Annotated in this window: 47 protein-coding genes (2 of these 47 running past the window's edge); 24 read left to right on the forward strand and 23 right to left on the reverse strand. The window is 66.5% G+C overall.

Annotated features, from left to right (window positions below; genetic code table 11):
- The 3 genes in view from G342_RS0104735 to G342_RS0104745 are tightly spaced (at most 60 nt apart) and all read right to left on the reverse strand, a layout consistent with a single transcriptional unit that may run on beyond the window.
- Positions 1-121: the 5' portion of a VOC family protein gene (locus tag G342_RS0104735; RefSeq protein ID WP_018181958.1), read on the reverse strand. It extends 251 nt beyond the left edge of the window; 121 of the gene's 372 nt are visible here — the first part of the coding sequence; the start codon lies at positions 119-121; its stop codon lies off the left edge, out of view.
- A gap of 51 nt (positions 122-172) precedes the next feature.
- Entirely contained in the window at positions 173-871 is a 699-nt protein-coding gene (locus G342_RS0104740; RefSeq protein ID WP_018181959.1) for a helix-turn-helix transcriptional regulator, read from the reverse strand.
- A 60-nt stretch (positions 872-931) separates the two neighbouring features.
- Positions 932-2,767 carry an ABC transporter ATP-binding protein gene (locus G342_RS0104745; RefSeq protein ID WP_018181960.1) on the reverse strand — a complete coding sequence of 612 codons (1,836 nt, stop codon included), beginning with the start codon at positions 2,765-2,767 and terminating at the stop codon, positions 932-934.
- 315 nt (positions 2,768-3,082) lie between these two features.
- On the opposite strand from G342_RS0104745, the gene G342_RS0104750 reads away from it, so the two are divergent.
- From G342_RS0104750 to G342_RS0104760, 3 genes are all read left to right on the forward strand, one after another.
- The gene (locus G342_RS0104750; protein WP_018181961.1) at positions 3,083-3,892 is read left to right on the forward strand and encodes an ImuA family protein; all 810 of its coding nucleotides are present in this window, start codon (positions 3,083-3,085) and stop codon (positions 3,890-3,892) included.
- Complete coding sequence (locus tag G342_RS0104755; protein WP_083931087.1) at positions 3,783-5,345, forward strand: Y-family DNA polymerase; 1,563 nt, start codon at positions 3,783-3,785, stop codon at positions 5,343-5,345. Before G342_RS0104750 ends, G342_RS0104755 begins: the two co-directional genes overlap by 110 nt.
- Before the next feature lie 412 nt (positions 5,346-5,757).
- Positions 5,758-9,024 carry an error-prone DNA polymerase gene (locus G342_RS0104760; RefSeq protein ID WP_018181963.1) on the forward strand — a complete coding sequence of 1,089 codons (3,267 nt, stop codon included), beginning with the start codon at positions 5,758-5,760 and terminating at the stop codon, positions 9,022-9,024.
- Positions 9,025-9,268: 244 nt separating this feature from the next.
- Here G342_RS0104760 and G342_RS0104765 read toward each other — a convergent pair whose 3' ends face one another.
- The 4 genes from G342_RS0104765 to G342_RS23265 all read right to left on the reverse strand — a co-directional run bounded on the left by G342_RS0104765 (position 9,269) and on the right by G342_RS23265 (position 15,274).
- On the reverse strand, positions 9,269-9,577 hold the full coding sequence (locus G342_RS0104765; protein ID WP_018181964.1) for a Dabb family protein: 309 nt from the start codon (positions 9,575-9,577) through the stop codon (positions 9,269-9,271).
- A gap of 379 nt (positions 9,578-9,956) precedes the next feature.
- Positions 9,957-13,364 carry an efflux RND transporter permease subunit gene (locus G342_RS0104770; RefSeq protein ID WP_018181965.1) on the reverse strand — a complete coding sequence of 1,136 codons (3,408 nt, stop codon included), beginning with the start codon at positions 13,362-13,364 and terminating at the stop codon, positions 9,957-9,959.
- Complete coding sequence (locus tag G342_RS0104775) at positions 13,361-14,566, reverse strand: efflux RND transporter periplasmic adaptor subunit (RefSeq protein WP_040878292.1); 1,206 nt, start codon at positions 14,564-14,566, stop codon at positions 13,361-13,363. Before G342_RS0104775 ends, G342_RS0104770 begins: the two co-directional genes overlap by 4 nt.
- Positions 14,567-14,644: 78 nt before the next feature.
- Positions 14,645-15,274: a TetR/AcrR family transcriptional regulator gene (locus tag G342_RS23265; RefSeq protein ID WP_018181967.1), complete on the reverse strand. Its 630-nt coding sequence runs from the start codon at positions 15,272-15,274 to the stop codon at positions 14,645-14,647.
- On the opposite strand from G342_RS23265, the gene G342_RS25930 reads away from it, so the two are divergent.
- The 3 genes from G342_RS25930 to eno all read left to right on the forward strand — a co-directional run bounded on the left by G342_RS25930 (position 15,273) and on the right by eno (position 17,923).
- Positions 15,273-15,506, forward strand: coding sequence for a hypothetical protein (locus G342_RS25930; RefSeq protein WP_156830806.1), 234 nt, complete (start codon positions 15,273-15,275; stop codon positions 15,504-15,506). The genes G342_RS23265 and G342_RS25930 overlap by 2 nt on opposite strands.
- A 123-nt stretch (positions 15,507-15,629) precedes the next feature.
- A complete protein-coding gene (locus G342_RS0104785; protein WP_018181968.1) occupies positions 15,630-16,634 on the forward strand; it encodes a phosphotransferase family protein in 1,005 nt (334 codons plus the stop codon).
- Positions 16,631-17,923 (forward strand): phosphopyruvate hydratase, encoded by a 1,293-nt coding sequence (eno, locus tag G342_RS0104790; protein WP_018181969.1) that lies wholly within the window; start codon positions 16,631-16,633, stop codon positions 17,921-17,923. Before G342_RS0104785 ends, eno begins: the two co-directional genes overlap by 4 nt.
- An 84-nt stretch (positions 17,924-18,007) precedes the next feature.
- Here the strand turns inward: eno and G342_RS0104795 are convergent, their stop codons facing one another.
- A complete protein-coding gene (locus tag G342_RS0104795; RefSeq protein ID WP_018181970.1) occupies positions 18,008-18,757 on the reverse strand; it encodes an SDR family NAD(P)-dependent oxidoreductase in 750 nt (249 codons plus the stop codon).
- A gap of 167 nt (positions 18,758-18,924) precedes the next feature.
- On the opposite strand from G342_RS0104795, the gene ribB reads away from it, so the two are divergent.
- Both ribB and G342_RS25595 read left to right on the forward strand, forming a co-directional pair.
- A complete protein-coding gene (ribB, locus tag G342_RS0104800) occupies positions 18,925-20,028 on the forward strand; it encodes a 3,4-dihydroxy-2-butanone-4-phosphate synthase (RefSeq protein ID WP_018181971.1) in 1,104 nt (367 codons plus the stop codon).
- A 76-nt stretch (positions 20,029-20,104) separates the two neighbouring features.
- Entirely contained in the window at positions 20,105-20,269 is a 165-nt protein-coding gene (locus tag G342_RS25595) for a DUF1328 domain-containing protein (protein WP_018181972.1), read from the forward strand.
- 63 nt (positions 20,270-20,332) lie between these two features.
- On the opposite strand, the gene G342_RS0104810 is transcribed toward G342_RS25595, so the two are convergent.
- Together G342_RS0104810 and G342_RS0104815 are read right to left on the reverse strand one after the other, a co-directional pair.
- Complete coding sequence (locus G342_RS0104810; protein WP_018181973.1) at positions 20,333-20,878, reverse strand: sigma-70 family RNA polymerase sigma factor; 546 nt, start codon at positions 20,876-20,878, stop codon at positions 20,333-20,335.
- A 69-nt stretch (positions 20,879-20,947) separates the two neighbouring features.
- Complete coding sequence (locus tag G342_RS0104815; RefSeq protein WP_018181974.1) at positions 20,948-21,169, reverse strand: NepR family anti-sigma factor; 222 nt, start codon at positions 21,167-21,169, stop codon at positions 20,948-20,950.
- Positions 21,170-21,328: 159 nt separating this feature from the next.
- Between G342_RS0104815 and G342_RS0104820 the strand changes: the two genes are divergently transcribed.
- Both G342_RS0104820 and G342_RS25140 read left to right on the forward strand, forming a co-directional pair.
- Positions 21,329-22,132: a response regulator gene (locus G342_RS0104820; protein ID WP_018181975.1), complete on the forward strand. Its 804-nt coding sequence runs from the start codon at positions 21,329-21,331 to the stop codon at positions 22,130-22,132.
- A 202-nt stretch (positions 22,133-22,334) separates the two neighbouring features.
- The gene (locus G342_RS25140; protein ID WP_018181976.1) at positions 22,335-24,152 is read left to right on the forward strand and encodes a sensor histidine kinase; all 1,818 of its coding nucleotides are present in this window, start codon (positions 22,335-22,337) and stop codon (positions 24,150-24,152) included.
- A 67-nt stretch (positions 24,153-24,219) separates the two neighbouring features.
- Here the strand turns inward: G342_RS25140 and G342_RS0104830 are convergent, their stop codons facing one another.
- From G342_RS0104830 to G342_RS0104860, 6 genes are all read right to left on the reverse strand, one after another.
- Positions 24,220-24,561, reverse strand: coding sequence for a hypothetical protein (locus G342_RS0104830; protein ID WP_210162354.1), 342 nt, complete (start codon positions 24,559-24,561; stop codon positions 24,220-24,222).
- Complete coding sequence (locus G342_RS23275; protein ID WP_018181978.1) at positions 24,558-24,863, reverse strand: ElaB/YgaM/YqjD family protein; 306 nt, start codon at positions 24,861-24,863, stop codon at positions 24,558-24,560. Before G342_RS23275 ends, G342_RS0104830 begins: the two co-directional genes overlap by 4 nt.
- Positions 24,864-25,276: 413 nt before the next feature.
- A complete protein-coding gene (locus G342_RS0104845) occupies positions 25,277-26,236 on the reverse strand; it encodes an ABC transporter permease (protein WP_018181980.1) in 960 nt (319 codons plus the stop codon).
- A gap of 2 nt (positions 26,237-26,238) precedes the next feature.
- Positions 26,239-27,120, reverse strand: coding sequence for an ABC transporter permease (locus G342_RS0104850; protein WP_018181981.1), 882 nt, complete (start codon positions 27,118-27,120; stop codon positions 26,239-26,241).
- A gap of 261 nt (positions 27,121-27,381) precedes the next feature.
- Positions 27,382-28,662 (reverse strand): ABC transporter substrate-binding protein, encoded by a 1,281-nt coding sequence (locus G342_RS0104855; protein ID WP_018181982.1) that lies wholly within the window; start codon positions 28,660-28,662, stop codon positions 27,382-27,384.
- 42 nt (positions 28,663-28,704) lie between these two features.
- Positions 28,705-29,694 (reverse strand): ABC transporter ATP-binding protein, encoded by a 990-nt coding sequence (locus G342_RS0104860; RefSeq protein ID WP_018181983.1) that lies wholly within the window; start codon positions 29,692-29,694, stop codon positions 28,705-28,707.
- 459 nt (positions 29,695-30,153) lie between these two features.
- Here G342_RS0104860 and G342_RS0104865 point away from each other — a divergent pair, with 459 nt between their 5' ends.
- Both G342_RS0104865 and preA read left to right on the forward strand, forming a co-directional pair.
- Complete coding sequence (locus G342_RS0104865; RefSeq protein WP_018181984.1) at positions 30,154-31,518, forward strand: NAD(P)-dependent oxidoreductase; 1,365 nt, start codon at positions 30,154-30,156, stop codon at positions 31,516-31,518.
- Positions 31,519-31,527: 9 nt separating this feature from the next.
- Positions 31,528-32,850, forward strand: coding sequence for an NAD-dependent dihydropyrimidine dehydrogenase subunit PreA (gene preA / locus G342_RS0104870; protein WP_018181985.1), 1,323 nt, complete (start codon positions 31,528-31,530; stop codon positions 32,848-32,850).
- Positions 32,851-32,915: 65 nt separating this feature from the next.
- Here preA and G342_RS0104875 read toward each other — a convergent pair whose 3' ends face one another.
- From G342_RS0104875 to G342_RS0104885, 3 genes are all read right to left on the reverse strand, one after another.
- Positions 32,916-34,580: an FAD-dependent oxidoreductase gene (locus G342_RS0104875; protein ID WP_018181986.1), complete on the reverse strand. Its 1,665-nt coding sequence runs from the start codon at positions 34,578-34,580 to the stop codon at positions 32,916-32,918.
- 145 nt (positions 34,581-34,725) lie between these two features.
- On the reverse strand, positions 34,726-35,394 hold the full coding sequence (rutR, locus tag G342_RS0104880; protein WP_018181987.1) for an HTH-type transcriptional regulator RutR: 669 nt from the start codon (positions 35,392-35,394) through the stop codon (positions 34,726-34,728).
- A 158-nt stretch (positions 35,395-35,552) separates the two neighbouring features.
- Entirely contained in the window at positions 35,553-36,116 is a 564-nt protein-coding gene (locus G342_RS0104885; protein WP_018181988.1) for a cupin domain-containing protein, read from the reverse strand.
- 121 nt (positions 36,117-36,237) lie between these two features.
- On the opposite strand from G342_RS0104885, the gene aptA reads away from it, so the two are divergent.
- From aptA to G342_RS0104910, 5 genes are all read left to right on the forward strand, one after another.
- On the forward strand, positions 36,238-37,560 hold the full coding sequence (gene aptA, locus G342_RS0104890; RefSeq protein ID WP_018181989.1) for an omega-aminotransferase AptA: 1,323 nt from the start codon (positions 36,238-36,240) through the stop codon (positions 37,558-37,560).
- A gap of 16 nt (positions 37,561-37,576) precedes the next feature.
- A complete protein-coding gene (locus G342_RS0104895) occupies positions 37,577-39,085 on the forward strand; it encodes a CoA-acylating methylmalonate-semialdehyde dehydrogenase (protein ID WP_018181990.1) in 1,509 nt (502 codons plus the stop codon).
- Positions 39,086-39,238: 153 nt separating this feature from the next.
- Positions 39,239-40,489 carry a Zn-dependent hydrolase gene (locus G342_RS0104900; RefSeq protein WP_018181991.1) on the forward strand — a complete coding sequence of 417 codons (1,251 nt, stop codon included), beginning with the start codon at positions 39,239-39,241 and terminating at the stop codon, positions 40,487-40,489.
- Between the two features lie 59 nt (positions 40,490-40,548).
- Positions 40,549-42,006 (forward strand): dihydropyrimidinase, encoded by a 1,458-nt coding sequence (gene hydA, locus G342_RS0104905; protein ID WP_018181992.1) that lies wholly within the window; start codon positions 40,549-40,551, stop codon positions 42,004-42,006.
- An 8-nt stretch (positions 42,007-42,014) separates the two neighbouring features.
- Positions 42,015-42,854, forward strand: a complete 840-nt coding sequence (locus G342_RS0104910) for an ABC transporter ATP-binding protein (RefSeq protein ID WP_018181993.1) — start codon at positions 42,015-42,017, stop codon at positions 42,852-42,854.
- A 70-nt stretch (positions 42,855-42,924) separates the two neighbouring features.
- Here G342_RS0104910 and G342_RS0104915 read toward each other — a convergent pair whose 3' ends face one another.
- Entirely contained in the window at positions 42,925-43,338 is a 414-nt protein-coding gene (locus tag G342_RS0104915; RefSeq protein WP_018181994.1) for a cupin domain-containing protein, read from the reverse strand.
- Between the two features lie 50 nt (positions 43,339-43,388).
- On the opposite strand from G342_RS0104915, the gene G342_RS0104920 reads away from it, so the two are divergent.
- From G342_RS0104920 to G342_RS0104930, 3 genes are all read left to right on the forward strand, one after another.
- Positions 43,389-44,336 (forward strand): ABC transporter permease, encoded by a 948-nt coding sequence (locus tag G342_RS0104920; RefSeq protein ID WP_018181995.1) that lies wholly within the window; start codon positions 43,389-43,391, stop codon positions 44,334-44,336.
- 190 nt (positions 44,337-44,526) lie between these two features.
- Positions 44,527-45,651: an ABC transporter permease gene (locus tag G342_RS0104925; protein ID WP_018181996.1), complete on the forward strand. Its 1,125-nt coding sequence runs from the start codon at positions 44,527-44,529 to the stop codon at positions 45,649-45,651.
- Positions 45,652-45,688: 37 nt separating this feature from the next.
- Positions 45,689-46,687: an ABC transporter substrate-binding protein gene (locus tag G342_RS0104930; protein ID WP_018181997.1), complete on the forward strand. Its 999-nt coding sequence runs from the start codon at positions 45,689-45,691 to the stop codon at positions 46,685-46,687.
- A 113-nt stretch (positions 46,688-46,800) separates the two neighbouring features.
- Here G342_RS0104930 and G342_RS0104935 read toward each other — a convergent pair whose 3' ends face one another.
- Entirely contained in the window at positions 46,801-48,336 is a 1,536-nt protein-coding gene (locus tag G342_RS0104935) for a glycosyltransferase family 39 protein (RefSeq protein ID WP_018181998.1), read from the reverse strand.
- A 212-nt stretch (positions 48,337-48,548) separates the two neighbouring features.
- On the opposite strand from G342_RS0104935, the gene cysQ reads away from it, so the two are divergent.
- The 3 genes from cysQ to cysN all read left to right on the forward strand — a co-directional run bounded on the left by cysQ (position 48,549) and on the right by cysN (position 52,350).
- Positions 48,549-49,373, forward strand: coding sequence for a 3'(2'),5'-bisphosphate nucleotidase CysQ (gene cysQ / locus G342_RS0104940; RefSeq protein ID WP_026304134.1), 825 nt, complete (start codon positions 48,549-48,551; stop codon positions 49,371-49,373).
- 155 nt (positions 49,374-49,528) lie between these two features.
- Positions 49,529-50,437: a sulfate adenylyltransferase subunit CysD gene (cysD, locus tag G342_RS0104945; RefSeq protein ID WP_018182000.1), complete on the forward strand. Its 909-nt coding sequence runs from the start codon at positions 49,529-49,531 to the stop codon at positions 50,435-50,437.
- Positions 50,437-52,350 (forward strand): sulfate adenylyltransferase subunit CysN, encoded by a 1,914-nt coding sequence (gene cysN, locus G342_RS0104950; protein WP_018182001.1) that lies wholly within the window; start codon positions 50,437-50,439, stop codon positions 52,348-52,350. The genes cysD and cysN overlap by 1 nt, the downstream gene beginning before the upstream one ends.
- An 80-nt stretch (positions 52,351-52,430) precedes the next feature.
- Here the strand turns inward: cysN and G342_RS0104955 are convergent, their stop codons facing one another.
- Complete coding sequence (locus tag G342_RS0104955; protein ID WP_018182002.1) at positions 52,431-54,206, reverse strand: hypothetical protein; 1,776 nt, start codon at positions 54,204-54,206, stop codon at positions 52,431-52,433.
- A 148-nt stretch (positions 54,207-54,354) separates the two neighbouring features.
- Positions 54,355-55,440 carry a polyphosphate kinase 2 gene (gene ppk2 / locus G342_RS23280; RefSeq protein ID WP_018182003.1) on the reverse strand — a complete coding sequence of 362 codons (1,086 nt, stop codon included), beginning with the start codon at positions 55,438-55,440 and terminating at the stop codon, positions 54,355-54,357.
- Between the two features lie 133 nt (positions 55,441-55,573).
- On the opposite strand from ppk2, the gene G342_RS0104965 reads away from it, so the two are divergent.
- Positions 55,574-56,656, forward strand: partial view of an ATP-binding protein gene (locus G342_RS0104965; RefSeq protein WP_018182004.1) — the 5' portion only. It continues 252 nt past the right edge of the window; only the first 1,083 of its 1,335 coding nucleotides appear in the window; it begins with the start codon at positions 55,574-55,576; its stop codon lies beyond the right edge, outside the window.

The raw sequence follows: 56,656 nt of genomic DNA on the forward strand, positions 1-56,656 counted from the left end.
GCGGCACGGTGGCGAAGTTCGCGGAATGGCCTGTGCCCTCGCGGCCGACCAGGTCGCCATAGAAGGCGGCGCTGGCGGCGGTGTCTTCGACATAGAGCAGGATCATGTTGGGGTTGGTCATGGTGTTGCCTCCGTTGTGGATGGAGGCAGGTTAGGCGCTCCTGCTGTCAGTTTATGGCAGCAGCGTCGGATGGCTGATGCCCTCGGCGATCTTCCAGTCCTTCAGAAGCGCCTGTCGCCGGCGTGGATAGCGCGTCTCCGTCACCACGAGGTCGGCGATCCGCTCGGTGCGGAAATGGCGAAAATCCTGCCGCGTCTCGCACCAGGCGACGAGCATGCGCACCTTTTCGAAGAAGCCGAGCGCGAACGGCCAGACCGTTCGCTCAGAGGCGGCGCCGGCCGCATCCGTATAGGCGAAGGAAAGCTTGCGCTCCCGGCGGATCGCGGCCCGGATAAGCGCGAGGTCGACGCCGGGCGTCTCGGTGGAACTGGTCCCGACCAGCAAGGTCGAACTGTCGAGATCCTCGCGCAGATCCGGAGGCAGCACGGCGGCGATCTTGGCGAGCGCGTTGCCGGCCGCCAGCGCCAGCCGGGGATCGGCGCGCTTGGAGACCCAGCGCGAGCCGAGCACCATCGCCTCGATCTCGTCCTCGGAGAACATCAGCGGCGGCAGCATGAAGCCCGGCTTCAGGACATAGCCGATGCCGGCTTCGCCCTCGATCGAGGCGCCCTGCGCCTGCAGCGTGGCGATGTCGCGATAGAGCGTGCGGATACTGACGCCGAGCTCGTCCGCCAGCACATGCCCGCTCACCGGCCGACGGTGGCGGCGCAGGATCTGGATCAGGTCGAGCAGGCGCTGCGAGCGTGACATGGGCGATCCCTTCTCGCGCCATGGTGCCACAAATTGGCAGCATCGGCGCGAGAGAAGATCCTACGCCGCCTCCTCGGCCAGGAAGCCGCCCGACTGACGTCGCCAGAGCGAGGCATAGTGGCCGTCGAGCGCCAGCAGTTCCTCATGCGTGCCGCTTTCGATGATGCGGCCCTTGTCGAGGATGATCAGCCGGTCCATGCGCGCGATGGTCGAGAGCCGGTGGGCGATCGCGATCACCGTCTTGTCGGCCATCAGGCTCTCGAACTGCTCCTGGATCGCCGCCTCGACCTCGGAATCGAGCGCCGAGGTCGCCTCGTCGAGGATCAGGATCGGCGCGTTCTTCAGGATCACGCGGGCGATCGCGATGCGTTGGCGCTGGCCGCCGGAGAGCTTGATGCCGCGCTCGCCGACATGCGCCTCGTAGCCGGTGCGGCCGCGCCAGTCTTCCAGATCGCCGATGAACTCGTGCGCATGCGCGCGCCGCGCCGCCTCCTCGACGCCGTTCAGCGTCACATGCGACTGACCATAGCGGATGTTGTCGAGGATCGAGCGGTGCAGGAGCGAGGTATCCTGGGTAACGACCGAGATCTGCTCGCGCAGGCTCTCCTGCGTCACGGTGGCGATGTCCTGGCCGTCGACCAGGATACGGCCGCCCTCGAGGTCGAAGAAGCGCAGCAGCAAATTGACCAGCGTCGACTTGCCGGCGCCGGAGCGGCCGACCAGGCCGATCTTCTCGCCGGGTTTGATGGTGAGCGACAGCTCGTCGATGATGCCGCCGGAGCGGCCATAATTGAAGTTGACGCGGTCGAAGACGATGCCGCCCTTGGCGACCTTCAGCTGCTCGGCGCCGGGCCGGTCGGTCAGCCGCAGCGGACTGGCGATCGACATCATGCCTTCCTGCACGGCGCCGATATTCTCGAAGATCGCGGTCACCTGCTGGGCGACGAAGCCGGCGATGTTGGCGATCTGCCAGGTCAAGGGCAGCACCATGGCGACGACGCCGACCTCGATCAGCCCGAACGACCAGAGGCGGACGGCGATGGCGCCGGTCGAGACGACCAGGATGGCGTTGTTGAGCGCCAGCGCCAGGCCGAACAGGGTGATCAGCCGCAGCTGGCCGCGAAAGACGCTGGTGTGATAGTCGACCGCCTCGCGGACGTAATCGTCCTCCTCGCGGGCGCGGCCGAACAGCTTGACCGTGATGATGTTGGTGTAGCTGTCGACGATGCGGCCGGTGATCAGCGAGCGCGCCTCCGACATCTCGACCGAGCGGCCCTTCAGCCGCGGCACGAAGATGCGGAGCAGCGTCGCGTAGCAGACGAACCAGACCAGCGTCGGCAGCATCAGCCAGAAATTGTTGTGGCCGAGCAGGACGAGCGCGCTGGTGCCGTAGACGGCGATGTACCAGACCGCGTTGATCGACGAGACGGCGCTGTCGCGCACCGAGACGCCGGTCTGCATGACGCGGGTGGCGATGCGGCCGGCGAAATCATGCTGGAAGAAAGACCAGCTCTGCCGCACGACGTGCCAGTGGCTCTGCCAGCGGATCAGGTTGGTGAAGCCCGACGCGATGATCTGGTTGGTGATCAGGTTCTGCACGAAGATCGCGGCCGGGCGCACCATCAGCATGAACAGCGCCATGCCGACGAGGATGTGCCAATGGTCTCGGAGGAGCGCTTGCGGCGAGGTCTGGCTGAGCAGCGTGACAAGGCGGCCGATGAAGAACGGAATGGCGGCGTCGAGCAGCGCCACCGTCAGCCCCGCCATCAGGAGGGCCGCGAAATACCAGCGCACCTGGCGGATGAAGAACCAGTAGAAGGCGGCGAGCGTGTCGGGCGGTTCGCCGGGCATGCCACGGGCGGTGGCCGGAATCCGTTCTTCGAAATAGCGGAACATGATTGTCTCGACGGCAGGCGGGGTGAGCGCGAAGGAAGCGAACGTCGCGGCGCGGGGAGCGGGGCGATGAACGCGTCCGGGCTTCGATGCGCCCGGGCGTCGTCGAGGAGGAAGGTTAGCCCGCTTCGTGGTGATTCTTAAGCGGCTTCACGGGCTTTTTTGGCGGGCGCGGCGAAAAGTTCCGCATCGGCAGGAACTGCCGGGGATTGTGGAGGGCGGAACGCTCGCTTCCTCCTCGATTGACTCTTGCCCGGTTTGGAGTCGTATTAGAACAAATAGAGAACATTGGCGTGGATCGGGCAAGAACGGACAACGATGAGCACCGCGAAGGCGACCCTTTCCGCATTGCGGCAGCGCATTGCGACGATCGAGGCGACGGCCGGAACGCCAGGCGTCGCCTCGTCGCGGTCGCGCATCGAAATCGATCGAGATTGCGTCGACGCGGCGCTGGGCGGCGGGCTGGCGCGCGGCGCGCTGCATGAGATCCACGCCGCCACCGGGGCCGACAACATCGCCGCGAGCGGTTTCTCGCTGGCGCTGGCCGTCGCCGCCGCGCCGGCCGGCAAGCCGGTCGTCTGGGTCCGGCAGGATTATGCCGCGCGGGAGGGCGGCGGCCTCGATGGCGACGGCCTCGCCGCGCTCGGGCTCGATCCGGCGGCGCTGATCCTGGTCCGCCTGCGCGATCCGCTTGCCGTGCTGCGCGCCGGCGGCGAGGCAGCCCGCTGTGCAGCCCTCGGCGCTGTCCTGGTCGAGCCCTGGGGCGAGCCGAAGGCGCTCGACCTGACGGTGCAGCGCCGCTTCCAGCTCGCCGCCGAGGCGTCGGGCGTGACGGTCCTGCTGCTCCGGCCGGGCGCGCGGCCGATGCCCGGCGGGGCGGAGACGCGCTGGCAGGTCGCCGCCGGCCCGGCCGCGCCGATGGCCATGAACGCGCCCGGCCATCCGACCTTCGACCTGACCCTGTTGCGCCATCGCCACGGCCCCCCCGGCGGTCCGTGGCGGCTGGAGTGGAACCGCGATGAAAAGCTCTTCAAACCCCCGGCGCTATTGCGCGATCCGGCTGCCGTTCCTCGCCTCGAACCGGCTGCGCCGCCGGCCGAACGCACCGCATTCCGGCTTGCCGGCTGAGGCGCCGCTCGTCATCGTCGAGAAGGCGAAGGGCGCGATTGCGATCGCCGCCCCCGACGCGGCGGCGATCGATCTCGGCCTCGCGCCGGGCCTGTCGCTCGCCGAGGCGCGGGCGCGGCTCTCCGATCTCGTCGTCGCCGAGCATGATCCCGCCGCCGACGACGCGCTGGTGGAGGCGATCGCCGACTGGTGCGATCGCTACACGCCGCTCGTCGCCCGCCATGGCGCGCGCGGCCTGATGCTCGACATCACCGGCGTCGCCCATCTCTTCAAGGGCGAGGCGGCGCTGCTCGACGATCTCCTGACCCGCCTGGACGGGCTCGGCCTCACCGCCTTCGGGGCGATCGCCGGCGCGCCGGCGACGGCGCGGGCGCTCGCCCGTTCGCCGCGCCGGATCGTGGTCGAGCCGGGCTGCGAGGCGTCGGCCGTGCGGCCGCTGCCGATATCAGCGCTCGGGCTTGACCCGGTCCGGCTGCAAGCGCTGGCCCGCGCCGGGCTGAAGACGGTCGGCGACCTGATCGATAGGCCGCGCAGCCCCCTTGCCGCCCGCTTCGGCGCCGATTGCGTCGAGCGGCTGGAGCGGCTTGCCGGAATCTTAGAGCATCCGATCTCGCCGCGCCGGCCGGTGCCGGCAGCACTCGCCGAGCGCATCTTCTTCCAGCCGATCGCGCATGAAGACGACATCGCGGCGACGCTCGCCCGCCTCGCCGCCGACGTCGCGTCGCTGCTCGAGACGCGCGGCGAGGGCGGGCGTTCCTTCGAGGCGAGCTTCTACCGCGTCGACGGCGACGTCCGCCGCATCACGGTCGCCACCGCCCGCCCGAACCGGGCGCCAAAGGCGATCGCCCGACTGTTTCACGAGAAACTGGATGCGCTTTCCGTTCCGCTCGATGCCGGCTTCGGCTTCGACCTGATCCGCCTCGGCGCCTTCCGCACCGAGCCCTTCGTCGCCGCGCAGGCGAGCCTCGACGGCCACGCGCTCGATGACGAGGCGGTCGCCGATCTGGTCGACCGGCTCGGCGCCCGCTTCGGGCCGGAGCGCGTGCTTGGCTTCGTGCCCGAGGACACGCACATCCCTGAGCGGCGGACGCGCATGGTCCCCGTCTTCACGCTCGGCGAGGAGGGCAAGGCGCAGTGGGGCGAGCTGCCGGCGACGGGCGAGCCGCCGCTCCGGCCCTTGAGCCTGTTCGACCCGCCCGAGCCGGTCGAGGCGCTGGGCGAGGTGCCGGACGGCCCGCCGCTCTCCTTCCGCTGGCGCCGCGTGCTGCACCAGGTGGCCCGCGCCGAGGGGCCGGAACGGATCGCGCCGGAATGGTGGCGCGACGGTGGCCCCGATCGCGATTATTTCCGCGTCGAGGACCGCAAGGGCGCTCGCTTCTGGCTCTATCGCGAGGGGGGTTACGCCGCCGACCGGCCGCAGCCGCGCTGGTTTTTGCATGGACTGTTCGCATGAGAACCCGAGCACCGCACGCACTGGCGTCATGCCGGCGAAGGCCGGGATCCATCGGCTGGCGATCATACGGTTGGGACGGTGTTCATGGGCCCCGGCCTTCGCCGGGGCGACGAGCCCGTGGGACAGGCGCGCTCCCTCTTCTGCTTGCGGGAGAGGGTTGGGGTGAGGGGCTATCAGCCTGCTCCATCATCCTGAGTGTCTGGCCCGTAATGCGGGGCGCGCGCTTCCTTCACCTCTCCCTGAGGGAGAGGTCGACGGCCGAAGGCCGGCGGGTGAGGGTTTACGGCCTCGCGGACAAGTTCCCTAACCCCTCACCCGGAGCTTTGCTCCGAGTTCTCCCTCAGGGAGAGGTGAGGGGAAAGCGCGGATCGAGCGAGGCTTCAGCCATTCCGCCATCGCTCCGTCGAAGCCCATGAGCGCCTATGCCGAACTCGCCGCGATGTCGAACTTCTCCTTCCTGGAGGGCGGCTCGCACGCGGCCGAGCTGATCATCCAGGCGCACGCGCTGGGGCTGAGGGGGATCGGCATCGCCGACCGCAACACCTTCGCCGGCATCGTCCGCGCCCACGATGCCTGGGGCAGCGAGGACTATGGCAATGCGCGCGCGGCCGGCTTCCGCCTCGTCGTCGGCGTCCGGCTTGTGTTTCGCGATGGCACGCCGGACATCCTCGCCTATCCGACGGATCTTTCCGACTATGGCCGGCTCTGCCAGCTCTTGAGCCTCGGCAAGCGCCGGGCGCCGAAGGGCGAGTGCCACATCGATTTCGACGACCTCGCGGCACATGCGGAAGGTTCGCTCTTCATCCTGATGCCGCCGGCGCGGCTTGAGAGGGATCTCGGTCCGGATCTCGGTGCCGCGCTTGGCCGGCTCGCCGCGCTGGCGCCGGGGCGGACCTGGCTCGCCGCCGTGCTCTATCGCAAGGGGGATGACCGCCGCCGGCTCGCCGCGCTCTCGGCGCTCGCCTGGGATCACCGCGTCCGGATGCTCGCCGTCAACGACGTGCTCTATCACGCACCGGAACGGCGGCCGCTGCAGGATGTTTTGACCTGCATCCGCACGAAGACGACGATCGAGACGGCGGGGCGGATTCTCGCGATGAATGCCGAGCGGCATCTGAAGCCGGGCGTCGAGATGGAGCGCCTGTTCCGCGATTTTCCCGGCGCCGTGGCGGAGACCGCGCGCTTCCTCGGCCAGATCCGCTTCACCCTCGACGAGATCCAGTATGAATATCCGCACGAGACCGTGCCGGACGGGATGACGCCGCAGGCGCATCTGGAGGCGCTGGCGCGGGCGGGCGCGGTGAAGCGCTATCCGGACGGCGTGCCGGCCTCTGTCACGGCGACGCTCGACAAGGAGCTCGCCATGATCGGGGCGCTCGGCTACGCGCCCTATTTCCTCACCGTGCACGACATCGTCGCGTTTGCGACCGGGCGCGGCATCCTCTGCCAGGGCCGTGGCTCCGCCGCCAATTCCGCCGTCTGCTATTGCCTCGGCGTCACCTCGGTCGACCCGAACGAGTATCAGCTGCTGTTCGAGCGCTTCCTCTCGCCGGAGCGGCGCGAGCCGCCGGATATCGACGTCGATTTCGAGCATGAGCGGCGCGAGGAGGTGATCCAGTACATCTATGAGCGCTATGGCCGCGACCGCGCCGCCATCTGCGGCACGGTGATCGCCTACCGGACGAAGAGCGCGATCCGCGAGGTCGGCAAGGCCATGGGCCTGTCGGAGGACGTCATCCTGGCGCTCGGCGGCACGGTCTGGGGTGGCGGCTGGGGCTCGTCCGTGCAGGACAAGCATATTCGCGACTCCGGCCTTGATCCGAGGAACCCGGTGATCGAGCGCGTGGTCAAGCTGGCGATGGAGCTGCGCGGCTTCCCGCGCCATCTCTCGCAGCATGTCGGCGGCTTCGTGCTGACCGAGAAGCTTTTGAACGATTTGGTGCCGAGCGGCCCGGCGGTGATGAAGGACCGGAGCTTCATCGAATGGGACAAGGACGATATCGACACGGTGAAGATGATGAAGGTCGATATCCTGGCGCTCGGCATGCTGACCTGCATCCGCAAGGCGTTCGATCTGATCGAGGAGGCGGGTGGCGAGCGCCACGCGCTGCACACCATCCCCTGGGAGGATCCGGCCGTCTACGACATGCTCTGCACGGGTGACTCGATCGGCGTGTTCCAGGTCGAGAGCCGGGCGCAGATGAACATGCTGCCGCGCCTGAAGCCGAAAGAGTTTTACGATCTCGTCATCCAGGTGGCGATCGTCCGGCCCGGGCCGATCCAGGGCGACATGGTGCATCCCTATCTGCGCCGCCGGCAGAAGCTGGAGCCGGTCACTTTCCCGTCGCCATCGCCGGAGCATGGCCCGGCCGACGAGCTCCGGCAGGTTTTGGGGCGGACGCTCGGCGTGCCGCTGTTCCAGGAGCAGGCGATGAGCCTCGCCATGGTGGCGGCGCGCTTCTCGCCCTCCGACGCCAACGGGCTGCGCCGCGCCATGGCGACGTTCCGCCATCTCGGCACCATGCACAAATATGAGAGCATGATGGTCGAGGGCATGGTGCGGCGCGGCTATGAGCGCGAATTCGCCGAGCGCTGCTTCAACCAGATCCGGGGCTTCGGCGAATACGGTTTTCCCGAGAGCCATGCCGCGAGCTTCGCCCGGCTCGTCTATGTCTCGGCCTGGATCAAGTGCCACCATCCGGCCGCCTTCGCCGCGGCGCTGCTGAACTCGCAGCCGATGGGCTTCTATGCGCCGGCGCAGATTGTTCGCGATGCCGCCGATCACGCCGTGCCGATCCGCCCTGTCGATATCAATGCGAGCGAATGGGACAACACGCTGGAGCCGACGGAAGAGGGGCTGGCGCTGCGGCTCGGCTTCCGCCAGATCGACGGCTTTCGCGAGGACTGGGCGGAGAGGATCGCGGCAAGGCGGGGCGCCGGCTTCGCGGCGATGGACGATCTCGTCCGCTATACCGGGCTCGAGCGGCGCGCCTATGAAAAACTCGCCGACGCCGATGCGCTGCGCTCGCTCGGCCTCGACCGGCGGCAGGGGCTCTGGGAGGTGCGCCGCCTGCCGAGCTCCGAGATCCTGCCGCTCTTCGCCGCCGCCGACGCGGCCGAGCTCGGCCGCGAGCAGGACGCGCCGCTGCCTTCCATGCCGCTTTCCGAGCATGTCGTCGCCGACTACCAGACGCTGCGGCTGTCCCTGAAAGCGCATCCGATGAGTTTTTTGCGCGAGCGCTACACCGGGGACCGCATCCTGTCGGCGGCGGCGATCTCCGCGCTCTCCGACGGCGCTTTTGCGAAAACGGCCGGCGTCGTGCTGGTGCGGCAGCGGCCGGGCAAGGGCAATGTCGTGTTCATGACGCTCGAGGACGAGACCGGCATCGTCAACGTCGTCGTCTGGACGCGGCTGTTCGACACCTTCCGCCGCACCATCATCGGCGCCAAGCTGGTGCTGGTCGAGGGCAATGTGCAGAAGAGCCCCGAGGGCATCGTGCATCTCGTGGCGAAGAAGCTCGTCGACCGGACGGCCGATCTCGACCATCTGGCCGAGGATCGCCGGCCGAGGCTCGATCCCGCCCGCGCCGACGAGTTCGCCCACCCGAGTCGCCCGAGCCACCCCGGCAGCCACCCGCGCAACGTCCGCATCATCCCGAAATCGCGGGATTTTCATTGAGGAGGCGAGGCTCCACTTCTACCTCCCCCTTGTGGGGAGGGCCGGGGTGGGGGTACCGGCTGGGCTGGAGCGCTTTGAGCGAAGCGGATACCGGCTCGCGTGCAGAACGCGATCCAACAAAGGTTTGTGAGCGGATCATCCTGAGGCCGGGAGGTGGTGCCCCTCCCTGACCCTCCCCGCATGGGGGAGGGAAGGCGCTTTGGCGGGCGAGGGCCGCGCAGCCTTCAGGGCGAGAGCAGTCCCCTCAGTGCTCGAGATCGTAGACCAGGATGCCGTCCGTGCCGCCTTCCGCCGCCGCGACGATGGCGGCGCCGACCTTCGCGTGCTCCTCGTCGGCCAGATACTGGTCGCGGGCTTGAGCGTCGCGGAAGGTCACGATGAAGCCCTCCGAAAAGCCCTTGTCGAGGCCTTCCGGGCTCATGTTGTTGCCGACGAAGATGTTGATCAATCCGTCGATCCGGGGCCTGAGCGCCAGCAGCGCGTCGAGGATCGCCACCTTGGTCGAGGCGGTGGTGTCGGCGCGGTAGTGGATGAAGACGCAGTGGGTGATCATGATTCTCGGGGTCCTCCGTTGCCGCAGGATAGGCGGCGCCGAGGCGGGACGTCACCTGTTTCGAACGCCGCATGGGGCTGGCTGACCAAAGCTCCGTGTCCGGCCAAGCATTGGGTTCGCCTCAAGCAAGACCCTCACCCAACCCTCTCCCGCAAGCGGGCGAGGGCTCTTTCGCTCGCGGGCGTCAGGGTGGGCGGAGCACTGACGTTGCTCGCGGCCGTCAGGGGGCGGCAATCGGGCCGCTGGGCCGGCAGGCTGATCTAGTCGAGGACTTTGCTCGATCCGTTTCGGCCTGAACCGGGCTCTCGACGTAGCGCGCAGAAAAAAGCCCTCTCCCGCGTGCGGGAGAGGGCTGGGGGGCTTCCGGGGCTCGAGACGCCTATTCGGCCGCGATCCGCATTTCCTTGGTGAGCGCGGGAAGCGGCGGCTGCTGCGCTGCGCCATCTTCGTCCTCGTCCGCCTTGTTCGGGGCGAAGGCGCGATGGAACAGGTGCGCCACGAGATGCGAGAGGTCGTCCATGATCGTGTAGACGGACGGAATGAAGACGAGCGACAGGATCGTCGACAGGAACAATCCGCCCATCACCGCGATCGCCATCGGCGCGCGGAACTCGCCGCCCTCGCCGAAGGCCAGCGCCGCCGGCAGCATGCCGGCGCCCATGGCAAGCGTCGTCATGACGATCGGCCGCGCCCGCTTGCGTCCGGCGTCGATGATCGCTTCCTTGCGGTCCATGCCGTGCTTGACCTGCTCGACGGCGAAGTCGACCAGCATGATCGCGTTCTTGGTCACGATGCCCATCAGCATCAGCATGCCGATGATGACCGGCATCGAGAACGCGTTGTTGGTCAGAAGCAGCGCCGCCACCACGCCGCCGATCGAAAGCGGCAGCGAGGCGAGGATGGTGAGGGGCTGGAACACGCTGTTGAACAGGATGATCAGCACGACGAAGACAAGCAGGATGCCGGAGCCCATGGCGACGCCGAAGGCGGAGAACACCTCGGCCTGGGCCTCGGAATCGCCGGTTTCCTGCAGGCGGACGCCGTCGGGGAAGTTCTTGACGACGTCCATCGTCTTGATCCGCTCGGTGCCCTGGCCGGAGGTGAAACCCTTGGCCATGTCGGTGCCGACCTTGACCAGGCGTTCGCGGTCGAAGCGTTCGATCGTCGCCGGCCCCTGGCCGAAGCCGACATCGGCGACGGTCGAGAGCGGCACCGAGCCACCCGCCGGCAGTGGCACGCGCAGCGCCGACAGGATCGCAAGATCGGAGCGGGCGATCCGGTCGAGTTCGACGCGGATCGGCACCTGGCGGCCGTCGACGGTGAACTTGGCGAGATTGGCGTCGGCGTCGCCGGTCGTCGCCACGCGGATCGTCTCCGAGATCCGGTCCGGCGCGATGCCGAGCGCCGACGCTTCGTCCAGCTTCGGCACGATGCGGATTTCCGGCCGCGCGAAGGAGGAAAGCGCGACCGGGTTCAGGAACATCGGGTCGGCCTTCATCGCCATTTCGAGATCGCCGGACGCCTTGGCGACGGCGTCGCCGTCCGGGCCGGTGACGGCGATCGTCGTTTCGCGGTCGCCGCGTTCGTTGACCACGTAGAAGCGGATGTCGGGAATATCGGCAAGCACAGCGGCGACGAGCGGCTTCATGTCCTTCTGGCTGACCGTGCGGTCGGCCTTCGGCACCAGCTCGAGGATGACGGCCGCGCGCCGCGTCTCCAGCGTGCCGGTCGGCGATGTCCCACCCATGACGAAGACGCTGCGGATCTCCGGCATGGTGCGGAGCGCCGCGGCGATCTTGTCTGTGGTGACAGTGGTTTCGGCGAGACCCGTTCCCGGTGGCAGTTCGACCGAGACGGCCAGCCGACCCTCGTCGCCCTCGGGGATGAATTCCGAGGGCAGCAGGCCGGTCGCCCAGATCGAGATGGCGAAGGTGGCGATGCCGATGGCGAGGGTCACCCAGCGCATGCCGCGGGCGAGCGTCGCCTTGAGCAGGCCGGTATAGAGCCGCATGATCAGGCCGTCATGCTCCTCGGCCGGATGCGGCTGGCCGAGCCAGGCGCGGACAAGCGCGAAGCCGGCGGCGATCGCCAGTGCGCCGAGCGCGATCTTGGTCCAGCCGATCGCCATGACGCGTTCGGCGAGCGTGCCGAGCAGGGGCACGCCAGTGAGCGCTTCGCCGGTGATCTGCAGGACGAGCGCGCCGAGGCCGATCACCACCGCGACCGGGATGAGAGCCCGGATGCGGCGGCCGAGATCGTTCAGGAAGCCGCCATAGACCGGCTGGCCGTCCGAGCCGTCGCCGACATAGGGCGCGCGCATGAAGTAGGCGGCCATCATCGGCGTGATCAGGCGCGCCACCAGCAGCGAGAAGAATACCGCGATGGCGACCGTCAGGCCGAACTGCTTGAAATACTGGCCGGCGATGCCGCCCATGAACGAGACCGGGGCGAAGATCGCCATGATCGTCGTCGAGATGGCGATGACGGCGAGGCCGATCTCGTCGGCGGCTTCGAGCGCCGCCCGGTAGGGCTTCTTGCCCATGCGGGTATGGCGAACGATGTTCTCGATCTCGACGATGGCGTCGTCGACGAGGATGCCGGTAACCAGCGTGATGCCGAGCAGGCTGACGAGGTTGAGCGAGAAGCCCAGCATCGACAGCGCCCAGAAGGTCGGGATCGCCGAAAGCGGCAGGGCGACCGCGGCGACCAGCGTCGCGCGCCAGTCGCGCAAAAACAGCAGCACGACGAGGATGGCGAGGATCGACCCTTCATACAGGGTGTCCATCGCGCTTTCGTAATTGCCGTAGGTGTAGTGGACGGTGTTGTCGATGATCGAGAACGAGACGTCCGGATTGGCGGCGTCGATCTCGGCGATCTTCGCGTTGACGACATCGGCGACCGAGGCGTCGCTGGCGCCCTTGGCGCGGTAGACGGCGAGCGCCACGACGGGCTTGCCGTCGAGGCGGGCGAAGGATTTCGGCTCCTCCCAATGGTCCTCGACCGTGCCGAGATTGCCGAGCCGAACCTCGCGGCCGCCGGAGATGACGATCCGCGCATTGGCGAGATCCTCGATCGTCTTGGCGCCGGCGAGCGTGCGGATGGTCTGTTCCTGGTTACCGACTTCGCTCTTGCCGCCGGCGAGATCGACATTGGTGATCTGGAGCTGGCGGTTGACGTCGGCGGCCGTGACGCCGAGCGCCATCAGCCGGTCCGGATCGAGGCGGATCTGGATCTCGCGGGTGACGCCGCCCATGCGCTCGACCCGGCCGACGCCCTTCAGCGCCTGCAGGTCGCGGATGACGCTATCGTCGATGAACCAGGAAAGCTGCTCCGGCGACAGGGTCGGCGCCAGCGCGCCATAGGTCATGATCGACTGCGCTTCGACGTCGATGCGCTGGATGATCGGCTCGTCGACGGTGCGGGGCAGGTCGCCGCGGATCTTGGCGATGGCGTCCTTGACGTCGTTGAGGGCGCGGTCGGTGTTGACCTCGAGCCGGAACTCGATGGCGGTCGACGACTGGCCGTCGGTGACGGTCGAGGAGACATGCTTGACGCCGGTGATCGCGGCAACCGCGTCCTCGACCTTCTTGGTGACCTGCGTTTCGAGCTCGGCCGGCGCCGTGCCGGCGTCGGTGACGTTGACCGAGATCAGCGGCACGTCGATGTTGGGGAAGCGCGTGATCGGCAGTCCCATGAACGAGACGATGCCGAAGGCGCAGAGCACGACGAACAGCAGGATGGGCGGAACCGGATTGCGGATCGCCCAGGCGGAGAAGTTCCAGCTCATCCCTTCGCTCCTTCGGCCGGAGCCTCGACGGCGGTGACGGCGTCGCCGTCGCGCACGAACGTCCCGGCGCGCAGCACGACGGCCTCACCGATCGCGACGCCTTCCAGAACCTCGACCATGCCGCGACCGGAAATGCCGGTCTTGATCGGGCGGGTCTGCACCTTGCCGTCGACGACGACCTGGATCGTCGCCTCGCCGGCCGTGGTGACGACGGCCGAGACCGGCACGCTCACGCTCTCCCGGCGGGCGAGCTCGACCGTGCCGCGCGCGAAGGCGCCGGCGCTGATCTTGGCGTCGGTGGGGAGTGCGACGCGGAGCCGGCCGAGACGGCTGCTGTCGTCGATCTTCGGCGAGACCAGCCGCACGGTTCCCTGGATGCCGTCCGGGATGCCCTGCACGGTGACCTTGACCGGCTGGCCGACGGCGATCTGGGCGAGTTCGGCTTCCGGCACCTGCGCCTCGAGCTCGATGGCGCCGTCCTCGGCCAGCCGGAACAGCGGTTCGCCGCCGCTCGACACGATGGCGCCGATGCGGGCCGAGCGCGACAGCACCAGGCCGTCGGTCGGCGCCTTGATCTCGGTCTTGGCGACGCGCAACTGCAATTCGCGGCGCTGCGCTTCGGTCAGGGCCTTGTCCGCCTCGGCGAGCGCCAGGCCCTGGGTCGCGGCGTCGCGACGGGCGGCGGCGGTCTTGGCGGCGGAACTGCGCAGATCGAGCGCGTCCTGGGCGACGATGCCCTTGTTCTTCAGTGATTCACCCCGGTCGAGCGAGGCATTGGCCTGCGCCTCGATGGCGGTCGCCTCGGCGATCTGGCTCTTCGCCTGCGCGATCGCCGCGTCGTTGCGGGCGAGCGACGAGGCATTCTGGGCGAGCTGGACCTCCAGCGTATCGGTCGAGAGCCGGGCGAGCACCTGGCCTGCCTTGACACGGTCGCCTTCCTCCGCCGCCAGATCGGTCAGCCGGATGCCGTCGAGATCAACGCCGACCAGGATTTCCTCGCGCGGCACCAGCGAGCCGACGACGATCGCGGTCTGGACGATCTCCTTGCGGGCGGCGGGAACCACGGTGATGGCGGGGGGCTTCGGCGCGGCGGCGGGGGCAGCAGGCTCCTCGGCCACGGCGGAGAACATCGATTCCGGCAGCGCCAGGGCTCCGGCGGCGACGGCGGCGACGAAGGCGGCCGAGGCCGCCAGACGGGTCATGCGCTTCATGTTCGTTCGACCGCCTCGGCGGTCCCTCTGGTATGCGGCAAGGGCGGTCTGACGCCGCCTTTGAGCCGCTCAGGCGTTCATTCCCAACATCCCGGCGAGGAGCCGCCGCAGCAGAGGCTCCGTCCGGGCTGGTGTAAGGTCCGGGTCGTTGATCTGGCGCAGGGCAATGCCGTCGACGGCGGCCTGCAGCATGCTGATCGTGGCATCCATGTCGGCGATCGGGGCCAGTTCGCCCTTGGCGATCGCCTCGTCGAAGATCTCGCGCATGGTGTCGCGCACGGTCTCGTCGATCTTGGCGAAGCGCTTGCCGATTTCGGTGTTGCGCAGGCTCTCGGCGCTGATCTCGGCCATCAGCTCGCAGGCGCCGGGATCGCGCATATAGGCGAAGAAGCCCATGGCGCAGCTCACCATCCGGTCGAGCAGCGGGCCAGAGCCGCGCATGGTCTCGACCAGCTCGGCCGCGCCGCAGCGCTCGTCCTGGGCGATCGCCTCGATGATCGCTTCCTTGGATGGGAAATAGCGGTACAGGCCGCCGGGGCTCATCCGGGCTTCGGCGCAGATTTCCTGCATCGAGGCGCCGCGGAAGCCGGACCGGGCGAAGCAGGTGCGGGCGGCGTCGAGGATCTGCATGCGTCGCGCGTCCTGCGTGCTTTCGCGGGTCGGGACTTCAGTCGGATCCGGAAGGACGAGCTCGGTCATGGTCACCCAAAAAAGTGCGAATGAATGTTCGCTCGCAGCAGATGCGGATGACCTGCCGTTAAGTCAAGACGAAGGCGGGGAGGTCTCGGGCGATTTTTTATCGATCGATGCCGATTTTGTTCGGAGCCGGGAATTTTGCGGCAAATCCGCAACAGGCCCGGATGACCCGACGTTCGCTATTTCCATTCCGGCTGCCGCAAGCGCCGGAAAGGCCTGCTCCGGACTTTCGTAGCCAGCAAGTCGTGTCTCCGCCGGTGTATTTCAATCGCAAATCGCCTAGACAGGACACCGTTTCCAAGCAGGCTGCGCAGCGGATCGGCTGGAAATGGTGGCGAGCATGCCTGGGGAGGCGAGGATGGAGACAATCGACCGCGAACTGGCGGCGTGGCTGGTGCGCGCCGGTCTTGTCGAGGATGGCGCGGCCATGGTGGCGGAACCGCTGACCGGCGGCGTCGCCTCCGATATCTGGCGGGTCGAGGCGGGCGGCCGCCGCTTCGCCGTGAAGCGGGCATTGGCGAAGCTGCGCGTGGCGCGCGACTGGCGGGCGCCGGTGTCGCGCAACGGCAACGAGGTGGAGTGGCTGCTGGAGGCGGGGCGTGTTGTGCCAGACGCCGTGCCGCGCATTCTGGCGCATGATGCTGCCGTCGGCGCGTTCGCCATGGATTATCTGCAGCCGGAGGACCATCCGGTCTGGAAGGCCGAACTTCGGGCGGGTCGCGCCGATCCGGCCTTCGCCGCCGCCGTCGGCCGCGCGATCGCCGCCATCCATAGCGCGACAGCGGGTTCTGACGCGATCCGGGCGCGCTTCGATACGGATGAGATCTTCCATTCGATCCGGCTCGAGCCCTATCTCGAGGCGACGGCCGAGGCGCATCCCGATCTCGCTCCGCAGCTGATGGCCATTTCGCGCGACACGCTGGCGCGGAAGATTGCGCTGGTGCATGGCGATGTCAGCCCGAAGAACATCCTGGTCGGACCGAAGGGGCCGGTCTTCCTCGACGCCGAATGCGCCTGGTACGGCGACCCGGCCTTCGATCTCGCCTTCTGCCTGAACCAGCTGCTTTTGAAATGCCTCTGGGTTCCGGCGAACCGCGCCGCCTATCTCGCCTCGTTCGACGCGCTGGCTTCGGCCTATCTTGACGCCGTCGACTGGGAGCCGCGCGCCGATGTCGAGGCGCGCGTCGCCCGCATCCTGCCCGGCCTGTTCCTGGGCCGGGTCGATGGCAAGTCGCCGGCGGAATACATCACCACCGACGAAGACCGGAACCGGGTGCGCCGGGTGGCACGCTCCCTGATCGCCACCCCGCCTGCCGCTCTCGCCACCATCCGCGACGCATGGGAAGAGGAACTCTCGAAGTGAACGACACGACTATCACCAAGGTCCTTGGCCGCCGCGTCTGGGATTCGCGCGGCCGGCCGACGGTCGAGACGGAAATCCATCTCGGCTCCGGCGCCATCGGTCGTGCCATCGCGCCGGCGGGAGCCTCGACCGGCACCGGCGAGGCGGTTGACCTGCGCGATGGCGGCGATCGCTTCGGCGGCCATGATGTCGTGCGGGCGGTGACGGCGGTGCAGGGCGAGATCGCCACGGCATTGAAGGGGATGGACGCTTCCGACCAGGCCGGCATCGATGCGGCGCTGATCGCGCTCGACGGCACGCCGAACAAGGGGCGTCTGGGCGGCAACGCGCTGATCGCTACCTCGATGGCGGTGCTGCATGCGGCGGCCGCCGGCGCCGGCGAGCCGCTCTGGCGCTATCTCGCCGGGGGCAGCAAGGTGCGCATCCCCGTGCCCGAGATCCAGATCTTCGGCGGTGGAGCGCACGCGGCGCGGCGGGTCGACGTGCAGGACTTCATGCTGATTTGTCCCGGCGCCGGCTCGTTCGCCGAGGCGCTCGACTGGACGGCCGAGGTCTATCGCGCCGCCGGCCTCCGGATGAAGAAGGCCGGCAAGCTGCAGGGCGTCGCCGATGAGGGCGGCTTCTGGCCGGCCTTCAACTCGAACGAGGAGGCGCTGGACGAGCTGGTCGGCGCGATTTCCGACGCCGGCTTCACGCCCGGGCCGGATGTCGGCATCTCGCTCGATATCGCGGCTTCCGAATTCGGCCGCAACGGCCGCTACAAGCTCGCGCTGGATGACAGCGAGATGGATACGTCCGGCATGATCGACCTGCTCGGTCGCTGGCTCGACACCTATCCGATCCTGTCGATCGAAGATCCGGTTGCCGAGGACGACGAGGCCGGCTTCATCGCCTTCACCGAGCGCTATGGCGATCGCTGCCAGGTGATCGGCGACGATTTCCTCGTCACCAACGCCGCGCGTGTGGAGGCGGCGGCCGCCAAGGGCTCGGCGACGGCCGTGCTGGTCAAGCCGAACCAGGCCGGTACAGTCACCGAGACCAAGGCCGCGCTCGACGCCGGTAAGAAGGCCGGCTTCGGCACCATCATCTCCGCCCGTTCCGGCGAGACGGAAGATGTCACCATCGTCCATCTCTCGGTCGGCTGGGACGCGGGCCAGTTCAAGGTCGGCTCCTTCTCGCGCTCCGAGCGGATGGCGAAGTGGAACGAGATGCTGCGGGTCGAGGAAGCGCTCGGCGCCGACGCGACCTATGCCGGCAAGGCGGCGCTCGGCCTGCGCAAGGCCGGCTGAGCCGCCGCGCGCAACAAAAAAAAGCCCTCCGGCCCGGTGCACAGCGCGCCGGGCCGGAGGGCTCGATCTTGAATGCGACGTCGATCAGTACGTCGCGCGGCCGCCCGACAGGTCGAACACGGCGCCGGTTGTGAACGAGCATTCCTCGCTGGCGAGCCAGGTCAGGATCGAGGCGGCTTCCTCGACGGTGCCGAAGCGGCCCATCGGGATCTTCGACAGCATGTAGTCGATATGGGCCTGGCTGACCTGCTTCAGGATCGGCGTGTCGATCGTCGCCGGCGTGATGGCGTTGACCGTGATGTTGTCCTTGGCCAGTTCCTTGCCGAGCGACTTGGTCAGGCCGATCACGGCCGCCTTGGCGGCGGAGTAGGCCGAGGCGGTCGGGTTGCCTTCCTTGCCGGCGATCGAGGCGACGTTGACGATGCGGCCATAGCCGTTCTTCTTCATCAGGGGCGCGACGAAACGGTTGCAGTAGAACAGGCCGTGCACGTTGATGTCGAAGACGCGCTGCCATTCGTCGATCGGATAGTCGACGACGAGCGCGTTCTTGCCGGCGATGCCTGCCGAGCAGATCAGGATGTCGATCTTGCCGAGATGGGCTTCGGCGGTCTTCGCCGCGGCCTCGACCTGATCGGGCTTGGAGATGTCGAGCTGCACGCCATGGGCGTTCGGGCCGAGCGCCGACTTGGCGGCTTCGATCCGCGCAGCGTCCACGTCCCAGAGACAAACCGTTCCGCCCTCGGAAACAATGCGTTCAGCCGTCTTGAAGCCGATTCCCGAGGCGCCACCCGTCACGATCGCGCCGCGACCGGAAAAACGCTGATTATCTGCCATTCGTCTTCTCTTCCTCTATGCGCGTCCGAACCGCGCAGCCTTTACGGTGGCGATACTGGTAAGGGGCAGCGGGTCATCAGACAACCCAGTTTTCACGCCGCCGGAGTGGCGATCCGGTCTTGATCGCTTATAAGGGCGTCATCTTCCCTGCTTTCAGGACGTGGTTCATGGCCCTCAACACGATTGAAGAAGCCGTCGCAGCGATCGCAGCCGGCGAACTGGTCGTCGTCGTCGACGATACGGATCGCGAAAACGAGGGCGATCTGATCATGGCGGCGTCGAAAGCGACGGCGGAGAAGGTGGCTTTCATGATCCGCCATACCAGCGGCATCATCTGCGTGCCGGTGAATGCGGATCGCGCCGAGGCCCTGCACCTGCCGCCGATGGTCGCCAACAACCGCGACCCGATGCGCACCGCCTTCACCGTCACCGTCGACTACAAGGTCGGGCTGACCACGGGCATCTCGGCCGAGGAACGGGCCAACACGATCCAGGCGCTCGCCAACGACAATTGCACCGCGACGGACTTCCTGCGGCCGGGCCATATCTTTCCGCTGATCTCCCGCGAGGGCGGCGTTCTCATCCGCTCCGGCCATACCGAGGCGGCGACGGATCTCGCCCGGCTCGCCGGCCTGGAGCCGGCCGGTGTCCTGGCCGAGGTCGTCAATGACGACGGCACGGTCAAGCGCTTGCCGGAACTGCTGGAATTCGCCAGGGAGCACGGCCTCAAGATCGTCTCGATCGAGGATCTGATTGCCTATCGCGCCCGGACGGAGAGCTTCGTCAAGGTCGTCGACAGCTTCCAGGTGCCGGTCGGCGGCCGCACCGCGACGGCCTTTGTCTACGAGACGCCGTTCGATCCGTTGCAGCATCTCGCCATCGTCTTCGGCGACGTGGCGGAGCAGGCGGACGTGCTGGTGCGCATCCATCGCGCCAATCCGATCTCAGACCTGATCTCGCGCGGGCCGGATTCGAAGAGTTGGCTGGAGACGACCTTGCGCAAGGTCGGCTCCGCCGATCGCGGCGTTTTCGTGCTGATCCGCGATCCGGCCGTCGTCCGGCCGGACGGTTCGGCCGCCGGCGACGGCGAAGAGCGGCACATGTCGGCGCGGCAGCGCAAGGAACGCTGGCGCGAGATCGGCGTCGGCGCCCAGATCCTGCGCGATCTGAAGGTTCGCTCGATCCGCCTGCTGTCGTCGCAGGAGCGCCAATATGTCGGCCTGCAGGGTTTCGGCATCGAGATCACCGGTCGCGAAAGCGCCGGCGAGTAAATCTGGAACTCCGTCAAGGCTCTCGCATTGAATAGGTGAGCGGCAAGTCTGCCGCAGGCACCCATGGAGGGCTTTGATGCTGAGTTGGGCGATTTTCTTTCTCGTCGTCGCGCTGGTCGCTGCAATTCTCGGCTTCGGAGGCATAGCAGGGACGGCGATCGGCATCGCGAAGATCATCTTCGTGGTTGCGATCATCCTGTTCCTGATTTCCGGCGTCATGCACATGATGCGGCGCACCTGAGTCGCAATCCAAAAAAGCCCCGCGTCGATCGCGGGGCTTTTTTTATGCCTGACCTGCGGCAGCTCAACCGGTGCGGGTTGCCATGGCCTTCTCGATCTCCTGGACCGAGCGCTGCGCCATCTCGACGGGCGGTAGCGCAACGCCGCCGCGCATCACCTCTTCCAGACGGGCGCGGGCGCGGGACACGCGGCTCTTCACCGTGCCGACGCGGACGCCGCAGATCTCGGCCGCTTCCTCGTAGGAAAAGCCGCTCGCGCCGATCAGGACCAAGGCCTCGCGCTGTTCATCCGGCAGGAGCTGCATGGCGCGCAGGAAGTCGTCCAGCTCGAGATGACCCTGCTGGGCGCCCAGATCGGCGAGGCGGGCGGCATGGGCGCCTTCGGCGTCTTCCACTTCGCGCCGGCGCTTGCGGCCCTCGGAATAGTACTGGTTGCGCAGGATCGTCACCAGCCAGGCATGGAGATTGGTTCCCACCTGGAACTTGTCGCGATTGGCGAGGGCGCGCATGACGGTCTCCTGCACCAGATCGTCGGCGCGATCGCGATTTCCGCTCAACGAGCGGGCGAAGGCGCGCAGCATCGGCAGGGCTTCGACCAGTTCATTCTTCATGACGCTCTCCTGGCAGTGCTTGTCTCGGGCCCGGTCTTCGGCCTGGTCTCGGGGCAAATGCGGCGGGGGTCATGCTGGCCCCTTGGAGCCCTCCGGCTTGTCCGCCGGCTGCGCGTCGTCGATCCGGTCGAGCAACGACATGATATCGTCCGGCAATGGCTCGCTCAGCGCACTGTCGAAGACACGGCGCAGCTGGCGGCCGATCCAATCTTCCTTTTCTCCTTGTGTGCTCGGTTCCGGCGCGAGCGCCGAGCGAAACTCGGCGTCCTTCACCATGCTCTCTTTATCCATTTTTTTTCCTTGAGTGCCCAAGGGCCCCGTCCTCTACAATTGCAACGGTGCGGCTGCTCGGATGGCAATGCGGCAGTCCAAAAATGGTTCCGGCAATTTTGGAACCGAATGGCATGTGCCACGTTCTGTTGCTGACTCGACCACAAACAGGGGGAATCTATGCCCGAAAGTCTGTCGCAGGCCCTTGCACCGCATCTGCCACTTCTGCGGCGTTATGCGCGGGCCCTGACCGGCGGTCAGAACAGCGGCGACGCCTATGTGCGCGCCTGCCTGCAGGCGATCGTCAACGAGCCGAGCGTGATCGACCGCGGCGTCCACCCCAAAGTTGCCCTGTATCGGCTGTTCCACGCCATCTGGTCCGGTACCCAGGTCGGCTCCGATGCCGCGATCGACGGCTTGAGCCGGCAGGAGACGACGGCCCAGCAACGCCTCGCGTCCATGACCCCGGAAAGCCGCCAGGCGCTGCTGCTGACGACGATGGAAGGCTTTTCCGATGACGACGCCGCCGCCGTCATGGGGATCGACGCCGAGCGCGTCCAGCCGCTGCTCGCGGACGCCCTGGCCGAGATCGATCGTCAGACCCGCACCCGCGTTCTCATCATCGAGGACGAGCCGCTGATCTCGATGGATCTTTCCGGCATTGTCCAGGAACTCGGACATGAAGTGGCGGCGGTCGCCCGCACGCGCGATGACGCGGTCGAGGCCGCGAAACGGGAAATGCCGGGTCTGGTGCTGGCAGACATCCAGCTGGCCGACGGATCGTCGGGCATTGACGCCGTGAAGGATATCCTGGCCGGCTTCAACGTCCCCGTGATCTTCATCACGGCGTTCCCGCAGCGCCTCCTGACCGGCGAACGTCCCGAGCCGACCTTCTTGCTGACCAAGCCTTTCGATCCCCGCACAGTCAAGGCGGCGATCAGCCAGGCGCTGTTCTTCAACTCGACGGCGTCGATGGCGGCCTGAATCGGACGCGGGTCCAGGGTTCGGCAGCCCGGTTTGGGGTATATCGCCGTGGGAGCCGTCGCAGCCGGATCAAGGCGGCGTCGGCTGCGCGTGGCTTCGTGGCGCGCAAATTCTTCCTGGATTCCGTTCGCCCCTCTCCGCAGCAAGCCGCCCCCTTGGGGCGGCATGTCGCGTCATATCTGATCCCCGAAGGACCCCGCTGATGGATTGGTTGCTCCAGTTTCTTCCGGAAGGGCTGGCCGGGCAGGAAGCGAACCTGGCGCGAGCGATCCCGCGGCTGGTGATCGCGGCCAGCACGCTCGGCATCGCGGTGGCGACGGTCGTCTTCCTGGTCAAACGGCGCGACCTTCCAGGCGTCTACCGCCGCGTTGCGCTGGCCTTCGCACTGATCTTGGTATGCATCACGGTCTCGCACAGCCTCTCCGCCTACTCACTGTGGTGGCCATCCACGCTCTATCCGCGCGTCTTCGAGAGCGTCGCAGCGATGATCGCCCTGATTGCTGTGTTTCTCATCCGCTTTGCCTTGCCGCAGCTGTTGGCGCTGCCGTCGCCGCGCCAGCTCGAACGCAACAACCAGCATCTGAAATCGGAGATCGACGCCCATATCGATACGATGCGGCAGCTGACGGACATCCGCAGCGACCTCGAGAACAAGGTCAAGGCCCGGACCGGCGAGCTGAAGGAAATCAATCAGCGTTTCGAGGCGGCGTTGTCCGGCTCCGACATCGCTGTGTTCAACCAGGACACCGGACTCATCTTCACCTGGGCCTACCATCCCCGATTTGGACTCGGTTCCGACGAGGTTGTCGGCAAGACGGACGCCGATCTGTTTCCCGGCGACGTCGCGGCACAGGTCGTCGACGCCAAGCGCGGCGTCATTTCGAGTGGCCAGGGCACGTCGCTCAACGTCGTCGTGGCGACCGCCGAAGGCGGTTCGCAGTATTTGAGGCTGTCGATCGAACCCCTGCGCGACAACGCCGGTGAGATCGTCGGTCTGACCTCGGCCGTGGTCGATTTGACAGAGCGGCATGACTACGAGACGCGCCTTTCGGCGCTGACTTCCAGCCTCGCCGAGGCCAATTCTCGCTTCGACCTTGCGCTGCGCGGCTCGTCGATCATGGTCTTCAGCCACGACAGGGACCTTCGCTACAATTGGGTCTACAATCCGGCGGCGGGCATTTCCTCCAAGGACCTGCTCGGTCGTACCGACGAGGACTACTGGCCGCGCGACATCGGCGAGCCGATCCTCGCGATGAAGCGCATGGCGATGGCAACCGGCGAGGCGCAGCACGGCGAAATTGTCATGCCGCTTGAAGGCCGGGATCGCCATTTTCAGCTTCGGGTCGAGCCCATCCTCGGCCTCGGCCACGAAATCGTTGGCCTGGCCGGCGTCGCCGTCGACGTGACCGAGACACATATGCAGGAGGTGCATCTGCGCCTGGTGATGCGCGAGCTCACCCATCGGTCGAAGAACCTGCTGGCGGTGATCCAGGCGATGGCGCGCCAGACCGCCGCGCGCTCCGACGATCCGCAGACCTTCGTCTCGCGCTTTTCGGCCCGCCTCCGGGCGATGGCGGCCTCGCACGACCTGCTTGTCGCGCAGGAATGGCATGGCGCGATCCTGCACGATCTCGTCAATGCTCAGCTCGCCCAGGCCGTCGAGCCGGGTTCGGATCAGTTGAAGATCGAGGGGCCCTTCATCAGCCTGCGTCCGGACGCGGTGCAGAATATCGGGCTCGCCCTGCATGAGCTGACCACCAACGCGTCGAAATACGGCGCCTTGTCCGTGCCCGGCGGACGGATTTCGTTGCGCTGGGCGGTGCAGAACGGCAACCGTTTCCACATGCGCTGGGAAGAGACGAACGGGCCGGAAGTGCAGCCGCCGCGAAAGACCGGGTTCGGCGTGACACTGCTGGAGCGGAGCGTCGGCCAGGCGCTTGACGGCGACGTCACGCTCGAATTCACGCCGCTCGGCGTGATCTGCGAGATCGATATTCCGGCCAGCCACGTTATCGCCTGAACCAGGCAGACATGGAAAAGGGAGCCGAGGCTCCCTTTTTCGTGCGGTAAGATCGGGGGCGTTCGGTCTAGCGCTTGCGCGACAGGCCGCCGAGCAATCCCATCGCGAAGGCGAGGGCGACGCTGGTGGTGCCGACCTCCTGCACCTGGCGGCGGTTGTTGCGCCAGTTGGCGATCAGCAGGACCACCAGCCCGACGACCAGGAACGCTCCGCCCACGACCAGTTTCGCCACCAGCGAGCCATAGGTCAGGGTGATCGCCTGATAGCCTGCGGCGACGCCGAAGCAGAACCCGACGATGATAAAGACGCCGGCCAACGCCAGGAGGCCGACGCGCTTCAATGTTCGGACCGTTGACTGCGTGGCAGCAGCTGCCGCCACGCTCGTCAGGGCCTGGAACAGACCGCTCATCGCCGGCCTATGAGAGCACCGATGAACAGGCCGATACCCGCCGCGATCAGCACGGCCGGCACCGGATTGCTGGTGATCTGGCCCTCGAGATCCTCCGCCACCTTGTGGCCGCGTCGGCGTGCTTCCTCCGCCGACGAGCGGAAGGCTTCACTCGCCCGGTCGGCAGCGCCATGCAGCGCCTCGGCACCGGCGCTCGCCTGCTCGGATCCGAACTTGCGGATCGTCTCGGTCAGGGACGCCAATTCGGCCTGGATGGCCTTGACCTGATCGGAGAGGTCGGAACCGTCTGTCTTGGTCACCATGTCGGCACTCCTGTTTGCTGCTCAAGACTTGCTAGACTTGAGGGACAACGTCTCGAATATATGCGGCTTGGCTGGCACTATGTCGATATGCCTCAGCGCGGTAGCCAGTTCTATGGTTAGGTTTCTATAAGCTTCCCGTTCGTCGGCCGATGCAAAGGGAGCCAGTCGCGACACGGCGCGCTTCCAGTGCAGCAACGTCTCCGTCTTCTGCGTGTCGGAGAGGACGTTATCGGAGACGATATCGGCGGGTCGACGGAAACCTGCATATCCTTGATACGCACTCATACGCTCAGTCCCTTGATGTTTTCCATGCGACCCGTGAGGGAAACGAGCGGAATTGCCAATGGTTCCAGAGGCATCGAGCCACTGTTCCCCGGCGTCGCGGACTGTTGCGGAAATGCGATCGCCCGCTGTCAGGCGATGCCGCTGCCGGCGTCGGAGCCGTGCCGGCGGCGGCGATGCTGGACGATCAGCAGGATGAGGACGGCGGTGCCGATCACCGCGAAGGAGACGGCGGTGGTGACGGTGCCGAGCGCGTAGATCACGGGCGTCGTCACGGTGGTGGTGAGGCCGCGCAGCGTCAGCGGCAGCGTGTTGGCCGAGCCGACCGTCTGGCTCGAACGGGCGATCTCGTCGAAGGACAGCGTGAAGCCGAACAGCGCCACGCCGATCAGCGAGGGCGCGATCATCGGCAGCACGACATAGCGGAAAGTCTGCCAGGACGAGGCGCCGAGGTCGCGCGCCGCTTCCTCGTAGGCCGGGTTGAAGCGGTTGAAGACGGCGAACATGATCAGCAGGCCGAAGGGCAGCGTCCAGGTCAGGTGCGCGCCGAAGCCGGAGGTGAACAGGCCCATCAGGGTCTGGAAGTTGTCCTGGATGGCGATGCCGATATTGCCAAGGAAGTTGGTCCAGGCGGTGGCGTTGTCGATATCGACATAGTTGTCGACGAGATGGTCGCCGACGCCGGCGATGGTCTGGTTGAACAGCTGGAACTCGAGCGCGATGCCGAGCGAGACGACGATCGACGGCAGGATGAGGCTGGCGATCGCCGTGAAGAACAGCAGGTTGGCGCCTTTGAACTTGTGGCGGAACGCGTAGCCCGCCATCACCGAGATCACCACCGTCGTCAGCGTGACGGCGAGGCCGAGCTTGAGCGAGTTCAGCAGCGCGTCGACGACGTTGGGCACGCCGATGCCAGCCCAGAGATTGTGGAACCAGTGCAGCGACACCCCGTTCATCGGGAACGTCATGCCGCCGTTCGGGCCCTGGAACGACAGCACCAGGATGGTGATCGTCGGGCCGTAGAGGAACAGCGTGTAGAGGGCGAAGACCGCCGACAGGACATAGAAAGCGCGCGAGCGTCCCTCGGTCATGCTCAGAGCTCCTTGCGGATGTCGACGAAGCGCAGCAGCGTCCAGATGATCATCAGCACGATGACGAGCAGGACGACGGCGTTGGCGGCGGCGATCGGGAATTGCAGCGCGTTGATCTGGGCTTCGATGACCTTGCCGGCAGAGGCGATCTGCTGGCCGCCCATCAGGCCGATCGAGATGAAGTCGCCCATTACCACGGTGATGACGAAGATCGAGCCGATGGCGATGCCGGTCTTCGACAGCGGGATGATGACGTTCCAGAGCGTCTGCCAGCCGGTGGCGCCGGTGTCGTAGGCGGCCTCGACCAGCGATTTGTCGATGCGCGACATCGAATTCAGGATCGGCACGATCATGAAGACCGTGTTGAGGTGCACGAGCGCCAGCACGACGGAGAAGTTCGAATAGAGCAGCCAGTCGAGCGGCTCGGAGATCAGGCCCACCGAGAGCAGCCATTGGTTGACGACGCCGTTGCGGCCGAGCAGCGGGATCCACGAGATCATGCGGATGACGTTCGAGGTCCAGAACGGGATCGTCGTGATCAGCGCCAGGATCAACCGGGCATTGTTGGACTTGACCTCGAAGACGAGGAAATAGGCGATGGTGAAGCCGAGCACCAGGGTGATCAGCCAGACCATCAGGCAGAATTTGAGCGTCGACAGATAGGTGCGGAAGGTCGTGCAGAGCTCCGGCAGCGAGGTGAGGCACTTGTCGAAGGCGGTGGCGTAATTGTCGCCGACGAAGGCCGGTTCGATCGAGTAGCCGGTATAGGTCCAGAAGCTGACGGCGAACGTCACCAGCAGTGGCAGCACGAAGAAGATCAGGAAGACGATCGCGAGTGGCGCGGCCTGCCAATAGGGTGCCCAGCGCGATTTCATTTCCAGCATGTCGGGCAGGCTCCGTTTGGTCCGCAGACGCTTGCAAGGATGGAATGGCCGCTTCCGCGCGGCGGGAGGCGTTTCTTGTCGGGGAGGGGAGCCGAAACCGTTCTCGTCATCCCCGCGAAGGCGGGGATCCATTCAGCCGAGGCGGATAATCATTGGGCGCTTCGGCTGAATGGATCCCGGGGCTCCGCCCGGGATGACGCAGAGCCGGCGGTCGAGGGGAAGCCACACCCTTGCCGGGTACGGCTTCCCGCCTCTTTCCGATCAGGCGGCGATGAACTCGTTCCACTTCTGGATCATGTAAGCGTTCTCATCCATGATCGAGTTCCAGCAGGCGACGGCGCCCATGCGGGTGTTGTAGGAGCCGCCGTCGCGGACCGTCCCGGCCTTCTCGAGCAGGCCGCCATCCGGGCCGTGAATGTCCTTCTCTGCCGGCTTGCCCTCCATCCAGAACGCCCATTCATAGGGCTCCATGTTCTGCTGCGCCGTATCGAGCACGGCGGCGTAATAGCCCTGGCGGTTCAGATGCGCGCCGGCCCAGCCGTCGAGGAACCAGTTGATGAACTCGTAGGCGGCGTCGAGCTTCTTGCCCTTCAGCGTCTTCGGCAGGCCGAAGCCCGAGGCCCAGGCGCGGTAGCCTTCCTTCAGCGGCTGGAAGGTGCAGGGGATGCCCTTGAGGCGGACGGCGGTGACCGCCGGCGACCACATCGACTGCACGACGGTCTCGCCCGAGGCCATCAGGTTGACGCTCTCGTTGAAGTCGGACCAGAAGGCGCGGAACTGGCCGGCCTTCTTGGCCTCGATCAGGGTGGCGATCGTCTTGTCGATCTCCTCCTTGGTCATGTTGCCCTTGTCGCCATATTTCACGACGCCCATCGCCTCGTTGACCATGGCGGCGTCCATGATGCCGATCGACGGGATGTTGAGGATCGAGGTCTTGCCCTTGAATTCGGGATTGAGCAGCTCGGCCCAGCTCTCGATCGGGCGCTTGATCAGGTCCGGCCGGATGCCGAGCGTATCGGCGTTGTAGGTGGTCGGGATCAGCGTGATCCACTCGGTCTGCTCGGTGGCGAACTCCTTGCCGCGCTGCTTCTCGAGATAGAGCACCTTGTGCGGCGCCGTGCCCTGGTTGCCGATCTTCTTGCCGTCGACCTCGCCCTTGGTGATGGCGGTCGCCAGCTTGTCGACCAGCTTCACCTTGTTGGCGTCGATCGCCTGGAAATTGCCGGACGGGATCAGGTTGCGAAGTGCGAAATACTCCGTGTCGACGAGATCGAAGGAATCGGGCTGGGTGATGATCCGCTTGGTGACGTCGTCCGTCGTGACGGTGACGTATTCGATGTTGATGCCGGTGATCTCCTTCGCCTTGGCGGCGATCGCCGGCGACTGGTTGGTCGCGGTCGAGAGATAGCGCAGCGTGATCGGCTCGTCGGCGTGCACGGCCGGGAAGCCGGTCACGGCGGTGGTGCCGAGGAAGCCGGCCGTGATGGCCGAGCCCTTGAGCAGCGTGCGGCGCGAAATGCCGGTCTTGTTCTTGTCGTCCATTCCCTTGGTCTCCTCTGGTTTTATAGGCAAGGATCCGCGCGCTCAGGCGGCGGCGGAAAGTTCGTGGATGTCGTTGGGGTCCCAGCGCACCGTCACGGTGTCGCCGGTCTCGAAGGGCTGCTGGTAGAAGGCGCGTTCCGGCACGATGGCCGTCAGTTCCAGGCCCTCGTCGGTGGCGAGGCTCAGATAGACGGCGGTGCCCTGGTATTCGACGTCGCGCACGGAGGCGGCGAGGCCGTCGCCGCCGCCGGCCGAGACGCTGAGACGGTCGGCGCGCACGCTCACCGTGCGTCCGTCGATCGGCAGGACGTTGTGGCCGCCGATGAAGCGGGCGACGAATTCCGTCGCCGGCGCGTTGAAGATTTCGCGCGGCGTTCCCGCCTGCTCGATCTTGCCGTTGTTCATGATGACGATCAGGTCGGCCAGCGCCATCGCCTCTTCCTGGCTGTGCGTCACATGGATGAAGGAGATGCCGAGCTCGCGCTGGAAGCGCTTGAGTTCGGCGCGGACCTTGATCTTCAGGAACGGGTCGAGGGCGGAGAGCGGCTCGTCGAGCAGCAGGATCTGCGGATCGGTGACGAGGGCGCGGGCGAGAGCCACGCGCTGCTGCTGGCCACCGGAAAGCTGGCTCGGCAGCCGCTCGGCATAGCGCTCCATGTCGACGAGTTTCAGCGCCTCGGTCGCCTGGATCGAGCGGTCGACTTTGCCGACGCCCTTCATCTTCAGCGAGAAGGCGACGTTGTCGCGGACCGAGAGATGCGGGAACAGCGCGTAGGACTGGAACATCATCGCCGTGCCGCGCCGCGCTGGCGGCAGCTTGTTCACGATCTCGTGGCCGAGCGCGATGTCGCCGTCGGAAACCGCCTCGTGGCCGGCGATCATCCGGAGCGTCGACGACTTGCCGCAGCCCGAGGGGCCGAGTAGGCAGCAATAGGTTCCGGCCTTGATCTTGAGGTTGATCGCATCGACGGCGATCGTGCCGCCGTAGCTTTTGGTGACCGAGGCCAGTTCAAGATCCGCAGGTCGTGCCATCTTCGTCTCCGATTGAACTCGGGAGACGAGTGGCAAATCGCGTGCCAGCGGCGGAATTCCGCCAATTCGGGGTGGTTTGGCCCGTCAAGCCGCCTTGTCGGGGTCGTCGAGCCTGATTAAAAAACAGACTTGCCTATCAATTGGGCCGAAGCCGCTGGGCGCGAATTGGGCAGCGGCATCGTGAGCGGCGACGGCAGCGCATCCGGAATCTCGACAATGTCGCGAAAAGGCAGGCCATTCCGGCCCGCCGACGCGACGTAATTTTGTGCATCGCACAGTTTGGAATGGCTCAAATCAAGCCTTGACGCTGTTCTTAAAATTTGTCCAGATGATCAAGACTTCGAACCGCGGTCCCATAAAAACAACGAGGGGCGGCCACGGCTCGATTGAGCACGGCCGGCAGATCGCCGGTCGGAACAGGAACCCAGGGCCGCGCGCGGCCGGTAGGGAGGGAAGCGTATGCCGACGCATGTGCCGGACATCGCAACGGGCCGTCTGTCGCCCGACGAATATGCCGTCAATTTTCTCGACATCCATCCTCCACTCGATCGCCACCAGGCGCTGGTCGAGTCCGATCGCTGCTATTTCTGCTATGACGCGCCCTGCGTGAAGGCGTGCCCGACCTCGATCGACATCCCGCTCTTCATCCGCCAGATCCTGACCGACAATCCGGAAGGCTCGGCCGAGACGATCCTGTCGCAGAACATCCTCGGCGGCATGTGCGCCCGCGTCTGCCCGACCGAAACGCTCTGCGAGGAGGCCTGCGTTCGCGAGGCGGCCGAGGGCAAGCCGGTCAAGATCGGCCTGCTGCAACGCTATGCCACCGACGTGCTGATGGAAGCGCGCGGCGAGCAGCCCTTCGAGCGCGCCGAGCCTACCGGCAAGCGGGTCGCCGTCGTCGGTGCCGGCCCCGCCGGTCTCGCTGCCGCGCATCGCCTCGCCATGCACGGCCATGACGTCGTCATCTACGACGCGCGGAGCAAGGCCGGCGGCCTCAACGAATACGGCATCGCCGCCTACAAGGCGCCCGACGATTTCGCCCAGAAGGAAGTCGATTTCATCCTGTCGATCGGTGGCATCACCATCGAGCACGGCAAGGCGATCGGCCGCGACATCAGCCTCGCGGAACTGCGGCAGTCCTATGACGCCGTCTTCCTCGGCATGGGGCTCGCCGGCGTCAATGCGCTCGGCCTCGAAGGCGAGGATCTCGACGGCGTCGCCGACGCGGTCGATTACATCGCCGATCTTCGCCAGGCCGCGGACCTGGCGACCTTGCCGGTCGGCGCCCGCATTGTCGTCGTCGGCGGCGGCATGACGGCGATCGACGTCGCCGTGCAGTCGAAGCGCCTCGGCGCCAAGGACGTGACGGTCGTCTATCGCCGTGGCCAGGAGAAGATGGGCGCGTCCGACTATGAGCAGGAACTCGCCCAGACCGACGGCGTCCTGATCCGCCACAATGCCAAGCCGAAGCGCCTCGTCACCGAGGGCGGTCGTGTGACCGGCATCGAGTTCGAGGAGACGCGCGACGAGGCGGGGCGGCTGGTCGGCACCGGCGTGACCTTCCAGCTTGCCGCCGACACTGTCTTCAAGGCGATCGGCCAGACCTTCATTCCCGCGGCTTTGAACGGCTCGGCCGAGACGATCGCGCTGGAAAATGGCAAAATCCGCGTCGACGACGAGCGGCGCACGACGCTTCCGGGCGTCTGGGCCGGCGGCGATTGTGCCGCAACCGGAGAGGATCTGACGGTGGCTGCCGTCGCCGACGGCCGTATCGCCGCCGAATCCATCCATCTCGCGCTTTCGACCCCGTTCGTCGCGGCCTAGGAGGAACCCATGGCCAATCTCGCTTCGACTTTCGCCGGCATCAAGTCGCCTAATCCGTTCTGGCTCGCCTCCGCGCCGCCGACCGACAAGGCCTACAACGTCGTTCGCGCCTTCAAGGATGGCTGGGGCGGCGTCGTCTGGAAGACGCTCGGTACCGATCCGCCCGTCGTCAACGTCTCCGGTCCGCGCTACGGCGCGATCCACTCGAATGATCGTCGCCTGATCGGCCTCAACAACATCGAGCTGATCACCGACCGGCCGCTCGAGGTCAATCTGCGCGAGATCAAGCAGGTCAAGCGCGACTGGCCGGACCGGGCCGTGGTCGTCTCGCTGATGGTCCCCTGCGAGGAGCATTACTGGAAGGATATCCTCGCCAAGGTCGAGGAGACCGAGGCGGACGGCGTCGAGCTCAATTTCGGCTGCCCGCACGGCATGAGCGAGCGCGGCATGGGCTCTTCGGTCGGCCAGGTGCCGGAATACATCGAGATGGTGGCGCGCTGGTGCAAGCAGCACAGCCGCATGCCCGTCATCGTCAAGCTGACGCCGAACATCACCGACATCCGTTATCCCGCCCGAGCCGCCCAGGCCGGCGGCGCCGATGCCGTGTCGCTGATCAACACCATTTCGTCGATCATCGGCGTCGACATCGACAGCTTCGCGCCGATCCCGACCATCGACGGCAAGGGCAGCCATGGCGGCTATTGCGGTCCGGCGGTGAAGCCGATCGCGCTCAACATGGTGGCCGAGATCGCCAGGGATCCGCAGACGCGCAACCTGCCGATCTCCGGCATTGGCGGCATCACCACCTGGCGCGACGCGGTCGAGTTCCTGGCGCTCGGCGCCGGCAACGTTCAGGTCTGCACCGCCGCCATGACCTATGGCTTCCGCATCGTCCAGGAGATGATCACCGGACTGTCCGACTATATGGACAAACACGGCTTCACCTCGGTCGACGAGATCGTCGGCCGCGCCGTCGGCAATGTCACGGACTGGCAGTATCTGAACCTGAACTATGTGGCGAAGGCGAAGATCGATCAGGACTCCTGCATCAAGTGCGGCCGCTGCCACATCGCCTGCGAGGACACGTCGCACCAGGCGATCACGTCGATGGTCGACGGCGTCCGGCATTTCGAGGTGATCGACGCCGAATGCGTCGGCTGCAATCTCTGCGTCAGCGTCTGTCCGGTCGAAAGCTGCATCACCATGGAGCAGATGATCGAGGGCGTCGATCCGCGCACCGGCTATGCGATCACCGACCAGTATGCCAACTGGACGACGCATCCCAACAACCCGATGTCGAAGGCCTTTGTTCCCGCCGAGCCGGCGGAATAGAACGCTGCCGGATTAGTCGAGTTCGGCCGCGTCTCAGGGCGCGGCCGATGTCTTGGCAGTCTTGATCAGGGCGCTGTCTTGCGACCTTCCCGCGCCAGATATTGGTGGACGAAGGCGATCGCCATGCTGCCTTCGCCGACCGCCGCCGCGACGCGCTTGACCGGGCTGAGGCGGACGTCGCCGCAGGCGAAGACGCCGGGGACGCTCGATTCCAGCAGGTAGGGGTCGCGGTCGGGCAAGCCGTGGCCGGCCTTCCGCACGTCGTCGCCGGTCAGCACATAGCCGCGTCCGTCACGCGCGATCTCCTTCGGCAGCCACTCGGTTTCCGCGTCGGCCCCGATGAAGCAGAACACGCCGCCGCAATCCTGCCGGTGCACCTCCTGGCTCCTGTTGTCGCGAATGTCGATCGCCGTCAGATTGGTTTCGCCGTGAACGGCGATGATCTCGGCGTTGAGAAGGGCGGTGATGTTCGATTTGGAACGCAGCTGGTCGATCAGGTATTGCGACATGCTCTTTTCGAGCGAGTCGCCCCGGACCACGAGCGTGACCGTGTTGGCGTGATTGGCGAAGTAGAGCGCCGCCTGGCCGGCGGAATTGCCGGCGCCGATCAGATGGACGTTCAAGCCATGCGTCACGCCGACCTCGCTGCGCGCCGCGCCATAATAGATGCCCTTGCCGATGAAGCGGTCGAAGCCGTCGATGGCGAGCCGCCGCCAGCTGACGCCGGTGGCGAGGATGAGGGTCCTTGCGTGAACGGTCTCGTCGCCGTCGAGGACGACCGTGCGCGTCGCCGGATCGATGCGGGTGACGGACCGGGTGACGAGGATCTCCGCCCCGAGCCGTCTTGCCTGCTGCAGCGCGCGGCTGGCCAGTTCGTCGCCCGAGACGCCGCTTGGAAAGCCCAGATAGTTCTCGATCCGCGACGAGGTGCCGGCCTGGCCGCCGGGAGCCTCGCGCTCGATGACGATGGTCCGGAGCCCCTCGGACGCGCCATAGACCGCCGCGGCCAGTCCGGCCGGGCCGGCGCCGATGATCGCGACGTCATATTCGCCGGAACGCGGCTTCGTCTGCAGCCCGAGCCGGTCCGCGAGCTCGCGGATGTTCGGATGGACCAGCGTCGTCCCGTCGGCCAGGCGCAGCGCCGGGCAGTCGTCATCGGGCGGGCAGGGGCCTGCCCAGAGCGAGGGCAATTCGGCCGCATCCGGCGTCACCCAGTTGAAGGAGATCTGGTTGCGCGACAGGAAGCGCCGGATCTCGCCGCCCTCGGTATTCCAGCGCTGGCAGACGATGGTCACGCGCGGCTTTTGCGGTTCGGCGGTCAGGCTCTGCAGTCCGCCAATGCGCTCGCGAGCCAGCGCACTTACCTTCTGCGAGACCTCCGGCGCGACGGCGGCGAGGGCATAGTATTGCTGCAGTTCGAGCCGCATCACCCGCGACGGCTCGGCGGCGCGATAGCCGCCCGGGAAGGGCGAGCCGAGGGCGATCGGAACCTCGCCGAAGATCTGCCCGGGATTGCGCCAGCCCAGTGTCCGCTCGACGCCGTCGAACGTCTTCACGACCTCGATCTTGCCGGAAAGCACAGCATAGAGCGCCGGTTCCTCTCCGGCATGGACCGCGAATTCGGCCGGAGACAGGCTGATGTTGGCGGCGTTCCGCGCCAGTCGCTCCAGCTGTTCTCGCGAGAGGGTTGAAAAGAGAGGAATTGCCGCAACGTCATCAATCGTCAGCATGCTGCATGTGTCCGATATCTGCGCCAAGTCTCCCTTTCTGATTAGCAGCGCGGAAGGGGGAATTCCAGTTTTCGGCCGATCGCGCCGGCGGGCTCCGGTCAAGCAGTTTCGGCCGTTCTAGCGCCCTTGCCGTGGACGGAGCCGCCTATTTGGGGCGGGACAGCAGTCCGTTCAGGAAGATCTCGTCCAGCGTGCGCGTCGCCGTCTCGAAATGGCGGTTGTCGTCGGCGGCCTCGCCGAGCGTCGCGCGGACCTGGACGTCGAAATCGGCATAGTGCTGCGTCGTCGCCCAGATCATGAAGATGAGGTGATGCGGATCGATCGGTGCCAGGCGACCCTCGGCGATCCAGCGCTGGATCACCTTGGCCTTGTCGTCGACCAGCGTCTTCAGCCGCGTGGCGAGCACGCCGCTTATGATCGGCGCGCCCTGCATGATCTCCATCGCATAGAGCCGCGACGCCTTTGGATTGTCGCGCGACATCTCCAGCTTGCGGTCGATATAGGCGCGGATCTCGGCGATCGGGTCGTCGCTCTCGCCGAGCGATTCCAGCGGCTGCAGCCAGAGCTCCAGCGTCCGCCGCAGGATGGCGAGGTAGATGTCATCCTTGCGGCGGAAGTAATAGAGCAGGTTAGGCTTGGTCATGCCGGCCAGCTCGGCGATCTGGTCGACAGTGGCCCCGCGAAAACCGTAGGTCGAGAAGATCTCCAGCGCGGCGTCGAGGATGCGTTCCTCGTTCTCTTCCTGGATGCGCGTCCGCTTCTTGGTCTGGCGCGCGCGGGCGGTATTGGCTGGCGTCAGTGCGGCCCGTGTCATGACGGTGGTCGACTTTCCCGTTCGATCTTCGTGGCGCGCCTGACCACCCGGCCAATTGGCTTCCCTTGTCGCGGTGCCTCGCGACACCGCTTGGCTTCCGTAACGGACTTTCGGTCGATTCTTGCCCGATTTCAATGGTTTCGCGCCGGGCCGCCGGCTCAGAAGCTCGGTGGCGTGCAGGCGGAGACCAGTTCCAGGTCCTCGTCGCCGACATTGCGGAAGGCGTGCGGCTTGCGGCTGTCGAAGAAATAGGCGTCGCCGGCGGCCAGTTCGTAGCGGGCGCCGTCGACTTCCAGCACCATGCGGCCGCGGATGATCAGGCCGGCCTCCTCGCCCTGATGCGACAGCATCGCCTTGCCGGAAACCGCGCCCGGCTTGTAGCGCTCATGCAGCATCTGCAGCGAGCGGCCCTCGAGATTGGAACCGACCTGGCGGTAGGAGATCTTGCCGCCGCCGATTTCCTTTAGCTCGGCCGCGCGAAACACGACCTGCTCGGCCGGCGGCCGCGCCTCGGCGAAGAACTCCGACAGGCTGAACGGGATGCCGGAGAGGATCTGGCGCAAGCCCGAGACCGAGGGGCTCATCCGGTTCGCCTCGACCATCGAGACGGTGGCGTTGGAGACGCCGGCGCGCTTCGCCAGCGCCCGCTGCGAAAGGCCATGCCGGATGCGCAGTTCGCGCAGTCTGGCGCCGACATCGATGTCGAAGTTCGAAGCGTTCATCTGTTCAATATAAAGAACGTTCTTAACGGCGGCAACAATTTGACCGGCATTGACCCTAAGGTTACGTTCGAGAAAGTGATCGGCCGTGCTGTGAAACTGGCCGCTAAGGGACACACGGAACATGACAAGCGCGCCTCTCCCGAACAATCTCGAAGCCTTCTGGATGCCGTTCACGGCAAACCGCCAGTTCAAGCAGAATCCGCGCATGCTCGTCAGCGCGAAGGACATGCACTACACCTCCGCCGACGGCCGCCAGATCCTCGACGGAACCGCGGGGCTCTGGTGCGTGAATGCCGGCCATGCCCGTCCGAAGATCGTCGAGGCCGTCTCGAAGCAGGTCGCCGAGCTCGACTACGCGCCCGCCTTCCAGATGGGCCATCCGAAGGCATTCGAGCTGGCCGCGCGCCTCTCCGCCATGATGCCCAAGCCGCTCGACCATGTCTTCTTCACCAATTCCGGCTCGGAATCGGTCGATACGGCGCTGAAGATCGCGCTCGCCTATCACCGCGCCAAGGGCAACGGCACCAAGTTCCGCCTGCTCGGCCGCGAGCGCGGCTATCACGGCGTCGGCTTCGGCGGCATCTCCGTCGGCGGTATCTCCGGCAACCGCAAGACCTTCGGCACCATGCTGACCGGCGTCGACCACATTCGCCACACGCATGACCTTTCCCGCAACGCCTTCACGCGCGGCGAGCCGGAATATGGCGTCGAGTTCGCGGATGATCTGGAGAAGGTCATCGCGCTGCATGACGCCTCCAACATCGCCGCCCTGATCGTCGAGCCGGTCGCCTGCTCGACCGGCGTGCTGATCCCGCCGAAGGGCTATCTGAAGCGCCTGCGCGAGATCTGCGACAAGCACGACATCCTCTTGATCTTCGACGAGGTCATCACCGGCTTCGGCCGCCTCGGCACGCCGTTCGCCGTCGATTATTTCGACGTCGTCCCGGACCTGGTGACGACCGCCAAGGGCCTGACCAGCGGCGTCGTGCCGATGGGCGCGGTGTTCGCCTCCAAGAAGATCTATGATGCGTTCATGAACGCGCCGGAAAACACCATCGAGCTGTTCCACGGCTACACCTATTCGGCTCATCCCGTAGCCTGCGCCGCAGCCCTCGCCACCCTCGACGTCTACGAGGAAGAGGGGCTGATGACCCGGGTCGCCGACATCAGCCAGTATTGGGAGGACGGGCTGCACAGCCTGAAGGGCCTGCCGAACGTCATCGACATCCGCAACATCGGCCTGATCGGCGCCATCGAGCTGGAGCCGATCGCCGGCAGCCCGACCAAGCGCGCCTTCCAGGCCTTCCTGAAGGCCTATGAAAGCAATCTGATGGTCCGCACGACCGGCGACATCATCGCGTTGTCGCCGCCGCTGATCATCGAGAAGAGCCACATCGACCAGATCTTCGACACGCTTGCGAACGTGCTGAAGCAGATCGACTGAGGTTCGGGAGGATAGAATGGATACGATCGCCTTGAACACGATTGCCAATCTCGTCGACGGCAAGCCGTCGCCCTCGACCTCGACGCGCAGCCAGCCCGTCTACAATCCGGCCACCGGCGAACGGTCGGCGACGCTGCCGCTTTCCACGGCGGCGGAGCTCGATGCCGCCGTCGCCTCGGCCAAGGCGGCGTTCCCGGCCTGGGCCGACACGCCGCCGATGAAGCGCGCCCGCGTCATGTACAAGTTCAAGGACCTGCTGGAGCAGAACGCCGACAGGATCGCCAGGGCGATCTCGGCCGAGCACGGCAAGACCCATGACGATGCGCTCGGCGAAGTGCAGCGCGGCCTCGAGGTCGTCGAGTTCGCCTGCGGCATCCCGCATCTGCTGAAGGGCGAGTATTCGAAGAATGTCGGCCCGGCGATCGACACCTATTCCGACCGCCAGGCGCTCGGCGTCGTCGCCGGCATCACGCCGTTCAACTTCCCCTGCATGGTGCCGCTCTGGATGTATCCAGTGGCGATCGCCTGCGGCAACACCTTCATCCTGAAGCCGTCGGAGCGCGACCCGGGTGCCGCCATGCTGGTGGCGGAGCTGCTGCACGAGGCAGGCCTGCCGGCTGGCGTTCTCAACGTCGTGCATGGCGACAAGGAAGTCGTCGACGCAATCCTGCATCATCCCGACATCAAGGCGGTTTCCTTCGTCGGCTCGACGCCGATCGCGCAATATGTCTATGCGACCGGGACGGCGGCCGGAAAGCGCGTCCAGGCGCTGGGCGGCGCCAAGAACCACATGGTCATCATGCCGGATGCCGACATGGACAAAGTCGCCGACGCGCTGATGGGCGCCGGCTACGGTTCGGCCGGCGAGCGCTGCATGGCGGTCTCTGTCGCGGTTCCGGTTGGCCAGAAGACGGCCGATGCCCTGGTCGAGACGCTGGCGCCGCGCGTGCGCGCGCTGAAGATCGGCCCGGCCACGGACCGTGACGCGGAGATGGGCCCGCTCGTCACCAAGCAGCACATGGAAAAGGTGCTCGGCTACATCGACAAGGGTGTCGCCGAGGGCGCGAAGCTGGTCGTCGACGGCCGTGGCTTCAAGCTGCAGGGCTACGAGGACGGCTACTTCGTCGGTGGCACGCTTTTTGATCATGTCAGCAAGGACATGACGATCTATCGCGAGGAGATCTTCGGTCCCGTGCTCGCCGTGTTGCGGGCGGGCACCTATTCCGAGGCACTCGAGCTGATCAATGCCCATGAATTCGGCAATGGCACCGCGATCTTCACCCGCGACGGCGACGCGGCGCGTTCGTTTGCCGACAAGGTCGAGGCCGGCATGGTCGGCATCAACGTGCCGATCCCGGTTCCCGTTGCCTATCATTCCTTCGGCGGCTGGAAGAAGTCGATCTTCGGCGATCACGCCATTTACGGGCCGGAGGGCGTGCATTTCTACACAAGGCTGAAGACGGTCACGACCCGCTGGCCGGACGGCATCAAGTCCGGTGCGGTCTTCAACTTCCCGACGATGTGACGCTAAGGTGTCGTCGGGACAATCCGCTGATTCCAGCATCTCCGCACCAGCGGAGATGTGCTCGGCCGCGACGCTGTGCGGCCGAGGGAAGCGCGGTCTTCTTCACTTGGGCCGGGATCGCGCCTGAGAGCCAAACCAACGAAAGATGAGCGCATGACGGCCCCGACCGACAATCTCCGCATCAATGGCGAACGCCTCTGGGACAGCTTGATGGAGATGGCGAAGATCGGGCCTGGCATCGCCGGTGGCAACAACCGCCAGACGCTGACCGATTCCGACGCCGAGGGTCGCAGCCTCTTCCAGACCTGGTGCGAAGCGGCCGGCATGACGCTCGGCGTCGACAAGATGGGCACGATGTTCGCGACCCGTCCCGGCACCGATCCCAATGCGCTGCCGGTCTATGTCGGCAGTCATCTCGATACCCAGCCGACCGGCGGCAAATATGACGGCGTGCTCGGCGTGCTGTCGGCGCTGGAGGTCGTGCGCTCGATGAACGATCTCGGCATCCGGACCAAGCACCCGATCGTCGTCACCAACTGGACCAATGAGGAAGGCGCGCGCTTCGCCCCGGCCATGCTGGCCTCGGGAGTGTTCGCCGGCGCGCTGACGCTCGACTACGCCTATGAGCGTCGGGATCCGGAGGGCAAGACCTTCGGCGACGAGTTGAAGCGGATCGGCTGGGTCGGCGACGAGGAAGTCGGCGCCCGCAAGATGCACGCCTATTTCGAATATCACATCGAGCAGGGGCCGATCCTCGAGGCTGAGGCGAAGCAGATCGGCGTCGTCACCCATTGCCAGGGCTTGTGGTGGCTGGAAGTGACGCTGACCGGTCGCGAGGCGCATACCGGCTCGACGCCGATGAACCTCCGCGTCAATGCCGGGCTTGCCATGGCGCGCATCCTCGAGATGGTGCAGACGGTGGCAATGGAGAGCCAGCCGGGCGCCGTCGGCGGCGTCGGCCAGATGTTCTTCACGCCCAATTCGCGCAATGTCCTGCCCGGCAAGGTCGTGTTCTCGATCGACATCCGCAGCCCCGACCAGGCCAAGCTCGACGGCATGCGCGCCCGCATCGAGACCGAGGCGGCCGAGATCGCCGCGACGCTCGGCGTCGGCTGCTCGATCGAGGCGGTCGGCCATTTCGATCCCGTCACCTTCGATCCCGTGCTGGTGTCACGCGTCCGCGACGCGGCCGAGCGGCTCGGCTACAGCCACATGAACATCATCTCCGGCGCCGGCCACGACGCCTGCTGGGCCGCCAAGGTGGCGCCGGCGACGATGATCATGTGCCCCTGCGTCGGCGGTTTGTCGCATAATGAAGCCGAGGAGATCAGCCCGGAATGGGCGGCGGCGGGCGCCGACGTCCTGTTCCACGCCGTGCTGGAGACCGCTGAAATCGCCGGCTGAAGCCGGAAAACCAAAAAAATGGCTGGCAAAGTCGGCCGAAAGACCAGAGGGAAGTCATCATGTCGACGGTAATCAAGGGCGGCACCATCGTCGCTGCCGACCGGAGCTACGAGGCGGATATCCGCATCGAGGGCGAGACCATCCAGGCGATCGGGCCGGATCTTTCCGGCGACACGGTCGTCGATGCGTCGGGCGCCTACATCATTCCCGGCGGCATCGATCCGCATACGCATCTCGAAATGCCCTTCATGGGCACGACGGCGGCCGAAACGTGGGAAAGCGGCACCTTCGCAGCGCTTTCCGGCGGCACGACGACCGTGGTCGACTTCGTCATCCCGGGCGAGGCCGGCATGCTGGCGGCGCTGGAGGAATGGGAAGGCCGCGCCACGCGCCAAGCCTCCTCCGACTATTCCTACCACATGTGCGTCACCGGCTGGTCGGAGAAGCACTTTGATGACATGGCCAAGGTGGTCGAGCGCGGCATCAACACCTTCAAGCACTTCATGGCCTACAAGGGCGCCCTGATGGTGAATGACGACGAGATGTTCGCTTCGTTCCAGCGTTGCGCGGCGCTCGGCGCGCTGCCGCTGGTGCATGCCGAGAACGGCGACATCGTTGCCGCCCTGCAGCAGAAATATCTGGCCGAAGGCACGACGGGACCGGAGGGCCATGCCTTCTCGCGGCCGCCGGAAGTCGAGGGCGAGGCGACGAACCGCGCCATCATGATCGCCGACGCCGCCGGCGTGCCGGTCTATATCGTGCACGTCTCCTGCGAACAGAGCCACGAGGCGATCCGCCGGGCCCGCCAGAAGGGCATGCGCGTCTTTGGCGAACCCTTGATCCAGCACCTGACGCTGGACGAGAGCGAATATTTCAACCGCGACTGGGACTATGCGGCGCGGCGCGTGATGTCGCCGCCCTTCCGCAACAAGATCCACCAGGACAGCCTCTGGGCGGGCCTCGCCGCCGGCTCGCTGCAGGTGGTCGCCACAGACCATTGCGCCTTCACCACCGAGCAGAAGCGCGTCGGCCTCGGCAATTTCGCCAGGATCCCGAATGGCACCGGCGGCGTCGAGGACCGGCTCTCCGTGCTCTGGACCAAGGGCGTCGAGACGGGCCGGCTGACCCCGAACGAGTTCGTCGCCGCGACCTCGACTAACATCGCCCAGATCCTCAACATCTACCCGCGGAAGGGCGCGATCCTGCCGGGTTCCGACGCCGATCTGGTCGTCTGGGATCCGAAGCTCAGCAAGACGATCTCGGCGGCGAACCAGAAATCCATCATCGATTACAACGTCTTCGAGGGTGTCGAGGTCCGCGGCCTGCCGCGCTACACGATCTCGCGCGGCGAGGTCGTCTGGGCCGACGGCCAGAACTCGCAGCCGCAGCCCGGCCGTGGCAAGTTCATCCGGCGCCGGCCGTTCCCGGCCGTCAACGCCGCCCTTTCGAGGTGGAAGGAAGTGACGGCGCCGCGCGCGGTGAACCGCTCGCCCGAGCATATGCCGATCGGCGTTTGAGGTAGGGCATGAGCGCCGTGTTCCAGCCTTTCGAGGATAGAGCCGACGGTCAGTCTTCCACCGGGCACGCCGCATCCGTCATCGATATAAGTGGGCTTTCGCTCACCTTCGAGACGAATGACGGCCCGGTGCAGGCGCTGTCCAACATCGATCTCGACGTCCAGCGGGGCGAGTTCGTCTCCTTCATCGGGCCGTCCGGTTGTGGCAAGACCACGCTGCTGCGGGTGATCGCCGATCTCGAGCAGCCGACCGGCGGCTCGATCACCGTCAATGGCGTGTCGCCGGAAGAGGCGCGGCTGGCCCGCGCCTATGGCTATGTGTTTCAGGCGGCAGCGCTTTATCCCTGGCGCACCATCGCCAACAACGTCGCCCTGCCGCTCGAGATCATGGGATTGCCCAAGGCCGAGCGCGAGCGGCGGATCGCCGACAATCTGGCGCTGGTCAACCTTTCGGGCTTCGAGAAGAAATACCCCTGGCAGCTTTCCGGCGGCATGCAGCAACGCGCCTCGATCGCCCGCGCTCTCGCGGTCGAGCCGGAGCTTCTGCTGATGGATGAACCCTTTGGCGCGCTTGACGAAATCGTCCGGGACCACCTCAACGAACAGCTGCTGAAGCTGTGGGCGAAGACGCAGAAAACCGTCGTCTTCGTCACCCATTCGATCCCCGAGGCCGTCTTCCTCTCGACCAAGATCGTCGTGATGTCGCCGCGGCCCGGCCGGGTCACCGACATCATCGATTGCGGTTTCCCACGCGATCGCAACCTCGACATCCGCGAGACGCCGGAGTTCCTGGAGGTCGCGGCCCGTGTCCGCAACGGCCTGAGGGCAGGGCATTCCTATGAGGACTGACCGGCGATACGGCGCACCCCTGGGTGGGGTTGATACGCACCCGCGGCGTTACCCCCTCGTTAGCCCTGCGTCAGCGCGGCACCAGGCCTTCCAGTTCCGGCAGCAGGACGACGCTTTCCTGCTCGTTCGGATCGGTGCGGGCGATGACGGCGACCAGGGGCTCGGAGCCCCGGTTGACGGCAAGATGCGGGAGGTCGGCGGGGATGTAGAACAGCTCGCCCGCCCTGACGACGACGTGTTGCTCCAGCCGCTCGCCGAACCAGGTCTCGGCCTCGCCGGCGAGGATGTAGATCGCCGTCTCGTGGTGCTCGTGCTTGTGGGCGCTGGCCCGACCGCCCGGCGGGACGGTCAGAAGGACCATGCAGAGCCCGGTCGCGCCGACCGACTCGGCCGAGATGCCCTCGACATAGGTGAAGCCCTGCTTGCCCAGGTAGCTGCCGCCGGGACGGATCACCCGGCAGGTCCGTTCGATGGTCGCGCTCATGTCGCCTCCAAATGGCTCACTACCGGAAGATATGGGACGGGGATGGCCGCATGACCACGCTCGCCGCCTCGGGCGCCGTTGCCGCCCGCCCGCGCTCGCTGAAGAAGCCCGGCCATGTCTTTCCGGTCACCGTCGTCGTGCTGGCGATCCTCGTCATCTGGTATGTCGGCGCCTTCTTCCTGAACGCCCAGCTGGCACGGGACCAGTTCGCCCGCCAGAAGGTGGAACCGACGACGCGGGAACTTGTCGCGGCTACCTATGCGATGGAGCGGCCGCTGCTGCCGGCGCCGCACCAGGTTGCCGCCGAGCTCTGGAAGAGCACGACCGGCTACCCGATCAATTCCAAGCGCAGCCTCGTCTATCACGGCTGGGTGACGCTCTCGGCGACGCTCGCCGGCTTCGTCATCGGCACGGCGCTCGGCCTGCTGCTCGCCATCGGCATCGTCCATGTCGCGAGCCTCGACAAGAGCCTGATGCCCTGGGTGGTAGCCTCGCAGACCATCCCCATCGTCGCCATCGCGCCGATGATTGTCGTGGTCGGCTATAACCTGATGAACGGCCAGCTCGGGCTTTCGACCGACACCTCGCGCTTCCTCGCCAAGGCGATGATCTCGACCTATCTCTCCTTCTTTCCCGTCGCCGTCGGCATGGTGAAGGGGCTGCGTTCGCCCGATCCGATGCATCTCGATCTGATGCGCACCTATTCGGCGACCGGCTGGCAGGCGTTCTGGAAGCTGCGCTTCCCGACCTCGCTGCCCTATCTGTTCACCTCGATGCAGATCGCCATCGCCATCAGCCTGGTCGGCGCCATCGTCGGCGAATTGCCGACCGGCGCCTCGGCCGGCCTCGGCGCACGACTGCTCGCCGGTTCCTACTACGGCCAGACGGTGCAGATCTGGGCGGCGCTGCTGGCCGCGTCGATCCTCGCTGCCGTGCTGGTGGCGATCGTCGGCCTCGCCAACCGCATCGTCCTGAAGCGCATGGGGATGGCGAGATGAGTATCGTCGTGAACTTCGCCTCCCTTCTCCCTCCCCCCTGTGGGGAGGGTCGGGGTGGGGGTGCCACCTGGATGGTGGGGGCTGGCCTCCATTCGCGCCGATATCATTCCATGCGGAGGGGCCGAGCCGGTACCCCCTCCCTAACCCTCCCCACAAGGGGGAGGGAATTGGCGGCGGAGGGGATGGCCCGATGAGTTCGCGCGGACATCTCCAACCCTGGCTTGCCTTCCTCGGCCTGTTCGCCGCCGTAGCCCTGCCGCTCGACGCCGCCGATCCCGCCCGTCTGCTGCCGCGCGAAGGTCTCGCCGGCTGGAGCGTCATCCTGCTTCTGGCGCTGGCGACCTACGCGGCCGTCAAGGCCGAGCGCAGCACCGTCACGGCGATCCTGCTGGCGCTGGCAGCCCATGCCGGTGCCTGGTACGCGCTCGCCATCCTGCCTGGCCTCGCCGGCCATGCCGGTCCCGGTTTCTGGGCGCTGCTCCTCACCGCCTGGCTGCTGGCCTGGCGGCTGGTGTCGCAGCTTTCCGCCATCAAGCCGCGCGGCGGGCTCGGCGGCTTCCTCTTGAAACTCGTCGTGCCGCTGATCTTCGGCGCCTGGCTGTTGATCTTCTGGGAGGTGATCGTCGTCGCCTTCCAGGTGCCGAGCGTCCTGATCCCGCCGCCCTCGGCGATCTGGGCCAAGCTCGCCTCGTCGATCCCGATTCTCGCCGCCGATTTCCGCCAGACCTTCCTGAAGGCGGTGATCGCCGGCTATGTGATCGGCTGCGGCTCCGGCTTCCTGGTCGCCATCCTGGTCGACCGCATCCCGTTCCTGCAGCGGGGCCTGCTGCCGGTCGGCAACCTGGTCTCGGCGCTGCCGATCATCGGTATCGCGCCGATCATGGTGATGTGGTTCGGCTTCGACTGGCCGTCCAAGGCGGCGGTGGTGGTCGTCGCCACCTTCTTCCCGATGCTGGTCAATACCGTCACCGGCCTCGCCGCCTCGCAGCCGATGCAGCGCGACCTGATGCGCACCTATGCCGCGAATTATTGGCAGTCGCTATTCAAGCTGCGGCTTCCCGAGGCGCTGCCGTTCATATTCAATGCACTCAAGATCAATTCTACACTGGCCCTGATCGCTGCCATCGTTGCCGAATTCTTCGGCACGCCGATCGTGGGCATGGGATTCCGTATCTCCACCGAAGTCGGGCGCATGAACATCGACATGGTGTGGGCGGAAATCGCGGTGGCGGCCTTGGCCGGCTCCGCGTTCTACGGGGTGATCGCGCTCATCGAGCGCGCCTCGACCTTCTGGCATCCGTCCTTCCGCACCTGAGGGCGGGGCCAGCCATGAACAGAACCTGGAGGGGTCTATGAAGAAGCTTATGATTGGGGCGCTCGCGGTCGCCGCGGGGCTCATGACCAGCGTCTCGGCCCATGCGGCCGATGCGTTGACGCTGCAGCTGAAATGGGTCCCGCAGGCCCAGTTCGCCGGCTACTACGTCGCCAAGGAGAAGGGCTTCTACGACGAGGAAGGCCTCGACGTCACCATCAAGCCGGGTGGCCCGGACATCGCCCCCGAGCAGGTGATCGCCGGCGGCGGCGCCGATGTCATCACCACCTGGATGCCGGCAGCGCTGGCTTCGCGCGAGAAGGGCGTACCGCTCGTCAACATCGCCCAGCCCTTCAAGAAGTCGGGCATGATGCTGACCTGCCGCAAGGATACCGGCATCAAGTCGCCGGATGATTTCAAGGGCAAGACGCTCGGCGTCTGGTTCTTCGGCAATGAATATCCGTTCCTCGCCTGGATGGCCAAGCTCGGCCTTTCGACCGAGGGTGGCCCGAACGGCGTCACCGTGCTGAAGCAGGGCTTCAACGTCGACCCGCTGATCCAGAAGCAGGCCGACTGCATCTCGACCATGACCTATAACGAGTTCGGCCAGGTGCTGGACGCCGGCATTCCGGAGAGCGACCTGATCGTCTTCAAATACGAGGACCAGGGCGTCGCGACGCTGGAAGACGGTCTCTATGTCATGGAAGACAAGCTGAAGGACCCGGCCTTCGTCGACAAGATGGCGAAGTTCGTCCGCGCCTCGATGAAGGGCTGGGCCTACGCCCGTGACAACACCGACGAAGCCGCCAAGATCGTGCTCGAGAACGACGACACCGGGGCGCAGACCGAAGCGCATCAGAAGTTCATGATGGGCGAGGTCAACAAGCTGACCGAGGGCACCACCGGCGCGCTCGACGAGGCCGATTACAAGCGCACCGTCGCCACGCTGCTGGCAGCCGGCGGCGAAGCGCCCGTCATCACCAAGGAGCCGACCGGCGCCTGGACGCATGCCGTCACCGACGCGGCCGGCCTGAAGTAAGCCGCGCCATTGATACGAAGTTGAAACGGGCGCCTTCGGGCGCCCGTTTTTCATTGGGGCGGAGACGTGGGGCGGAAGGGGGCGGGCCACCTCACCTCAGGATCAATCGTCCCTCAGCTCTCCGCTTCGCATCGCTTCAGCGCCGCCGGCGCGAGGCCGGCATCGCGCGCGATCATCGTCAGCTTCTGGTCGCCGAACCGCCACGAGCACACGATAGCGCCCTCGGCCAGCGCAGACGGCACGGTCCGGTAGGCCGCCGTCAGCAGGAAGGCGAGCGGCCGCCCGGCCGCCTCATCCCAGAGGATCGCCATCGGCTCGCGCACCGGATCGATCGCCGCATAGGTCATGCGGTCGGCATCCGGCAGATAGTAGCGCAGCGCCTTTTCCGCATGCGGCGCGTCGGTCAGGATCTCGGCATCGCGCACGCCGCTCTCGCGCAGGAAGGCGGCGACGGGACGCCAGTCATATTTTCGCGCTGAAACCAGCATGTCGAGCGCCTGGAGCGCGATGCCGGCCAGCAGGGCGACGAGAACGGCGAGAGCGGGCAGCCGCGCCACACCCGGCCGGGCGACGAGGGCGGCGATACCGGCCGAGGCAAGCAACACCGCCGCCGGCAGCATGCCGATCAGATAGCGGCCGGCGCTGGCCGAGAAGATGCCGAGGACAAGGAACACCAGTGGCGTGCCGAAGGCGGTGACAGCGAGCATCCGATGGGCGGGCTTCGCCCGATTGGCGAGGAAGCCGGCGAGCATCAGGGCGAGAAAGCCGGTCGCGAGCCAGCCGTTCCAGCCGGCGTCGAGAAAGCGGTCGAGATCGCGCGGCACGACGAAACCATAGGTCTCACCAAACGCCTCGATCGCCCGCTGGCCATAGCCGTAGCGGGACTGCCACTTCATCAGCCCGACCGGCTTCTCGGCCTGCGCCTGCACGGCGGGGAGCAGGAAGGCGGCGGCGACGACAATGCCGGTCCAGGTGATGAGGATGTGGCGCCACCAGAGCCGCTTCAGCGCCGGGGCGAAGTTCCGGAATCCGCAGGCGGGGAGCGCGAGGTGCTGCAGGGCGACCGGGACGATGCCTGCCGGGATCGAAAGCGCCGCGCCGAGCGTGCCGATGGTGGCCAGGATCGCCTGCCGCCCGGGCTTCGGCCGGCCGGTCAGGAGCCCGATCTGGCCGGTGATGGCGAGCGCCACGAAGGCGAGCATCAGCGCATAGGGCCGCGCTTCCTGGCCATACTGGATCAGCGCCGGATAGAAGGCGTAGAGCAGGGCGGCCGCGATGGCGCCGACCCGGCCGGAGAGCCGCAGTGCCAGCAGCGCGACGAGGGCGCCGGCGAGGCTGTCGAGCAGTGCAGACGGCAGGCGCAGCGCGAATTCCGAGCCGCCAGCGAGGCCCAGCCCCTTCAACAGCGCGAAATAGGTCGGGAAATGGCCGTTGGCGAGCCGGTCGGCGACGAGGCCGGACCAGGACGCCCTGGCGACATCGGCGGTGATCACCTCGTCGAACCAGAGCGCCAGCTCGCCGAGCGTCGACAGGCGGATGACGAGGCAGAGCGAGAAGGTCAGGACGAAGACGATCGCCGGCGCCGCGGCGGCCGCCTTCGACCGCCATGCAGCACTTCCCGCCCGCAGGATGATCTCGGCCTCAGCCATGTCTGCTTCCCGCATTCAGCTCACCGCCTGCCCATGGCGGATAAGCCCGCCATCGCGATCCCGTGACAAGCTGTTGCGCTTCTTGTCAGGCAAATCCGTGGCCGGGCCTCCTTGCCGCTTGTGCGAGGCGCCGGGGAGCGCTACGAGCGCAGAAGGTATTCTCGTTTCCGTAACGACAACCCATCTTGGCCATCCCTCTGGAGCATTCGACCGTGTCCCGCCAGAAGACCCCAGACGACGCCGTGTTCGAGGCCCTGATCGCAACGGCGATCGCCGCCGGCGTCGTCGTCATGCGCGTCTATGATGGCGGCTTCGCGGTCGAGCACAAGGGCGATGCGTCGCCGGTGACGGAAGCCGACCGGCTGGCGGAACAGGTGATCCTCGCCGATCTCGCCCGACTGGTGCCCGGCATTCCCGTCGTCGCCGAGGAGGCCTGCGCCGACGGGCTCATTCCCGCCGTCGGGGCCACGTTCTTCCTGGTCGACCCGGTCGACGGCACGCGTGAATTCATCAGCCGCAATGGCGATTTCACCGTCAATATCGGCCTGGTCGAGAATGGCGAGCCGACACTCGGCATCGTCTACGCGCCGGCGCGCGGCGATCTCTATGCCGGCCGCCTCGGCAAGGGCGCCGAGCATCTGACCATCGTCGACGGCGCCATCGCCCATCGCCGCGCCATCCATGTCGCCGATCCGGCCGCGTCGCCGCCGCGCATCCTTGCCAGCCGCTCGCATCGCACGCCCGAGACGGACGAATTCATCGCCCGCTTTCCCGGCGCCTCGCTGGTGGTGGCCGGCTCGTCGTTGAAATTCTGCCTGATGGCGGCCGGCGAGGCGGATCTCTATCCGCGCATGGGGCCGACCATGCAATGGGACACGGCGGCGGGCGACGCGGTGCTGCGCGCGGCCGGCGGCATGGTCGAGACGATCGACGGGGAAACGTTTGTCTACGGCCCTGGCGCGGGCGACGGCGTGCGCGCCTTCGCCAATCCCTGGTTCGTGGCAAGGGGAGCGGAACGGGTCGCGGCGATCGCGTAAATCACGATCATTTCTATAGAGATTGTTGAAATCACTTTTCTGATATCGGCGTCATCGCGCCAATCTTCAGGCTATAGATGGAAATATACGGCACGGCTGTGCTTGAGAACAGGGGCTGACGAAGACTAGGTTTCCGCTCCATTCCGGAGTTTTTCATGGCACCACCCGTCCAGTCGCATCTTCGCCGCCTCGAAGCCGAGGCGATCTTCATCATGCGGGAAGTCGTCGCCAACTTCGATAATCCGGTGATGCTCTATTCGATCGGCAAGGATTCGTCGGTCATGCTTCACCTGGCGATGAAGGCCTTTTATCCGGCCAAGCCGCCCTTTTCCCTGCTGCATGTCGACACGACGTGGAAGTTCCGCGAGATGATCGCCTTCCGGGACGAGACGGTGCGCCGGCTCGGGCTCGATCTGCGCGTCCACACCAACCTCGAAGGCAAGGCGGCAGGCGTCAATCCGTTCGACCACGGCTCGTCCAACTACACCCAGATCATGAAGACCGAGGCGCTCAAGCAGGCGCTCGACACCGGCGGCTATGACGCGGCCTTCGGCGGCGCCCGCCGTGACGAGGAGAAAAGCCGCGCCAAGGAGCGCATCTTCTCGTTCCGTTCCGCCAATCACGGCTGGGACCCGAAGAACCAGCGGCCGGAGCTCTGGTCGCTCTACAACACCCGCATCAGGCCCGGTGAGACGATCCGCGTCTTCCCGCTGTCGAACTGGACCGAGCTCGACATCTGGCAATACATCCTCGCCGAGCAGATCCCGATCGTGCCGCTCTATTTCTCGGCCGAACGCCCGGTGGTCGAGCGCAATGGGCAGTGGATCATGGCCGACGACGCCCGCATGCGCTTCCTGCCCGGCGAGGTGCCGCAGATGCGGCGCGTCCGCTTCCGTACGCTCGGCTGCTATCCGCTGACGGCGGCGGTCGAATCCGACGCCGAAACGCTCGACGACATCGTCCGCGAGATGTTCCTCGCCACCACCTCCGAGCGGCAGGGCCGCCTCATCGACCATGACGAATCCGGCTCGATGGAGAAGAAGAAGCGCGAGGGCTATTTCTGATGACCGAGATCGTTTCCCCCCGGCCGGTCGTCGACGGACACCCCGCCTCCGAGCTCTTTGCCCGCAAGGACGACAAGGGCATCCTGCGCTTCCTGACCTGCGGCAGCGTCGATGACGGCAAGTCGACCCTGATCGGCCGCCTGCTCTACGACACCAAGCGCCTGTTCGACGACCAGATCGCCACGCTGGAGAAGGATTCGCGAAAATTCGGCACGGTCGGCGATGACATCGACCTCGCCCTCCTCGTCGACGGCCTCGAGGCCGAGCGGGAGCAGGGCATCACCATCGACGTCGCCTATCGCTTCTTCGCCACCGAAAAGCGCAAGTTCATCGTCGCCGACACGCCCGGTCACGAGCAGTACACCCGCAACATGGCGACCGGCGCCTCGACGGCGGATCTCGCCGTGCTCCTCATCGATGCGCGAAAAGGCATCCTGACGCAGACGCGGCGCCACGCCACGATCGCCTCGCTGCTCGGCATCCGCCATGTCGTGCTCGCCGTCAACAAGATCGACCTGATGGGCTACGATCGCGACGTGTTCGAGCGCATTGTCGGCGAGTTCGACGCCGAGGCCGAGCATTACGGCTTCGCCACGCGGGTGGCGATCCCGCTGTCGGCCCGGTTCGGCGACAATGTCATCGGCCAGAGCCCGAACATGACCTGGTATCAGGGCCCGACGCTGATCGAGCATCTCGAGGGCCTGGAACTCGAGCCCGGCGTCGACCGGCCGCTCCGCTTTCCCGTGCAATGGGTCAACCGCCCCGATCTCACCTTCCGCGGCTATGCCGGAACGGTGGCGAGCGGCGCGGTCCACCCCGGCGACACGGTGGTGGTGGCGCGCTCCGGCCAGCCGGCCAGGGTCGAGCGCATCGTCACCTATGACGGTGACCTGTCGGCCGCCGAGACGGACGACGCCGTGACGCTGACGCTCGACCGCGAGATCGACATTTCGCGCGGCGACGTGCTGGTGCCGGCCGACGCGCGACCGGAGGTCTCGGACCAGGTCGCCGCCCATCTGATCTGGATGGCCGAAGAGCCGATGCTGCCCGGGCGCCCCTATCTCCTCAAGCTCGGCACGCGCACGATCGGCGCGGCGGTGACCGAGCTGAAGCATCTCGTCGAGGCCGACACGCTGAAGCCGCTCGCCGCCAAGACGCTCGGCCTCAACGATATCGGCTTCGCCAACCTGTCGCTGGCCGAGCCCGTCGCCTTCGACCCCTATGACGACAACCACGCCACCGGCGCCTTCATCCTGATCGACCGATTCACCAACCAGACGGTGGCGGCCGGCATGGTCCGCTTCGGGCTGCGCCGCGCCACCAACATCCACCGCCAGGTGCTCGACATCGACAAGGCGTCGCGCGCCGGCGCCAAGGGACAGCGGCCGAGCATCCTGTGGTTCACCGGCCTGTCGGGCGCCGGCAAGTCGACCATTGCCAACATGGTCGAGAAGAAGCTGCACCTGATGGGGCGGCACACCTATCTGCTCGACGGCGACAATGTCCGCCACGGCCTCAACCGCGACCTCGGCTTCACCGACGCCGACCGCGTGGAAAACATCCGGCGCGTCGCCGAGACGGCCAAGCTGTTCGTCGATGCCGGGCTGATCGTGCTGGTGTCGTTCATCTCGCCCTTCCGCTCCGAACGGCAGATGGCGCGCGACCTGGTCGAAGATGGCGAGTTCATCGAGATCTTCGTCGACACGCCGCTTGCCGTCGCCGAGGAGCGCGACGTGAAGGGGCTCTACAAGAAGGCGCGCGAAGGCCAGATCAAGAACTTCACCGGCATCGACAGTCCCTATGAGCCGCCGATGGCGGCCGACATCCACCTCGACACAACGGCGCATGATTCCGAGGCGCTGGCCGACCAGATTGTCGACTACCTCATCGGCAACGGTTACCTGCCTGGGTAACGCCGGGCGGGGCGGGCGCTTTTCGCCTCTCCCTGAGGAGAGGTGACGGGCGAGCCTGCGTCCGTCCCGACGGAGAGCCCTTACTTGAGGATCTCGATCCGGACCGAGCTGACGTCGGCGGCGGTACCGTCGCCGGGGATGCCGGGCTCGAGCATCACCGCGTCGGTTTCCGGACCGCCGCGTTCCTTCGGCACCGTCCAGACCAGCGACAGCGGCGCATAGTCGGCCGTGAGGTCGCCGTCCTGCCAGGGGCTGAGGGCGCGGCCGTTCTGATAGGCGAAGCGCAGCGTGTTGGCCGGGTTGTCCGCGGCGGCGCGGGCGACCACGACGATGCGGACGGTGCGCCCCGCCAGACGCTCGAACACGCCGCGACCGACGGTAATCCGCGACCCGGTCGAATTGGACGAGGATGAGATGCGGGCGAATCCGCCCAGCGTGTCGCCTTCGAAGCGGACCGGATTGTCGGGCGACGACTGGAACACGCTCGGATCGCGGCCATCGAACAAGCTGATTGATTCGAGCGCCAGGGCGCCGCTTGCAATCTCCGGCGGCTGTGTCGTCGCCGGCGGGGGCGTCGCGGCCGGGGCGACAGCGGCGGGTGGTGCCGGGGCGGCCGGATCGGCGGCGCGGACCGGCGGCGCCGGCTCGACGACGGCGACCTGCGGCGCGGGACCGCGCACCAGGAAATAGGCGCCACCGAGCACGCCGCCAGCCAGAACGAGCACGACCGCGGCGATCGCCGCGATCCTCCGGCCGCTGAGCTGGCCGATCGCATCGCCGAAGCGTTCGCCGAGGCCGCGGCGGGCCGGCTCGTCGTCGTAGCCCTCGTCGTCGGCGAGTTCCCGGTCCGGGAGTTCATCGTCGGCTAAGTCGTCATCGGCCGACGGCTCGTCGAAGCGCCGGCCGGCCGGCCCGACCGTGGCCAGCCGCCTAGGCTCATCACCCGACGCTTCGTCCTCGTCCTCGTCGTCTTCGGCCGAATCGTCGCGCAATTCGTCTTCGTCGGCCAGATCGTCGTCGAAGCGGGTACCCAGTGGCCGGACCTCGGCCAGGCGCTCGCCGAGCCGCTCGAGGCGTTCGACGTCGGTCGACGTTTGGTCGTCCGGTTCGCCTTCACGCTCGTCTTCCGGTTCGTCTTGCGGCGCGTCGTCGGACTGCTTTTCGGCGTCCTCGATCCAGCTGTCGTAGAGGTCCGGATCCGTGTCCGTCTCGTCGGCGTCGTCCTCCTTGATGGGGGACGCGGCCTCGATCTCGTCTTCGAGCTCGATCGGTTCCTCGTCCGCCGGCGTTTCCGACGGCTCGTCGTCGGTGACAGGAGCCAGCCGGCCGTTGAGCCGCGCCAGCGCCTCCTCGACCGCCTTCTTCGCCTTCAGCGCGCTCTCGGCCTTGTCTGCCGAGGTGGCGGGTGTCGGCGAGCCGATCTGCGGCAGCGGTTCGAAGCGGGCCGGTCGGCGCAGAATGGCGAGCGCCTCGGCGCGCCGGTCCGGCAGCGCGGCGGGTTCGGGCTTCGGCTCGGGTTCTGGTTCCGGCTCGGCTGTCGCCGCCGCTGCCAACTGGACTGCGATGTCGGCGGGCTCGAAGCTCGCCAACAGCGGCAGTTCCGGCTCGTCCTCATCGTCTTCGCCGCCGTCCTGTGCTGCCGGCGCATCCTCGGCCTCGCCCAGGATGGCGGCGACGATATCGTCGAACTCGTCGATCTTGCTGTCGATCTCGCTGGGCGAGAGCGGCGGGTCATACGACCACAGCAGGCGGATCATGGCTTCGCGCGCATTGGCGAACATGCGTTCCCGACCGTCGTGATCGGACGGCTCGAGATGCGCAACGGAGCGGCGCAGGACCGATTGAAGCTGACTCATATCCCTCGGGATGACCGGAAAAGGGTGAACGAACGGTTGATAATCCGAACCGAAGGCAAAACTTCGGCAGCCTTGCGGCCGTCGCGGAGCGTTTTCGATCGAAGCGGAAGGCCGGTTCGCGGGAAGAAACCGCGACCCGGCAAGGAGCCTATCCCTTCTTGAGGAACTTCAGCCCGTGTCCGAGGATGAGCGGATCCGGCTCCCGCACCACCGACTTGTCGCGGCCGGGATAGTCGATCTGGCCGAGCACATGACGGATGATGTTGAGGCGGGCACGGCGCTTGTCGTTGGCCAGCACCACGGTCCAAGGTGTCGTGTCGTTGTGGCAGGCGTCGAGCATGGTGTCGCGCGCCTTGGAGTAATCCTTCCATTTGCCGAGCGCGGCATAGTCCATCGGCGACAACTTCCAGATCTTCAGCGGATTGTGTCGCCGCTCGTGGAAGCGCTTCAGCTGCATCTCCTGGCCGATGTCGAGCCAGAACTTGAACAGGATGGTGCCGGACTGGACCTGCGCCAGTTCGAAATACGGAGCCTGCTTGAGGAAGATCTCGTGCTCCTCGGGCGTGCAGAAGCCCATCACGATCTCGACGCCGGCGCGGTTGTACCAGGAGCGGTCGAAGGTGACGATCTCGCCGGCGGTCGGCAGTTCGGCGACATAGCGCTGGAAGTACCACTGGCCGCGCTCGGTGTCGGTCGGCTTCGGCAGCGCCACGTCGCGGGCCTGGCGCGGATTCATGTACTGGCGCAGCGCGAAGATGGCACCGCCCTTGCCGGCGGCGTCGCGGCCCTCGAACAGCATCACCACCTTGAGGCCCTTGTCGATCACGTGGTGCTGCAGCTTGACCAGCTCGATCTGCAGGGCCGTCAGTTCTTCGTCGTATTTCTCCGACTTCAGCGTTTTGTCATAGGGATAGCCGCCGGACTTGAGGGCGGCGTCGGCCACCCAGTCGGGCAGGACGGGATCGTCGAGATCGAAGGAGCCGAGCTTGGTTTCGATCGGCGCGGCGTCGACGTCGGGCTCGAGCTGTTTCGGGAGCGTCGGGGCTGGATCGGTCTTGCCGTTCTTCCCCGGCTTGTCGGACTTGCCGTTCTTGCCACCGTTCTTGCCACCGTTTTTGCCCGTCGGTTCGGCGGCGGCCGGCGAGGCATTGTCGTCGGCTTTCAGCGTCTCGGCCTGACTTTTGCCGGCCTCGGATGCACCGGCTTTGGACTTCGTTTTGCCTGCATTGGCCATATCGGCTCCGATCTCCTAAGTATGCCCGCGCGGAGACTGCCACGATGTCATCAGCTTGTCCTGTTCGACATGCGATGGTGAGCCGGCATTGCTGTCGAAGGGCAGTGGATCTGGACGGGAATGGAAACGCTGAATGGTCGATGACGGCAGGACGGGGGACGATCGGGAAGGGCTCGACGGCGACAAGGGCGGCCTGATGGCGCGCCTGGTCGAGACACGCGCCTTCTTCCTGATGCTGGCGGCGCTGTTGCTGCTGCTGGTGCTGGTCGACCAGATCAGCGCCGTCGTTGCCGGCATACTGCTGGCGTCGAGCCTGGGTTTCTTCGCCGTCTTCGTGCGCGGCCGCGAGGAGCGCCCCGTCCGGCTCAAGAGCCGGCAACCGCCGTCGATCTGGCCGGAAACGGGCGTAAAGCGCATGGCCGACGCGCTGCCCGATCCCTGTGTCATTCTCGATCGTCGCGGCGTCGTGCGCTATGCCAACAGCCGCGCCGAGGCGGCGTTCCCGATCCGGCCGGGCGATCCCCTGACCTTCCGGCTGCGCGCCCCCGATTTCGTCGGCGCCTTCGACCGTGTCGCCGCTGGCGGCCCGGCCGAGAAGGTCGAGTTCCTGGAGCGCGGGGCGACCGAGCGCTGGTACGAGGCCTGGTTCTCGCCGCTCGAGCCGGCCGCCAGTGGCAGCGACCGCAGCGGCTTCATCGTGCTGATCTTCACCGACCTGACGGAACAGCGCATCAGCGAGAAGATCCGCGTCGATTTCGTCGCCAATGCCAGCCATGAGCTCCGCACGCCGCTCGCCTCTCTGTCCGGCTTCATCGAGACGATGCAGGGGCCGGCGCGCGACGACGCCAAGGCGCGCGAGCGCTTCCTCGGCATCATGCACGACCAGGCGACGCGCATGAGCCGCCTGATCGACGATCTGCTGTCGCTGTCGCGCATCGAGATGAAGGCGCATATGCGGCCGGAGACGCCGGTCGACCTGACGAAGGTGATCCGCGGCGTCGTCGACGCGCTCGAACCGCTGGCGCGCGATCTCGGCGTGACGATCGAGACCGACCTGCCGGACGAGCCGCTGGTGGTTCCTGCCGATCGCGACGAACTGGTGCAGGTGTTCCAGAACCTGATCGAGAACGGCTGCAAGTACGGCCGCTCCGGCAAGCGCGTGCTGGTGGCGGCGACGCCGCCGGTCGGCGGCCGTGGCGGCCCGGTCGTCTCGGTG

It is taken from the genome of Kaistia granuli DSM 23481 (assembly GCF_000380505.1).
Taxonomy (GTDB): Bacteria; Pseudomonadota; Alphaproteobacteria; order Rhizobiales; family Kaistiaceae; genus Kaistia; species Kaistia granuli.

What these genes read in the sequence shown, in the direction of transcription:
- G342_RS0104740 (WP_018181959.1), bottom strand. Translation starts at nt 871, where the DNA reads ATGTCACGCTCGCAGCGCCTGCTCGACCTGATCCAGATCCTGCGCCGC.
- G342_RS0104745 (WP_018181960.1), bottom strand. Translation starts at nt 2,767, where the DNA reads ATGTTCCGCTATTTCGAAGAACGGATTCCGGCCACCGCCCGTGGCATG.
- G342_RS0104750 (WP_018181961.1), top strand. Translation starts at nt 3,083, where the DNA reads ATGAGCACCGCGAAGGCGACCCTTTCCGCATTGCGGCAGCGCATTGCG.
- G342_RS0104755 (WP_083931087.1), top strand. Translation starts at nt 3,783, where the DNA reads ATGAAAAGCTCTTCAAACCCCCGGCGCTATTGCGCGATCCGGCTGCCG.
- G342_RS0104760 (WP_018181963.1), top strand. Translation starts at nt 5,758, where the DNA reads ATGAGCGCCTATGCCGAACTCGCCGCGATGTCGAACTTCTCCTTCCTG.
- G342_RS0104765 (WP_018181964.1), bottom strand. Translation starts at nt 9,577, where the DNA reads ATGATCACCCACTGCGTCTTCATCCACTACCGCGCCGACACCACCGCC.
- G342_RS0104770 (WP_018181965.1), bottom strand. Translation starts at nt 13,364, where the DNA reads ATGAGCTGGAACTTCTCCGCCTGGGCGATCCGCAATCCGGTTCCGCCC.
- G342_RS0104775 (WP_040878292.1), bottom strand. Translation starts at nt 14,566, where the DNA reads ATGACCCGTCTGGCGGCCTCGGCCGCCTTCGTCGCCGCCGTCGCCGCC.
- G342_RS25930 (WP_156830806.1), top strand. Translation starts at nt 15,273, where the DNA reads ATGGTCACCCAAAAAAGTGCGAATGAATGTTCGCTCGCAGCAGATGCG.
- G342_RS23265 (WP_018181967.1), bottom strand. Translation starts at nt 15,274, where the DNA reads ATGACCGAGCTCGTCCTTCCGGATCCGACTGAAGTCCCGACCCGCGAA.
- G342_RS0104785 (WP_018181968.1), top strand. Translation starts at nt 15,630, where the DNA reads ATGGAGACAATCGACCGCGAACTGGCGGCGTGGCTGGTGCGCGCCGGT.
- G342_RS0104795 (WP_018181970.1), bottom strand. Translation starts at nt 18,757, where the DNA reads ATGGCAGATAATCAGCGTTTTTCCGGTCGCGGCGCGATCGTGACGGGT.
- ribB (WP_018181971.1), top strand. Translation starts at nt 18,925, where the DNA reads ATGGCCCTCAACACGATTGAAGAAGCCGTCGCAGCGATCGCAGCCGGC.
- G342_RS25595 (WP_018181972.1), top strand. Translation starts at nt 20,105, where the DNA reads ATGCTGAGTTGGGCGATTTTCTTTCTCGTCGTCGCGCTGGTCGCTGCA.
- G342_RS0104810 (WP_018181973.1), bottom strand. Translation starts at nt 20,878, where the DNA reads ATGAAGAATGAACTGGTCGAAGCCCTGCCGATGCTGCGCGCCTTCGCC.
- G342_RS0104815 (WP_018181974.1), bottom strand. Translation starts at nt 21,169, where the DNA reads ATGGATAAAGAGAGCATGGTGAAGGACGCCGAGTTTCGCTCGGCGCTC.
- G342_RS0104820 (WP_018181975.1), top strand. Translation starts at nt 21,329, where the DNA reads ATGCCCGAAAGTCTGTCGCAGGCCCTTGCACCGCATCTGCCACTTCTG.
- G342_RS25140 (WP_018181976.1), top strand. Translation starts at nt 22,335, where the DNA reads ATGGATTGGTTGCTCCAGTTTCTTCCGGAAGGGCTGGCCGGGCAGGAA.
- G342_RS0104830 (WP_210162354.1), bottom strand. Translation starts at nt 24,561, where the DNA reads ATGAGCGGTCTGTTCCAGGCCCTGACGAGCGTGGCGGCAGCTGCTGCC.
- G342_RS23275 (WP_018181978.1), bottom strand. Translation starts at nt 24,863, where the DNA reads ATGGTGACCAAGACAGACGGTTCCGACCTCTCCGATCAGGTCAAGGCC.
- G342_RS0104845 (WP_018181980.1), bottom strand. Translation starts at nt 26,236, where the DNA reads ATGACCGAGGGACGCTCGCGCGCTTTCTATGTCCTGTCGGCGGTCTTC.
- G342_RS0104850 (WP_018181981.1), bottom strand. Translation starts at nt 27,120, where the DNA reads ATGCTGGAAATGAAATCGCGCTGGGCACCCTATTGGCAGGCCGCGCCA.
- G342_RS0104855 (WP_018181982.1), bottom strand. Translation starts at nt 28,662, where the DNA reads ATGGACGACAAGAACAAGACCGGCATTTCGCGCCGCACGCTGCTCAAG.
- G342_RS0104860 (WP_018181983.1), bottom strand. Translation starts at nt 29,694, where the DNA reads ATGGCACGACCTGCGGATCTTGAACTGGCCTCGGTCACCAAAAGCTAC.
- G342_RS0104865 (WP_018181984.1), top strand. Translation starts at nt 30,154, where the DNA reads ATGCCGACGCATGTGCCGGACATCGCAACGGGCCGTCTGTCGCCCGAC.
- preA (WP_018181985.1), top strand. Translation starts at nt 31,528, where the DNA reads ATGGCCAATCTCGCTTCGACTTTCGCCGGCATCAAGTCGCCTAATCCG.
- G342_RS0104875 (WP_018181986.1), bottom strand. Translation starts at nt 34,580, where the DNA reads ATGCTGACGATTGATGACGTTGCGGCAATTCCTCTCTTTTCAACCCTC.
- rutR (WP_018181987.1), bottom strand. Translation starts at nt 35,394, where the DNA reads ATGACACGGGCCGCACTGACGCCAGCCAATACCGCCCGCGCGCGCCAG.
- G342_RS0104885 (WP_018181988.1), bottom strand. Translation starts at nt 36,116, where the DNA reads ATGAACGCTTCGAACTTCGACATCGATGTCGGCGCCAGACTGCGCGAA.
- aptA (WP_018181989.1), top strand. Translation starts at nt 36,238, where the DNA reads ATGACAAGCGCGCCTCTCCCGAACAATCTCGAAGCCTTCTGGATGCCG.
- G342_RS0104895 (WP_018181990.1), top strand. Translation starts at nt 37,577, where the DNA reads ATGGATACGATCGCCTTGAACACGATTGCCAATCTCGTCGACGGCAAG.
- G342_RS0104900 (WP_018181991.1), top strand. Translation starts at nt 39,239, where the DNA reads ATGACGGCCCCGACCGACAATCTCCGCATCAATGGCGAACGCCTCTGG.
- hydA (WP_018181992.1), top strand. Translation starts at nt 40,549, where the DNA reads ATGTCGACGGTAATCAAGGGCGGCACCATCGTCGCTGCCGACCGGAGC.
- G342_RS0104910 (WP_018181993.1), top strand. Translation starts at nt 42,015, where the DNA reads ATGAGCGCCGTGTTCCAGCCTTTCGAGGATAGAGCCGACGGTCAGTCT.
- G342_RS0104915 (WP_018181994.1), bottom strand. Translation starts at nt 43,338, where the DNA reads ATGAGCGCGACCATCGAACGGACCTGCCGGGTGATCCGTCCCGGCGGC.
- G342_RS0104920 (WP_018181995.1), top strand. Translation starts at nt 43,389, where the DNA reads ATGACCACGCTCGCCGCCTCGGGCGCCGTTGCCGCCCGCCCGCGCTCG.
- G342_RS0104925 (WP_018181996.1), top strand. Translation starts at nt 44,527, where the DNA reads ATGAGTTCGCGCGGACATCTCCAACCCTGGCTTGCCTTCCTCGGCCTG.
- G342_RS0104930 (WP_018181997.1), top strand. Translation starts at nt 45,689, where the DNA reads ATGAAGAAGCTTATGATTGGGGCGCTCGCGGTCGCCGCGGGGCTCATG.
- G342_RS0104935 (WP_018181998.1), bottom strand. Translation starts at nt 48,336, where the DNA reads ATGGCTGAGGCCGAGATCATCCTGCGGGCGGGAAGTGCTGCATGGCGG.
- cysD (WP_018182000.1), top strand. Translation starts at nt 49,529, where the DNA reads ATGGCACCACCCGTCCAGTCGCATCTTCGCCGCCTCGAAGCCGAGGCG.
- cysN (WP_018182001.1), top strand. Translation starts at nt 50,437, where the DNA reads ATGACCGAGATCGTTTCCCCCCGGCCGGTCGTCGACGGACACCCCGCC.
- G342_RS0104955 (WP_018182002.1), bottom strand. Translation starts at nt 54,206, where the DNA reads ATGAGTCAGCTTCAATCGGTCCTGCGCCGCTCCGTTGCGCATCTCGAG.
- ppk2 (WP_018182003.1), bottom strand. Translation starts at nt 55,440, where the DNA reads ATGGCCAATGCAGGCAAAACGAAGTCCAAAGCCGGTGCATCCGAGGCC.